We start from the raw sequence: 56439 nt of genomic DNA on the forward strand, positions 1-56439 counted from the left end.
AACTATGTATACATCTGCTCTGTTACTTAAGCAGGCCTGCGAGGAAAAAGGATTGGATCTGGCCGAGGCAACCCTGCAACATGAATGTGAAAAAACCGGCACTTCCCGGGAAGACTACATCGAGGGGCTAAAAGAACGGCTGGCCGTCATGCGGCAGGCCGGCGAACGGGCCCGGAAGACCCCCCTCATGTCCCTATCCGGCTTAACCGGAGGCAATGCCTATAAGTTGGACCAATTGGCTCCGGAAAAGAGCTATTTAGGGGTCCTGCCGGTCAAGGCCATGGCCATTGCCATGTCTACTTCAGAAGTCAATGCAAAAATGGGGAAAATTGTCGCCGCCCCAACGGCCGGGGCGGCGGGCATCCTACCGGCTGCCATCCTCGTTGCCGAAGAAGACCTCAGGCTCAGCGAAGAAGAAATGATTAAGGGCCTGCTGGTGGCCATTGCCATTGGCTATATCATAGCTACCAATGCTACCGTTTCCGGCGCCGAAGGGGGCTGTCAGGTTGAATGTGGCGCCGCCGCTGCCATGGCGGCTGCGGCCCTGGTCTACCTACGTCAGGGAGACATCGATGCGGTCTTTGATGCGGCCTCTATCGCCCTGATCAACATCATGGGCCTGGTCTGTGACCCGGTCGGCGGCCTGGTTGAATTCCCCTGCGCCCTCCGAAATGCCGGCGGGGTCATGAATGCCATGAGTGCTGCCGACCTGGCCCTGGCCGGGGTTGAATCCCTGGTTCCCTTCGATGAAGTGGTTCAGGCCTTGTACGCCGTCGGCTGCTCTATGCCGATGCAGCTGCGGGAAACCGCCAAGGGCGGCGTGGCTGTAACCCCCTCCGCCCAAAGCGCCTGCCGGGCCTGTGGCCTCAAATAAATAAGACAAGCATCTAAAAAGGGGCTGTGTCAGAATGAGTAAAATCATTCGACAAGGCCCCATAAAAGCTCATTTTCACTTGTCACTTTTCTTTTTCTTGCTCTAGGCTAACATTAAAATAATTATTGTAGGACATGTATATATTATACCAACAATGGCCAAGACCCGTCTCAAAAATGAGACGGGCTTTGTGCTTTTTAGGGGGCTGTTTTACAACAGCCCTTTTTTGCCTACAAAAAAACAGCCCCTAAGGGCTGTCGCGACGCAGATGGGACTCGAACCCACGACCTCCAGCGTGACAGGCTGGCATTCTAACCAACTGAACTACTGCGCCGTATGGACGATGACGGGCTCGAACCGCCGACATTCTGCTTGTAAGGCAGACGCTCTCCCAACTGAGCTAATCGTCCGAATGACCTGTAGGGGATTCGAACCCCTGAATGCCAGCGTGAAAGGCTGGTGAGTTAAGCCACTTCTCCAACAGGCCGTGATTAAAGGCGTCTCACAAGAACATATTATACATGGTGTCGACGCCTTTTGCAAGTATTTTTTACAATTTCTTTAAAGAATATTTTCCGCTGCCAGCTGGCGGATGCTTTCCGTGTGAATCCGATAGATCCGCATCTCACTGACCAGCTGGGCCCCTATCTTTTGATAAAAGTCCAGGGCCAGCTGGTTCCAGTCCAGGCAACCCCATTCGAGGCGGCCAAAACCAGCTGCTAGACATTCTTTGGCCATCTGAACCATCAGGGCCCGGCCGATTCCTTGAAACCGATAAGCTTCATCAATATACAGGGCATCAATATAGTAGCCGGATGCCCCGATAAAGGCAGAACATACCGTATAAGCGAAGAGAAAACCAACGGCCTTCCCTTCCTGCTCGGCAAAAAAGGCCCGGGCCTGCCCGCTCGCCACTAGGTGAGCCAGCTGGTCAGCCGTCGCCGTAATATGGTCTTCCATTTTTTGGTAGCGGCCAAGCTTTTTCATGAAGTCCTGCATGAGGGCTCCGTCTTCTGCGCGAGCTGCTCGAATAACAAGTTCTTGATACATAGGTCACCTTCTATAATATCGCTGTGACATGAAGATTATTTTAACCAGTCTTACTGTCAGCGTCAAGTAAAAAACTTAATAAGAGAAATATTTGACCAGCCCGTCGTACATCCCTTGGGCCAGCTGGTTTTGATAGCTGTCTGTCGCTAAGCGGGCTTCTTCAGAAGCAGTGGTCAGGTAGCCGCACTCGATGAGAACCGAGGGCACTTCATTTTCCCGTAACACGGCAAAATTGCCGGTCCGGGTGTAGGTCCGGGTCCCTGTGGCAGCCTTCATGCTCTTCTGCATAATCTTGGCAAATTCCTGCCGCATATCCTTTTGGGCGGCACTGGTCAGTCGCAAGTTGCCATCATAGATATAAACCCCAATGCCGACCGCATTTGGGTTTCCAGGTGCCGCATCACCGTGGATTTCAACATAGGCATCTGCATTGTTATCATTAGCAACCTTGGCCCGACCGGCCAGGCTGATCCTCACCGGTGCCTTTTCCCGAATCATGATGACCTTAGCGCCGGCCGCTTCCAGCTTTTGCTTTAATTTCAGGGCCACAGGCGTATTAAAGGCCACCTCGGATAGGCCTAAAACGCTGCCAATAGCGCCGGGATCAATCCGGTTTCCCGATGTATATTCGCCATGGCCTGGGCTAATGACAATGGTTTTACCGGCCAGGCCCAGTTGGCCATTCTTATGTTTTTGAACAGCCATAATGGAGAATTCATCGCCTCTCCGGTCCAGGCGGAAGTAGCCACCGGACTCTACTGTCGTATTAATGAGGACTTCATTGTTTCGACCAGTACTTAGTTGGAAGGACTGGAAGGGCGCCTTACCGGCAACCGGATTGGTGATCTGGGGGTTAGCGGCCACGCCACGAATGGCAAGGGTCAACTGGTTACCGGTGTTTTTAATGACATCCACCTGGCCACTGCCTACTTTGAAGGTTACTTCATACTGGCCTAGGCCCGGGGTGACCCGTTTGACAGTAAGGGGGGCTTTTGGGGTTTCTTCAGATGACTGGGTTGGTGCTGATGGTGTCGCTGGCGGTGCTTGTGGGCGTTCGGTCCTTGCTTTGACATATTGGCCGATGATCCAGCCTTTTTTGCCAGAGGCCAGTTGGACCTGGTGCCAGCCGGAAGCACTACTTAACCGGGTTAAGACATCCCCCTGTTTAACGGCATCTATAACCGGATAGTCCGTTGAGGGACCACTGCGGATATTAACCACAGACCCGGTCACTTCGAGGTAGGCACTACTTGTGGCAGTGGCTGACTGGGTCGGGCTGGCAGGGGTCGACGGGGTGGTTGGACTGCTGGCCTGGGGCTTCCCATAAGCCTCAAACTTAACCAGGATTTCAGAAATCCAGGCTTTTTGCCCATCCGGTAGGACAATCTGATAAAATTCGCCCACTTTATCCACCGTATCGTAACGAACATCTTTCTCCGCCCGGGCTAGGACCGCACTATTGCTAGAGGCCTCTTTAAAAACAAGTCCCGGAGCATGGGTCACAGTAACCACCCCGTTAACCCTTGAACCAGCTGGAACACTTGCTTGTTCAGTTGGGGCTATAGCCGGGCTGGTCACGGTTACAGTCCGGGTTGCATCGTCCCACAAAACATTCTGACCTAGGCTCTCCCCGGCCGCCCGGAGGGGAATCATGATCCGGTCATTAATTAACTGAATGTTGACATCAATCCCCTTGGCCTGCCCATTTAAGTAATAGACCTGTTGCCCATAGGGAAAGGCCAGGGTATTCTGCCCCAACTGGACCGTAGCGGTCTGGTTGGCCTGGGTCCATTCAACAGATGCGCCTAGAGCACTACTGATGAAGCGGATGGGCACCAGGGTCCGTCCATTTTGAATGATAGGCGGCACATCCGTTTCAATTTTGTTGCCATTCACAATAATAGACGGCGCAGGTGCAGCTTCGGCCGGTGGGCTGAAGTGTCCGGCTGCAAAAACCGCTAGGGCTACCACTGAGCCGGTAACTATTTTTTTAAATAAACAACGGTTATCCAAGGTCTCTAACCTCCTTTTCTTGTATAAAACCTTGCATCTCATCCTATTGTAACGAAACTTCCCCTTGGCTTCAATTCGCATATCCCTACAAAGTGGGTACAAATAAGCTACAGATTAATGACAAGCTAAAATAAAAAAACGTCGCCGCAAGAGCAGCAACGCTTTTGGTTCTTATTAGAGTTTAACAACGTTAGCAGCTTGATCGCCACGATCGCCGCTGACTACGTCAAATTCTACTGCTTGACCTTCATCTAAGGTTTTGAAGCCATCGCCTTCAATAGCGCTGAAGTGAACGAAAACGTCTTCGCCACCATCAACAGTAATAAACCCATAGCCTTTTTCAGCATTAAACCATTTAACTGTTCCAGTCATCGTATTGACCTCCATAAAATTAGTCAGGATTGGCAACACAGAGTTGGACATAAAAATTCACATATTGTAACGAATTACATGGACACATATGTAACCCCTTACAATATGTGAAAAAATGATGACGCATATCTGTATTTCTTTACCCTGCGATAATTATAGCAAGACCGTCATAAAAAAGCAACTCATAAAGCTGATTATATGGCTTGTATTAGATTATTCTTCTTTGCTTATCCTTTTTATGACAGACCCTGCTGGCTAGCGGGCGTTTATACCTGGCTGAGTAAGGACAGGGCCTGGTCACGGTTGTCAGCTAAAAGGAAAATCTTATCTAAATTGACTAATTTGAGGAGCTTCATAATATAATCCTGGATGTTGAAGAAAACAATTTTACCTTGTTTTTCATTTACTTCTTTATAGAGGGAAATCAACATCCCCAGGCCTGAGGAATCCATAAAGCTAACCCCTTCAAGGTTAACCATGACCTGGTAAATGTGCAAGTCATTGACCCGGCTTTTGACCTCTTCTTTGAAGTCAAAGGACTCTTCAAGGGTGATTTCACCTTCAAAAATGACTTCTATATAGCCGTCATTACTTTTGACACAATAGCTTGCCATAGTGCCTCCTATAAATTGACCAAAATAATATTAACATCATCGTTTTGGGAATACTGCCTGAGGGCAGCCCGTACTTCTGTCATAAAGGCGCGAGGAGCGTACAAGTCTAACAAGTCTGCGGGCAGGTTTTCATAAATAGACGCAATATCGCTGTAATAGCGAGAGGGGTGGCCAAATATCGGCAATTCAAAGACCCCATCTGTGTAAAGCAAAAGGGCCTCTTCTGCTGCGCAAGGATAGCGGCCGTTTTCAAAGGAAACTTCTTCAAATAAGCCTAAGGGCAGGGATGAGACCTGGTCTAAGGTCTCTATCTGCTTTTCCTTGAACAAAACCGGCGGCACGTGGCCGGCATTGGCCCAGAGGACTTCCTTTTTTTCTTTATTGTAGAGCAGGTAGCAAGCCGTTACAAAGAAATCATTCCTGGTATTGGAGAAAAACCGCCATAGGTTGCCATTAATCTGTTCAAATAATCGGGCGGGAGCGGTCCAATAGTCCTTCAACTCGTACAGTTTTTCTTTCAAAATAGCCACAATAATCGCAGCCGAGGCCCCATGGCCTTTGACATCTGCAATGAAGAAACCATAGGTATCCTCATCCACTTGCAAAAAATCATAAAAGTCACCGCCAACAAAATTGGCCGGTTGATAAATAAGGTCCACCTGCAGGTCGCCATCAAAGGGGACCCCCTTTGGCATAAAGTCATTTAGGAGCTGGCGGGCCAACTTTAAATCCTGGCTAATTTCTGTGTACCGGGCATTTAAGTCGACGGTTGCCTTGCGCAAGCGGAGCAAGTTCCCCACCCGAATCAGGAGCTCATCGCCGCTGACCGGCTTAGTTAAAAAGTCATCGGCACCACTGGCGAGTCCCTGGAGCCGGTGACTCCGGTCTGTTAAGGCGGTGACCATAACGACCGGCAAAAAATTCTCCTGGCGGAGGTCTTTCATCATGCGACAGAGTTCAAAACCATTTATATCCGGTAACATCACATCTGTAATAACGAGGTCAAGTTCCTTGCTGTTAAAAATTTGCATGGCCTCTAAGCCACTGGTGGCTTTATAAATATTGAGGTTAAAGTTAGAGGTCATCAAGTAACTTTCAAGTAACTCAATATTGACGGCATAATCATCAATAATCAGTACAGAGGATTGGTCAGACATAAACTGTCCTCCATCTAGTGGTGATCATGGCTTTCAGCGGACTCGTTCCAGAAATCAACCACCCGGTTCCATTCATCGTCATCTTCAATTTCATATAAGACGTCTTCCCCGTCCTCATCAACGATTTTGAAGACCATGACCGTTGTTTCATCGGCTTCTTCTGCCTCCGGTTCGTAGGGGGCAACGACGGCGTAAGAGCCACCTTCAAAGTCAAAGTCACCAATCAATTCAAAGGGGCGGCCTTCTTCGTTTTCGTCCACGAGGACAATAACATTTTCCGGAAAAAGGTCTTCATTTTGCATCGCATCATCTGTTTGCTTGTTATCCACGACATACCTCCTGCCCAACAGGGCTATCCATCCACGTTTGCAATATGAGCACAGCAGCCAGTTGGTCCACCTTCTTCTTCCGCTTCTTCCGGCTTATATCCGCCTGGAGGAGCACTTGGGTTGCCGCCACAGTGGTCAGCCGCTCATCCATCCAATAGACCGGCAGGGGGCAGGTTTGAGTGAGTGCCTCTGCAAAGCGCTGTGTTTCTTCGCTCTTGTAGCCAAGGGTATTGTTCATATTTTTAGGCAAGCCGATGACCCAGGCCCCTACCGCATAACTTTCGGCTAGGGCCTGAAGGTCCCGGATAGCCTGGTCATCGCTCTTCCGCTCTAGGGTTTGGACGCCCTGGGCGGTTATCCCCAAAGCATCACTCACAGCGACACCGATACGGCGCTCGCCGACATCTAACGCCATGACCCGCATTAGTATCTCCGTGAGGGAAGGCCAATGTATTCGATTAGCATTTCTTCGATAAATTCATCCCGGTCAATTTGTTTAATGAGGGCCCGGGCATTTTTATAGCTGGTGATGTAGGCCGGGTCACCACTTAAAAGATAGCCAACGATTTGATTGACCGGTTCATAGCCCTTCTCTTCCAGAGCCCGGTAAACCACGCGCAAAATGTCCCTCGGGGTCATTTCATTTGACCCGGACTTATTAAAGTACATGGTTTCATCCATATCATTATGCATACCATCATCTCTCTTTTAATTGATTTTTTACGATATCAACAACTTTATTTAAGGCTTCAGGAATTTTATCCGGGTCCTTGCCACCGGCTTGGGCCATATCCGGCCGGCCGCCCCCGCGACCACCTAAAATCTCTGCCACTTGGCCAATGATTTTACCGGCATGGAGGCGCTTAACAGCATCATCCTTGGTCAACATACTAACCAGCATGACCTTATTATCGTCTGTTTTACTGGCCAGGAGAACCAGGCCGGACTTGATCTTATCCCGGTATTGGTCAGCAATCTGTCGGAGCTCATCCGGATTGGCGGCTTTAACGGTATCGGCTAAAATGTCCAGCCCATCAACTTGGACAATATCTTTCAGCCGGTCACCTAGACTCTCTTTAACTTGTTCACGCTTTAAGTCGGCCAAGGCCTTCTCGGTTTCTTTTAAGGTCTTTTCTAAACTCTCAACCCGGGCGACCAGGTCTTCCGGCCGGGTGACCTTGAGGGTCTTTTGCAGGGCGGCTAAAATATCCGCTTGCTTGGTCATATAGGCATAGACCCCTGCCCCGGTGACCGCGGTTATCCGACGGATCCCTGCTGAGACAGCCCCTTCAGAAAGGATTTTGAAAATCCCGATTTCGCTAATATCATGGACATGGGTCCCGCCGCATAATTCACGGCTCAAGTCGCCAATCTGGACGCCCCGGACCTGGTCCCCGTATTTTTCGCCGAAAAGGGCCATGTATCCATTCGCATTGGCGTCATCAATGGACATTTCCTGGACTTCAAGGGGCTGGCCGGCAGCAATCTGCTGGTTGACCAGCTGCTCGACCGCCCGAATTTCTTCTGCTGTCATGGCCCGTTGGAGGGAAAAGTCGAAGCGCAGGTGGTCTTCCGCCACAAGGGACCCGGCCTGGTGGACACTATCCCCCAGGACCTTCCGCAAGGCGGCGTGCAAGAGGTGGGTGGCGGTATGGTTACGGGCCACATTTTGCCGGACCATCCGATCGACCTTTTCTTGAACCTGGTCACCAATGGCAACGGTCCCGGAAACGTCACCGGTTAAGACATAGGTTCCATCGGGCAGTTTAACTGTCTCTTCAACCCTCACTTGTCCCTTCGGCCCAATGAGCAGGCCCTTGTCGCCGATTTGGCCGCCGCCCTGGGCATAAAAGGGGGTTTGGTCGACAACCAGTTGGACTGACCCTTCTGTAACCGAATGGACCCCTTCCCCATCTTTTAAGAGCCCCTTAATGACCCCTGTATCTTCCAGTTGGCCATAGCCGGTGAAGGTCGTTTTAGGTAAGTCTGGAAAGGCATCGCGTACGGTTTTGGCCAGGTCCCAGGCGTCAACTGTTTGGTGGGCTGCCTTGGACTTCCGTCTCTGCTCAGCCATGGCGGCTTCAAATCCATCGGCATCGACCGTTAGGCCGTTTTCTTCAGCAACGTCCTTGGTCAGGTCAATGGGAAAACCGTAGGTATCATAAAAGGTAAAGGCGGTTTGCCCATCGATGACCGTTTTCCCTTCGGCTTTTAATGAAGCAATGGTATCGCTGACCCGGTCCATCCCTTCAGTGAGGGTCTTCATAAAGCGTTCTTCTTCGCTTTTGATGGTTTCTTCGATAAAGACAGCCTGGTCAATAATAGCAGGGTAAGCCTCTCCCATGAGCTTGCCGACTTCAGCTGTCATTTTGTACAGGAAAGGCTCATTCAGGCCCAAGGTTTTTCCTAAACGAACAGCCCGGCGGATAATCCGGCGGAGGACATAACCCCGGCCCTCATTCGAGGGTAAAACCCCATCGCCAATCAGGAAAGTGGCGCAGCGGCCATGGTCTGCAATAACCCGGAAGGGGAAGCCGGCCTTGCCTTCATCATAAACTTTTCCGGTCAGACTTTCTACATATTGAAGCAGGGGCTTAAAGAGGTCGGTATCCCAGTTGCTGGGCACCCCCTGGAGCACAGAGGCAATCCGTTCCAGCCCCATCCCGGTATCCACGCTGGGCTTGGGTAGCGGTTCCAGGGTCCCATCTTCATGACGGTTAAACTGCATAAAGACCAGATTCCAGATTTCCAGCCAGCGGTCACAGTCGCAGACCCCTAGGGCACAGCCTTCTTCATGGTCACAGGCATGCTCACTGCCCCGGTCATAGTGGATTTCGCTACAGGGCCCACAGGGGCCGACATCCCCCATTTGCCAGAAGTTATCCTTTTCCCCTAGGCGGAGGATTTTTTCCGGGCCAAAGCCGGTCCGCTCATGCCAGAGGTCATAGGCTTCATCGTCATCTTTATAAATGGTAATCCACAAGTCATCGGGATTGAGCCCCAGCTGCTCAGTTAAAAAGGTCCAGGCAAAGTTAATGGCATCCTTTTTAAAGTAATCCCCAAAGGAAAAGTTCCCCAGCATCTCGAAAAAGGTATGGTGACGGGCTGTTTTACCGACCGTTTCCAAGTCGTTGTGCTTACCGCCTGCCCGAACGCATTTTTGCGAGGTGACCGCCCTGTTGTAGGGCCGCTGATCAACGCCGAGAAAGACTTCTTTAAACTGGTTCATACCGGCATTGGTAAACAGTAAAGTCGGGTCATTATGCGGGACCAAGGAGCCACTGGCGACATGGGTGTGGCCAGCTGCCTCAAAGTACTCTATAAAGGCCTGTCTAATTTCTTTAGATGTCAACATATATGAACTCCCCTTACTTACCTAATTTAGGACTATTATACCACAACTGCCCTATCCAATGATGTTATGGAAAAGTAATTTATTTTATTGTATCATGACCCCTATTCTATGTAAAATAAAGGATACTAGTGAATGTCTTTTCATGACCAGCTGGCAAAATCTAATATAACAGTGGAAATGATATTTCGCCAGAAAGTTATCGATTATGCCATAAAGCATAATAGTGCAAAGACAACCCGATTTATGATACCAATAGGCAACAAGTTCAAAGATGGCGAATGAAATACGACAGAACAGTCCAGACAGATAATGGGAGGGAATTCTGTAACGAATGAAATGGTGCAGAACTACTCTATGAAAGAAGCTTAGACATTTTACCAGAGGGCTTGCGCCACAAATGTTTGACAACCTTAGAGAGAAAATGATGACCCACTTTGGTTTATCTTGACGGGGCCTGGGGTAAATGATAAACTAATAGCATATTAAAAAGCCTTGATGAGGACGCCGGTAAGAGGTCATTTCAGAGAGTGCAGGGATGGTGGGACTGCATATGACCCTTGCTAAGGGTGACCACCTCGGAGCTGTCTTAGGATGACTAAGACCGGTCGCCACCGTTAAAGGCCTTAAAGTGGGCTGTCTTGTACAGTCAAATTGGGTGGAACCACGGGAGATACACGCGCTCGTCCCTTTATGGGATGAGCGTGTTTTTTATTGATTATAAGGAGGAGTATTCATATGCGTATTCAATTACCGGACGGGCATCACCGTGATTTAGATGAAGGGGCTACGGGCCTAGACTTAGCAAAAAGCATATCAAATGGTCTGGCTAAAAAAGCTCTGACAGTTAAAGTAAACGGGGCCGTTGTAGACTTGGAAGCCCCCCTTCATGATGGGGATGCTGTAGAAGTTCTTACCTTTGACCAAGCCGAAGGGGCTGACGCTTTTCACCATACCTCTTCCCATGTCTTGGCCCAAGCGGTTCAAAATCTATACCCCGGCACCAAGCTGGCCATTGGCCCGGCTATTGAAAATGGCTTTTACTATGATGTCGACAGCGACCACCAGTTTACCCCGGATGACATCTCTAAAATAGAAGATGAAATGCGGCGGATCATCAAAAAGAATGCTAAGCTAGTCAAGAAAGTCTTGCCCCGGGATGAAGCCATCGCCCTTTTTGAAAAGAAGAATGAACCCTATAAGATGGAACTCATTCAAGACCTGCCGGAAGATGAACCCATCAGCCTTTATGAGATGGGCGACTTTGTCGACCTCTGCGCCGGCCCTCACATTCCGCGGACAGGCTTAATTAAGGCCATCAAGGTCATGAACCTGGCCGGGGCCTACTGGCGGGGCGATGAAAATAATAAGATGCTCCAACGGATTTATGGGACCAGCTTCCCAAAGCAGGAAGACCTGGATGCCTACCTCTTCCAATTGGAAGAAGCCAAACGCCGTGACCACAGACGGTTGGGTAAAGAGTTAGACCTCTTCTCCTTTGTCGATGAAGCCCCCGGCTTCCCTATTTTCCATGCAAAGGGGATGATCCTCCGCAATCAGCTGGAAGAATTCTGGCGAGAACTGCATGAGGCTGATGGCTATGGTGAAATCCGGACACCGCTTATCATGAACCGGGCCCTGTGGGAACGGAGCGGCCACTGGGACCACTATAAAGACAATATGTATTTCACTGAAATTGATGAAGAACCCTATGCCATCAAACCAATGAACTGCCCGGGCAGCATCCTACTCTATAATGAAAGTATGCACAGCTACCGGGACCTGCCCATCCGCTGGGGTGAACTGGGCCTTGTCCACCGCCATGAATTATCCGGGGCCCTTCACGGTTTAATGCGGGTCCGGGCCTTTACCCAGGATGATGGACACATCTTCATGCGGGAAGACCAGATTGAAGAAGAGCTCATTGGGGTTATGCGCCTAGTCAGCAATATTTACAAGCCCTTCGGCTTTGAATATTCTGTTGAGCTCTCCACCCGGCCGGAAGACTCCATGGGGTCTGAAGAATTATGGGAACAGGCTACGGAAGGTTTGAAAAACGCCTTGGAAAAAGTTGGCGTTGACTATAAAATCAACCCTGGAGATGGGGCTTTCTATGGGCCTAAAATCGACTACCACTTAAAAGACTCCATTGGCCGGACCTGGCAGTGTGGGACTATCCAATTAGACTTCCAGTTGCCTGAGAAGTTTGATATGACCTACATTGGTGAAGATGGTGAAAAACATCGGCCGGTCATGGTTCACCGGGCCATCATGGGGAGTCTGGAACGATTTATCGGCATCTTAGTCGAGCACTATGCCGGTGCATTTCCAACCTGGCTGGCACCGGTCCAGGTCCGGGTCTTACCCATTACAGATGACCAGGCCGCCTATGCCGATGACATCCGCGAAAAAATGCACCAGGCCGGCATCCGTTGTGAAGTGGACCACCGAAATGAAAAAATTGGCTACAAAATTCGTGAAGCAACGGTTCAAAAGATTCCCTACATGTTGGTCGTTGGGGCGAAAGAAGCCGCTGACGGAAAGGTCTCCTTACGGACCTACCATGATGGCGACAAGGGGACCGTTGCCCTGGATGGCCTGATTAATGACATTGTTGAGGAAGTCAAAGAGCGGCGGTAAGGGCCGGGCTCATCCGATAGATGAAAGGAGGGGCAGTGGGAAAGCTGACAAGTGACCAGTCTTCCTCCTGCCCCCTATCCTTTAGAAAGGTGGGCGAGTCATGTCATACCAGTCTAGGCGCCCTCCTGAAAGAAGGCGCCCGGCAGATCAACCGGTCAGACGGCGAGAAGGCGCCGGTACCTCCTCGCGGAACCGGCCTCCCAGACGGAGAAGACGTCGCTACCGCTTGCGATTAAGGGCAAAGATTCTCCTGGGCCTCCTGCTGGTCCTCATCCTTTTTGCCATGGTTCGGTGTGCTGCTTCCGGCCAGCAGGAACCGGTACAGGATAAGGCCTTGACGGCGACGGATACCAGTGGCCATATCCAAGCCAAAGATATCTCCAGCCACGCCGCCATTGCCATCAATGCAAAAAATGGGGAGGTCTTATTCGCTAAGGCAGCGGAAGATCAAAAATACCCGGCCAGCTTAACCAAGCTAATGACCCTCTATGTGGCCCTGCTCGACCAGAAAGACCTCTCACAGAAGGTTGAGCTGACCAGTGATGTCTTTACCGGCCTAGCTGAAAAGGACCTGGCCACAGCCGGTTTTCAAGTTGGCGATAAGGTCACCGTAGAAGATCTCATGTATGCCACCGTCTTACCCTCCGGTGCAGATGCCGCCCGGGCCTTGGCGATTGTGACCTCAGGGTCTGAGGAGGCCTTCGTTGAGCGGATGAATGAGGAGGCCGCCGTCCTGGGAATGCGGGGGACCTACTTTGTCAATGTGACCGGGGCCCATGACCCCAAGCATGTGAGCACCGTCGCAGATATGGCCAAGTTAATGCGAGCCGGTCTCAAAAATGATACCTTTGCCCAGGTCATTCAAAGTATGCACTATACAACAGAGGCCCCGCGCCCTTTGGCCAAGGGCCTGCGCTTAGACCATTCTCTGGCGCGCTATCTGGATAACTTTGATCGGGTCATGGCTGATCCCAGCTTTGAAATCCTGGGTGGGAAGACCGGTTACACCGGTGAAGCCGGCCTCTGCCTGGCTAGCCTGGGCCGGGACAGGGAAAGCAATGACCGGGCCATTGTAGTGACCATGGATGGTAAGGGGACGGCAGGGAACTACTATCCTGCCTTGAAGGACGCCGCGGTGTTATATGAAGGTATTTTCAAAGGATAAAAGATACGCCTAGCCAGCAGCTTTTTTGCTGGAGCTAGGCGTATCTTTTTTGTGGAATCAGGCAAGACCCTTTTAATAAACAAGACCTCGTTTGCCGTCCTAGTCCTTATGAAAAAACCATAGAAAAAAGCAGGGCCGGTAATGAAACCGGTCCTGCTTTTGCACGAATCGAGGTGACAGGAAACAGTAATATAGTCTTAAAATAGCTTGGTTGACAGACTCTTTACTTCGGTCGGTAGATGAACCGGTAGATAAACTATTCTAATATTCTAATTTAGATTAAGTCGCATTAGTTATAATACGTTTGCGTAATTTTTTATTAATTCGTCAACAGACAAGAAATTCTTGGGATATATATACATCGCTCACCTTGGAATATAAAAAGTCCCACCGGGTTGCGCATTCTTGCCAAAGCAAGACTAGGCGTGGTGGGTTCTGTTGATATGATTATAGCATAATGGCACAGGAAATCAATGGTGTCTAGAACTCCCCACTGAAAATAAAAGCAACAAAAAAGAGCGGCTAGAAAACCGCTCTTTTTAGTCAATATTAACTCTCTCTTTTCAATGCTTAGCAGCCTAAATGTCCATGAAGAGGCCATCTGCACTAAGCGTGCCAATCTCCTCTTGGATGTCGGGCTGCTTTTCTGTGGGTTCTGAAGCACCCTTATCCAGCGTTTCCTCTTTTTTGCTTTGGTCCCCTTTCTCCTTAACGGGGTCTAAAAACTGGACGTTGTTGCAAACCACCTGCATGGATCTCCGCCGCACACCGTCTTTATCCGTGTAGGAGTCTGTTTTAATATATCCTGTTACGGCTGCACGACTTCCCTTGTGGAGAAATTTAGCAACGTTTTCAGCGGCGCCTCCCCAAGCTTGGCAGGGAACGAAATCAGCATTTTTCTTACCGTCTTTCCCAGCAAAAGGCCGGTCAACAGCAAGAGTAAAAGACACGACAGCTTTCCCAGCCTTGGTATATTTGAGGTCAGGATCTGAAGTAAAACGGCCAATTAAGTTTACATTGTTCATAATTAAACGCTCCTTTATTTTTGTTCAATGACTTCAACAGTTTCGCTTATTAATTCATCTATATTGCTTGCTATGCCATCGGGTAATGGATATTCCACTCTGGTCTCACCCCAAGAGCCTACAATAAGGTTTCGGCGAGTATCTATGTCTATAGTCGGACCACCACTTGTTATGTTAATTAAGCAGCCCAAATAAAGACCTTGTATGGATTTTGTATATTCAATAGCTAGGCTATTCTCCAAAAACTCAGGGAGGGTTCCACGCTCTTGAATAAGTTCCAAAGACTCGTATATATCAAACAAGTCCTCCCTTAATTGTATATTTTCTCTAATTTCTTTATTCATAAGGCACAACTCCTTTATTTATTATCTAGCTTTTTATAGTCTGATTGAAACAACCCACTTTGATAACCGCTAGCAAAAAGTACCAGCGTCCAAAATAGCGACACGATACTCGCCTCACCAAGTCCGGCAAGACCTAGTTCAACATTCACGGCGGTGCTATAAATTGCTAAAAAGGAGATGCCAAACAGGCAGCCCCAAAGGTATCTTTTTATTCGCTTCATTTTCCTCTCCTTATCATATTGCAATTTTTATAAATTAACCTCAACATCAGGGCATAACTCAACCAGAGGCAGGATGCCGTCTCGCTTTAACGTTTCATAAAGGAACAAGCGGCCCTTCTGTGTCCACTTCGTGAGGAAGGTAGAACATTTCAGGCCCTTACTGTTCACATACGAGGTGGTTTCGCTTTTTGTGTAGCCAAGCCGTGCGTACTGATCATACAGAAGCCAAGCGCCGCCCATTTTAAATTGAATGCCTTTCTCTTGTAGATAGGTGTTCATTCGTTTACCACTCCAGCCGTAGTCTTTCGCAATAACCGTAATGGGAACTGCATTTTGACTGGACAGAACAACATCATAATAAGAGGCTTTAGGCTCTAATTCACCAATGATCTGCTCTTGCTTCCGGTTTTCTAACCGTAAGGTTTCCAGCTCTTTGTTGGCTAGGAGCAAAGCTCTGGCCATCACTTTTTCCGGCGAATTATATTCTTTTTCGACTGCAATAAAATATTGACGAGCCTGTTTTCCCCTCTCTGTCCGCTGGATCATGGAAAGCTCTTTGGCCATATCCAAGGTGAGGACATGATCGGTTGCTGGACGACCACCTATATTATCACTTTTAAGTTTCGGACATTTTTGTCCAAAACCCTCTTGTGTGCTATAGGCAATGTAATCCACGTTTTCTTCAAACCCATATTCTGCCATACGTTCAAACCACTTTTTATATGGCGTTTTAACCTCTAAAAACTCATGCAGCATCCGGCCACTAACGGCGATATCTCCATTATCCTTATTGATTATCGGGATTAGTTGATTATTATCCATTCTTTATCTCCTTTGATTAAACCGGCACGAATCAGTCTTTGAATCGTAATCGCAGTCATACGTATACTCTCCATCATCAAAACGGTGCTGGCACTCATCACAGAGCATCAATCGCTCCCCACAAACTGGACAGTAAGCTTTATAGCCCAATTCGTCACAGTCCCAGCGCATTACTATTTCACTGCCGCAAAAAGGACAGCATTCAGTAACTATATAGGTCTTTTCCATATTTATCCCTATCTTTTATTTCCTCTCTTTCATCATACATTTCGGCAAACCAGTAGACTCATTAAAATGAAGATAACTATTAATATAGGGAAAACCTTTAACAGGTGGTCCCCATATTTAGCATTACTGTTAATGCTAATAATGAGCATTAAAGCACTTGCGACTACAGTAATAACCGCATATATCACCAGCATTTTACTCATAAAGATTGGATCCATTAAAATTTCACTCATGCTTTTTCCTTTCATTTCTCGGCTACATAAACAGGCAAGCCTATTGCCTTTTGCACCGCTTCTTTCATTAAAGCTTCGTCTGAGTTCTGATCAGATAAATGGAGCAGCCACACCTCTTTGCATGAGGGACTGACATTCTCTCTCAAAAAAGCCAAGGTAGTTTTTAAGCTCATGTGGGTGTCCACAACACGGTTGGCTACTTTCTTCAGGACTTGTCCCGTCCGGACATTCTCCCAAAGGATATCCGGCTGGTAATTACACTCGATCATGATATGCGTCAGATTGGTAAAGTTGTAGGGAACATACATGGTATCTGTCACATAGAGCAACTTCTCACCGGTAACGCTTGAGCGAATGACAAAGCCAAGCGGCTCTACTGCATCATGGATAACTGGAAAAGGCAGGACTGTAAAAGTACCTATAGCAAAAGGGTGAAGCGCCTTTATACAATTTCCCTGCGCTTTTTCCAAAGCCTCAAAAGTCCCTGCTGAAGCATAGACCGGCAGCCCCATCTTGATGAGGTCTCCGACCGCTTTAGCGTGGTCTTGGTGTTCGTGGGTGACGAGTACGCCATCTAAGGCAGAGGTCCTAAAGTGCAAGCCTTCTTTTATCTTCTTTATGGGCAGCCCGGCATCCAACAGGAGCGAAGTGCTCCCGTCAGATATCCGAATTGCGTTACCGCTTGAGCTGCTGCCTAAAACATCAATTTCCATGGCTTAAAATTCCGGCTCAAGGCCTGAGAAAAGGTCACCTGCATCGGGGTCCTCTTCCGTACCCTCTTGTTCCGGAATGTCTACTACTTGTTCCTCTTTTATAGGCTGAGGCTCAACCGCTTCTTCAAAATCCAGCACTGGTGCCTCTTCTTGCTTAATAGGCTGAGGCTTAACCGGCTCTTTTGGAACAGCCGCTTGAGGGCTTTCCACGTCAATGAAGTCCTCAACCTCGTCAGTCGTGTACATCCCCATGGCGATTTCCGGGGCATAAGCACGGATAAAGAAGGCGGCAGCCCGGTACATTAGCATTTGCTGGGGCATGGTGCGCCACTTACTGACAGGTTTGCCGTTCCGGTCTGTCTTGTCGTACCAACCCTCATCTTTGGCCAGCTGGATCGAGACCCATGAACCTTGTAAAACGATTCCTGAATCCAACTCCTTGGCATAGGCCCGGCACTTGGCATCATCCTTGCTCCCTGCAAACTCAAACTGCATAGAGGAAAACCGCCCACTAGCGTTAAAGGTTGCAATAAGGAAGGAGGACGAAAAGCTAGGCCGACCATTCACAATATAGAGATTCTGCATGACCATGAGGGGGTCAGCGTTCATCCGCTGGGCCATATTAAGGGCAATTACACAGTCGGACACGTTGCCTTGGTAGTTTTTAGGAACCAAGGAGGACTGAGCAAACATTTGAGCAACTCGCTGCATAAGTTTGAAACCTTCCAGCGTGTTGTACCCCATGGTGACCGGTGCTTGAGATTCGTTAGCGACTTTTTCCATCATTTTGTTGTTTTCCATGATTTTTTCTCTCCTTATTATTTTAATTGTTTTGCGTCAACCTAGTCCCGTAAATAGGCCACAATGGCATCCTTGCTATCCTTTGCCAGCCCTCTAAAGCCGCTTTGGGCTAAAAATTCCCGAAGGTGCCTCATGGTAGTGGGTGTTAAATCCGACTCCAAACACAGCATTTCTAAGTGACCGGTTGCCGGATTAAAGCAGCAAATCTCTGTTGTATAAGACACTAGGACCCGATAGCCTTTATCAAAAAAGCGGATCCGAGCCTTCCCGCCAAAGGACTTTTGCGAACTATACTGAGGTGCCAAGAAGGCTTCGTAAAATTTCATTTTTTATTCCTCCATTTTGCATAGCGGGTATTGCTTGTAATTACTCCTTGCAAGTCTGCACCTAGTAGAATTGTGTTTTCTAAGTTTACATCCGATAGGTTTGCGCCTCGCAAATTTGCTCCCGACAGGTTTGTATGAAATAAGAATGCGCCTCGCAAATTTGCTCCCGACAGGTCTGCGCCCGTCAAGTTGGCTTCCTGCAAATCTGCATTTCGTAAATTTTTATACCGCAAGTCGGTATATGACAAATCTGCACACTCTCCACGAGGCCACCCCATCAAGTATCTTTTATGTTTCTGCAAGGTAATGATTAAGTCCTCTTTATTGATTTCTCTCATTTTTTAAATTTCCTCCTAAATTTCTTAATATTGAATAGCTTCATCTTTAGTCATGAAGAAGTGAATGCCGGATGCACACTCAATCCATCTATTTTTCTCGAAGTCGTCTACTTCAATCGTTTCGCCGGGACGATACACGAAACGTGAGTCGTAGCCTGAACGGGCTTCTTTATAGTGAGTCTCACCGTCTAGGCTAGTAACAGCCAAAACCTTCGCTTTGCTGGCACGACACTTTCTGCTTGTCGCACTGGATCGCTTAGCATCCTCAGGAATTAAAAGCTTGACTAAAACAGGTTGCTCGTTTGCATGGCATTTCTTCCATGCGGTAAAAGACCCTTCTTCGGGGCATTGCAGGTGATAAAAAGCGGTGCGTACGTTCACAGAAACGTCTAACAAATCTGCTCCCGACAGGTCTGCACCCGTCAAGTTTGCACCATGTAAGCCCGTACGCCACAAATTTGCATTCCATAAGTTTGCATTGGATAAATTTGCATTAAACAATTTTGCGTTCGATAGATCTGCACCAGTCAAGTATGCGGCCAACAGGCTTGCATCCAACAAATCCGCACCAGACAAGTCAGCATTCCGTAAGCTTGCACCAGATAAGTTTGCATTCTGTAAGTCTGCACCAGATAAGTTTGCATTCCGTAAGTCTGCACCGGATAAGTTTGTGTTCCGTAGATTTGCGTTCTGTAACTCTGCATTCTGTAAGTTTGCGCCCTGTAGGTTTGCACTGGATAAGTTTGCCTTCCGTAAATCTACGTTGGATAAGTCTGCACGCTCTCTATCATCTGAACCTTCTAGCCATTTAACATGCTTGTCTAAAATAACTTGTAATTCTTCCCAACTAATTTCTCTCATTTTTTTAATTTTCCTCGCTTTCTATTCTTAAAACCTTGTCATCTTCACTTACATATAGAGCAAGGGTCTGCAAATCACCGGTAGCCAGTTTAGTGACGCTTTCGGCGTTATCGACTACAACCGGCACTTGCGTTCCCCAATACTCAGACAAGGCGGAAATAATCCCCAGCCCGGCGTTAAGCCGAGCAGCGTTGTTGGCAGATGAGAAGGGGATATATACCCCATCACCACGAGGGACAAGGACATTACACACGTCCTTGACTCCGCCATTAACCTGCTCTTCTGTTAAGACAAAGCGGACACTTGTAAAGCGACTATTGATTCGCTCATGGAGTGCGCTTGCCTTGGCACGGGTGAAAACTTCCGTTTCATATAAAAGGCCTTCCAGCTCTTCGTATTTGCCAGAAAGCTTCTTTTGCTCTTCTTGCAATTCTTTAATCCGTCTGTCTTGAGCCTCTACGAGGGCTGCCTGAGAAAGCAGACTCATAAGAACCTCTTGCTCTTCTAGAGCCTTTTTAAGGGCTGCTTCTTCAGCCGAGGTATCTACTGCAAACTCCTCAGCATCAGATTGGATCTGGCTAATGGCTTCTTTGAGGTCAACTTCCTTCATTTCAGCAGACTGGGCTAAGAGGGAAAGTTCGTTTTCATAAGCTGCCTTGAGATCAGACAGGTTCTTATCAAGACGGTCCATTTCTTTATCCAGCCCTGCTGCTTCTTCATACAGCTTGCCGGCCTCCAAGGTCTTAGCTTCGATTGCCTTTTTATTGCAGGCTTGGCCTTTCTTATTGATAGTTTCCAGCCTTTCAGCCCGGTCTTGGTTAAAGGAGGCTTCCGCTTCTTTTAACTTCTCCGGAGAGATGGCCTGACCACAAGTCGGACAAATGCTGTTGTGGACAAACTGCTCATTTTTAATTGCCTGAAATTCCAACACTAGGTCTTGACGAGCCTGCGTCAGCTGATTAATCTCCTTTTCTATTAACTGAGCCTTGTTTAAAAGGTCCCTTTTCCCGTATTCAGCCTCACGTTTTTTTAGTTGTAGATCCTTTTCGTTACTAGCGAGTTCCGCCTCGCATCTAGCTTTATCGGACACGTAGCCTTGTCTAAGGCTATCAATCGCCTTTGTCAGCCGCTCTACCTCAGATGCAACTCCATCTGCTGCTTTCTTTTCAGCAATGATGGCTCTTAACCTAGCGGCTTCAGCCTCTAGTTCTGCAGCACGTGCCTTTTCGTTACCAGTTAGGGTCACATCCGGCTTGGCAAGGTTGGCTTCATCAATCCGGGCTGGAATGGCTTCAATATCCTTGGCCAGATCCCTTTTTTGCGCCTTAAGCATTTTTGTCAACTCGTCAACCGTTAAGGGTTTCTTTTCAAGGAAGGCCCGTAGGTTACTGACCTTGGATCCCATTCCAAGTAGGACTTCGTTATCCGATAGGCCCCCGGACATTCCAATTAGGATCGCCCGGCGTTTTTCCCACGGGAGGGTTTCTGAAAAGAAAAGCGGGTCCGTCAAAATCTGTAGCCGTTCAGTAGAACCGAACCGGCTTTCAATGAATTTGTCAAAGTCCTTTTTCTTCTGTGGCACAGCGTCAATAAAGTAATCGGTCGTATGGCCGGCAAATTCCTCGGTTGCGCTCCCACGGGACTTTGTGTACTTCTCGTAAAAAACCTTACGGAGTTCCACCTCTTCAGTCCTATCAGAAAAGATGGCCGTAACACTATGCTCTAGTCCGTGAACTTCTCCTTCCGGACCAATGGTCTTAGGGGAAAATCCTTTTTCTCCTGTACTACTTTTATCAAAAAGCAGCCATGAAAGAGCGTTAGCCACGGTGGTCTTACCAGTGGCGTTGTCTCCATAAATCCGGGTGGTCTGGCCAAGATCCAATGAGAGATCTTTGATCCCTTGGAAATTTTTCAATTCTAGTTTTTTCAAAAACATTTTCTTTTCTCCTCTCAATAAAAAAGAGATATGCTTGAAAGAAAATCTTTCTTGCATATCTCTTAATATTTAGCTTCTGTTTTTCTATTCACCGAGTGCAAGAGCTATCTGCTCTTGGGTGAAGCCTGCTCTAATCATATTAGAGCGTATGGCTTCTCGGCTTTTGGCCGATCCCTTTTCTATCCCTTTTTCTATCCCTTTTTCCATGCCTTCTTCTAGGCCTCTAGCTAGGCCTTGCTGCCAACCTCGTTCCAAGCCACGCTCCAAACCACATTGTTCGGCTGATTTTTCACGAGTGAGGGCATCCATTTCAGCAATCTCTCGCTCATTAATAGCAAAAGAAATGCCGTCATCTTTCATTGCTGTACGCATAATATCTACTACCTCCCTTGCTAGTGTGTCCTTTTTCGCAAGTTGGTCTAATTCCCCCCACGACTGAGCATTAAAAAGGTCTGCCCAGATAAGCCTACCGGATGCAATATCATCCGGGGTTGCTAGATCTTTTTGGGTCAGGTCCATAATAGCTATACGGAACCTATCTGTATAGGTCTTACCAGTCTTTTGGTTCTGCAACTCATATTCCGAGAAAAATGCCGAATCTTCCTCATCAAAGGTGTAATCCAGTATGCTAAACTGCCGGATAATTGGTAGCTCTGCATATGTTTTCCCCGGGTGGCTTTGTGCTGCCATTCGGGCTGCATAAAAGAGAGATCTTAGATGCCACGCTTCAAAGCGTCTCACTTGCACTTCAATATTGACTAGGGTATCTTTATTCACTCGGGCATTAACATCTAAAATAATTCTTTTGCCGCTAATCCGCTGACTATAGTCAATAGGATTAAGCACTTCTACGCTGGTTATTTCCTCTATTTTTTTCGACAAGAGAGAGGCTACCAGCCCTTTAAGGGCTACCTCGCTTTCCTGCATGACGATATGAAATAAGAGGTCATTTGTCAGCTGATAAAACTTTGGTTCACACATATACTTTCTCCTTTCAGTATACCTTACTTTTGGCAATAAAAAAAGAGATATGCTTGAAAGATCATCTTTCTTACATATCTCTTGATTAACTTAAAAATGGACACAAGGTCCCTATCTGTACTTCCCCATCATTCCCAGTTAAGGGTTACTTCCTTGCAATTACTCGCAAGGACTACGGCCAGCGAATACACTGGTCGGCACAATAATAAAGACGCCTCGGCTCACGTCACCGGATTATACTACTGCCTACCGAAATTACAATAGCCTCCGGAAATTTAATATATATACATTATACAACTTTTGTTGTTTATAGTCAATATTCAGGCAAGATAAAACACGCCGGCTAAGGCGTGTTAGAGAGAGCACTATCTTCTAGCAACTCGTCTATTTCCTCTATAACGCTTTGCTCACTTTGCACATGGAGGGCATCATAGTGGCTCAATATATATTCACTAATCCCTTTTGACTGGAAAAGCTCTATTGCATCTTTTCCGGAAAGCCCTTTGTGATATCGATAGCGTTCTAGAAAAAAGATTAGGTACTCTTCCGCCCTTGTCATTTCCCGTCCTTCCTCAATTGCGGCTGCTGGTGTTTCATTTGGTACATCCAATTTCAGTTCAAAGGGAATGCCCTGTTCACGGATGGCAGTTCTCAGGAATATATTTACAGCAGTTGTCATATTCAGACCAAGTTCATTGAAAATTTCTTCTGCCTGATCCTTGATGGCTTTATCTGTTCTAATGTTCAAGTTTGTTGTTGCCATACAGAACACCTCCATTCAAGCATATTATATACGAAAGTTCGGTTAACTTCAATACTACGTCATTACAAAAGCCGCAAAAGGGATCCTTTTTTATATTAACTCGCTTTTATATATTATACCACATCCTTCAGCGAATAAAAAAACCACACAAGAGCATAGGCTCCTGCGTGGTTTAAGATTATTATTTTCTTTCTATACTATATGTTTTCATTACGGCAGGGCTGATGACATCACGATTGCCCTTGCCATTGTTATAGACTCTATGCCAAGCTCCTTCTTTTTCATGCGACATTTCTAGTAATTCCCAAGCTTCTATTAATGTGCTTTCCATACAAACTTGATCTACAAGATCCCGACCTGAAAAGTCTATATACTTTCCCTCACTAATGGGGATTTTCAGTCCACCATAGCCGGAAAAGTTATAATAAACAGATGGAATAACAGGTCCAAATTGCCAAGCTTCAATACTTTCAGCGAAAGCCAAGTGGCCTTCCTCTTGAAGGAAAGACACTTGAACAAAGTAAAGGATCTGCTGCAACTGAAGATTACTAATAGGCTTACCTATGTCGTAACACCTGTAAATGATATACCGGGCCAAATCCAAGGCTTTCACACCAACGACCTCCTTATGCACAAATTTCTTCTATTTCCCCTAAAGCCTCCTCTATGCCTTTCAGCAGTTGAGAAGATGCCTTAGTAATCCTGCTCATAGCTTTTTTCAGGACCTTTCGTTTTTCTTGGTCCATGCTAGCCCAGCCTGCGATATAGGAGAGGCTAACCTCTTCGCATGGAAGACCAAACCGGCTTGATAATACATACGCCACGGATTCTGCTTCTACTTCTTTGATATGGGTGTCCATGTCCGCAGCTGCCTCAGTCCCGTGCAAAACACTATGAGCCATTTCGTGAAAGAGGGTAGAAATGATATCAGCCTCGGTCATGCCTTGGCTTAGGACTATCTCCTTGTCTTTCCGGGAGAAGTACCCATATGTCCCTCTTGGCAGATCCTGAAAACGAACAGGAACAGGAGAAACTGCCTTTAAGGCCTCAAATAGCCGGTCATATCCTTGGACCTTGCAGTCCATTCTATAGCTAGCTAGGCCGGGGAGTTCTTCACCGTCAGTCTGAGAAATATCGAAAACTGACACGGTTCTGTAGCCAACAAGCCGCTCTTCTTGCACCGGTTCTCCTTTCTTATTGAGAATAGGATTGCCATTTTTGTCTTTCTTTATCTCATCTACTTTTCTGATAACAGGAGCAAGGATCTTAATTGCTTTTTCCCCTTTTCTAACCTGCCTGTTTAATTTCTTCCATGTTTGGTAGCCTGCAACACGAGTAGCCTCGGGACACTGGCTGGCAATAAGGACCGTATTCCCAAAAGAGTAAGCATGAAAGTGGCTTAGTGTTTCAAGCCACTTCCGGTAGTTATCACTCTCGAAGAGATTATCCAGCCCCAGCTCTAATTGTTCTAACAAGGCGGTTACTTTTTCATTTTGTTTAGTCATGATTTTTTCTCCTTTTTTTTAATAAAACAAATTTGGATATTCCGTCCTTATGCTTTTAGAGTATTTTTCGTGACTCACAATAATGTGGTCTCGAAGCCTTATTCCTAAGATTTCCCCACCCTCAGCAAGGCGTTTCGTTAAGCCTAAGTCTTCCTGACTAGGTGTTGTATCGCCGCTAGGGTGGTTGTGAAAGACAATTATGTTTTGTACGTTGGCCAACATTGCCCGTTGGAAAACAGCGGAAGGCTCTACGATAGCTTGAGTTAAACCACCTACAGACACAATGCTATAGCCTACAGGCTTCAGCTTGGTATTCAGGAATAGAACGCCAAACTGCTCGACCGTCAGTCTTTCAGGCTTGAGAAGTTCTCTTATACATAGAGCGGCTTTTCCATATGAGTTTAGCGGCGCAACAAATACTTTCTCTTCCTCGGCTTCATAAACCGGTGTATGCTCCATAACGACCTCCTGCTTAAAGAAGGCCTTTTCTTCTATATCGTTAAAATCTTTGATAAGTCCTTGTAGATTCATTTCACTTTCTCCTTTTCTCAATAAAAAAAGAGATATGCAGGAAAGAATATCTTTCACTTACATATCTCTTAATATTTTCTTTTTTTCTTCTACAGTTCGTAAATATCTACATCACTCAGTCCTTCATACTTGTAGGATGCTTGGACCCCACGCATATAAACTTCTCTGTCCTCTACCTTATCGGTGAGAGCGGACTGGAGCAATACATACAATTCCAGACTATTAACCGGTGACCGCTCCATGGCTTGGAGGTACTGGTCCTTATCTATTTTAGCCCAGTCTACACAGAGGCCCAGCCGCTCTTTTAGGAGCAGGTCTAGCCATATTCGCATAGAACGTCCATTACCTTCTCGGAATGGATGGGCTACATTCATTTCCACATACTTCTCAATAATCTCTTCAAAGGTGGCGTCCGGCATGGTGTCTATTATTTTTAGATTAGCCTCTAAAAACAAAGCACCGGCAAATCGAAAATTACCTTTTGAGATATTTTCAGTCCGAACTTGTCCGGCGAAAGGAAACACATCTTGAAATAGGTACTTATGAATAGCACTTAGCCCCTCAAAGGTACCGACTTCAATATTACGATATAGTCCTTTATCCCAGAGCTCTAGCGACCTTTTTTTACTTAGCAGTTCTTCTTTATTGAGCATATTACTCTCCATTAGGCTCATTCCATTTAATGCCTGCAAAAAGATAGTCTGTTTCAGTCTCTTCAATTCGGTCCTGTCCAAAAATGCAGCCCTGATAAAGAAACGCTTGCAGATCCTCAGCACTTCCGGTTTCATAAAAAGCAATCAGCTTTGCTTTAAACTCTTCTTGCAGCTCAATAGGAATGTTTAATATGCCACACCCACTGCCAATCAAGATATGATTAGCTGCAAGCATAGCAGTCCTTTTATTCCCATCAAGAAAGGTCTGGTTTCTCATTAAGAAACAAAGGACCTGCAAAGCCTTCTCAGTGGAGGAATAGCCTTGTATTTCCATTAACTCAGCTAAAATTCGCTTAGTCTTTGTTTCGGAGGGTATATTCGGTTTCCAACTTGTACCACCAATACCGACCTCTTGACCTTTTTCCCTAATGCGGCCTGCTCGATAAATAAGATTATCTGCACCGACAAGAGAATTGAGTTTGCAGACATACGGATAATCCAAGGGATAATCTAGGTTGGCCAACAGAAACTGCCATGCGTGTTTTAGATTATTGATGGTGACCACGGCGTCTACAGAGACACCGGAGCCAACATATCCATTATAGATATCGTCTGTCTGCGGAAAGGTTACTGAAAAGCCTTCCAATCTAGCACTTTTCCATATAGCATCAACCAAGGACCTTTTTGCAAAGGCAATATTCTGCTCTATGGTCATATTGAACTTATCTTTCAAGGATACCACCTCGGTATCTATTGTATCATACTCCAGTTCGCAACTTATTATTATATAAAGAGTTTCTGGTCAACTCACTTTTAACAAATTACTACTTGATTAGCCAATAATCCCTCTTGATCCAGTAGTTCTAAGAAGCGAGACCGACCCTTAGCTGTAACCAAGGTCTGAACACCGGCTTTTTCAACGCCGTAGCCCCACTCCTTAATCCGGAAATACCCTCTATTCTTGACGCTGTAAGGCAGGAGCCTTTGTCGCTTGTCTCGATAGAGGAATTTCTTTTCTAAGAGCCAGTTAATGAAAACCTTTTGTCCCAGCCCTAGAAGCTTGGCTGTATCTCTAAAGTTGGTCAGATGATTGCAAGCCACCAAGGCATCATAATACTTGGACTTAGGATCCATTTCTTCAATCCGACTTTGTTGATTTTCAATTACCTTTTGTTTTTCTGCAATCACGCTATTGGCCACAAGGACTGCCCTAGAAAGTAATTCAAGGTCATCCATATTTTGCTGACCAACGATATAGCCACCGTGTTTCCGGATAGATGGCAGGACCTCAGAGGTTACCCAACGTTTGAAGGCTTTTGCCTCCGGCAGTTTGCTTGCCATGATTAAGGAATACAAGCCGGATTCGTTGATAACCGCTAAATCCTGCATTCCGCCGGGGGTGTCGCATTTTGCTACCCCCCTATCTTCATCGTCAACATGCTTTCTAATGGCGTCTCTTGAGTTACTATACCCCAACGCCTGCGCTATATCTTTACCGACAAACCATGGAGCGTCATCAATAATCATTGTGCGAATACTCCCAAACTCTTCCTTGGTAAAAACTTCTAATTGATTTAACATAGTAATTTCCTTTCTAGAATAATCTTTAGCTTTCTTTCTCCAGTCCTATTGGGCTGCCACTACATCTTCCGGGCTGATTTCTTCAAGCTCCTCAAACCAGTACCTGATGAAGCCTGCCAAGGAGTCGGATAACTCTTTCCCTTGATGACGCTTGCAAAGGGAAATCAACACCTCTACCTCAGGAGACAGGTTGTCAATATAGTGAGCCGGTTCGAGTTTAGAGCCGCTATCTAAAAAGGTGGGATAAAATGGCGGGTAATAATAAGCCTTCATGGATTCCATCCCAATGGATTCCATCCCATCAAAGATAAACTCCTGCATTTCTTCCACTGATACGCTCCTAGGCCAAATAAACTCATCACTCAGCGGCACATAGGTAGCTGCATCTTCAATAACACCTATCCTCTCAAGCTCTTCAATGATGTTTTCATACAACTCCTGATAAGAGTAAGCTTCCATTCGATAAATGTAATACTCCACATTTAAGGTGTTGTATTTATCGAAAGAAATTTCTACCTGTAAAAGAATTTCTCCATCGCTATCCATTGCAATAACTTTTTCTAAGGTTTTATTTTTAATTTCCATAATCGTTTTCTCCTTTTCTAAAATGCAAACTTCCGTTTAACCGCCTGCAAGAGACCACTTGAGTGTTCAACAGTGGATTCTTCTTTATTTTCCGTTAGCGTCTCCTTGTTTGGGAGAACGACCAACTTAGCTTCCTGCTCCTCTTTGGCTTTCATCTGCTTCAGCAGGTAATCATCGATCCCTTTGGATGACGGATCCCAAAGCGCCTTCCCGGAAAAGTAGTCTTTTACTTTCCCGGAGGCATATAAGGCTTGGGCTGCTCCAACTGTATCTACGACAACGTTACCGGTCTCTTCCGGGACCTGGATGCCGTTAAAAGCCGCTAATTTCAATAGATCTGCATAGCGCCGCTCGCACTCATCTAAAGCCCAGTACCGCCTCGTAAAGTCCACTTCAGCCTCATGAGCAAGGTCTTCAATCTTCTTTGAGGCCTTACTGACGTTGGGGTTAATGACTTTATCCATATCAAACATTTCGACTACTTGCGACACACCCATTTCCTTTAAGGACTGGAACTCACTTGATAGGTCCCTTGTGTTGTTGACTCCTTGTAGAGCCATAAAGGGAGAAGCACCGCCCATAAGGAGGCGAGCCACGTCAGCCTTTAAGGGTCCTTCCGTTAAAAGAATGGCCCCTTTATTGCGAAGAACCGGGTTGCCTAACGGGAAGTGGGTCCGGGAGATATTCTCAGTTGCCCCTTCCGGTAGCCCTTTTGAGGACACGGTTAAGTAGCGAACGTTGCCCTTGTCTACTCTCACTTGCAGCCCTACAACCTCCCCGTTCATATTCCGAGTGGGAATAAGCATCCCGGAAGAAAGGTTAAAGCCCCAATGTCCACAAAGCTTGTAAAAGCCCGGCACACCCTTGAGGTTATAACCCTGCCCGGCTAGGTGGTCTGCTAAGAGGACACCTGCGGCAATGTGGTAGATGCTTGGATTAAAACCCCTATTTTGTAGAGGCTTTCGCATGATCTCCGCCACTTTGAGTGCTTTCTTATAGCCTTTTATCCAAGGCATTTCAGCAGGAATAGTCCTATATTCGTTTCTTTCAATATCTTCTTCTCTCAGTCCCCTATCCAAGAGGTTCTGTCTATGCTCTTCCGATAAAGCAAAAGGCTTAAAACGGAGGACTGCACCATAGGCCTCGTGGAGGACGTTATCGCTTGGAGGCAGGATTGCCTCATACTTGTTTTCCACGACATTCCGTTCTTTTTTGTATTCAAAATTTCTGTTGTCTTCGCCAATTTCTTCCAAAAGACGGTGAAAGACCTCTCGGTCTCCTTTAATGTATTTACGGCCAAAGCGGACAAGACTGTATAGATCCAGCTTGCCGCCACCTGTACTACACCGGGGGCAATTAAAAACCCCTTTGGCTGTATTTATATTCAGGTGGTACTTGTGATCATTGCAGAAGGGGCAGCGAACATTGAACGAATCGGCCTTTTGTGACCGCCGCTCTCTTTCCAGCCCTAAAATATCTACGATTTGCTCAATGCGTATTTCCATTTTGTTCTTCTCTCCTTTTCTCCAAAAAACAAAAAAGAGATATGTCGGCAGGATAATCTTTCCGCTTCCATATCTCTTTGGTATCAATTTTCTTTGGCCTAGTCTATAAAATAATCGTGCAGCTCTTCCTCTAAAGTATTAGCAAGACATTCAAGACAGTCTGTTATCCGGAGATTATTCTCGTCTAAAAATGCAACGAGTTGCCGGCGAGACATATCCTTGAATAAGTAGGGCAGCAAGTAGGAACCCCTTTTCTCCAGTTCGGCCTGCAAGTTAAAGAGGCCATAATCGGTAAAGGTATCCGCTGCCATCTCTTCATAGCCGTACGCTTCCAAGTTTTCAGCATTAATTTCCAAGTCGTAGTCCTCAGTGACGATAAGCTCTGTAGCATACTCCGCATCCGGGTTATAGGCGGTTTCGCACTTCATTGTGTAAAAGACCTCCATGCCGGGCTCGTAGTCGACAAAATCCCACTTGACAGTAACCGGTCCCATAGGATTCAGGGTTTCGAAAAACCGCTCGATACTATTGGCAAAGAGCCAGCGACCGATTCCATAAAACTCCAGCCACGTTCTACTTTTGGGCATCTCTTCTAGTTCCGGGTGGCCGTAATACCACTTTTGTTCCTCTATTTGACGGTAAATCTCCTCCATAACGGACTGGTCACAGTCAAAGAAGATAGCACCGTGCGCATCTGAAATATTAGCCATGCTTTTTTCCTCCTATTTTTCCCATAGTTATAGCTTTTTACAATAAAAAAAGAGATATGCTTGAAAGATTAACTTTCTTACATATCTCTTAATATTTAGCTTTTGTTTTTTTAGTTAATTATTTCTTAGAGACTCAATGAATTCATCATCAGGAAGATCGGAATCCAGTGTTTGTTTGACTAAAGCTAGGTCAACACCATTATTGATGAGCCTTAGGGCTAATTGTTTTTTACCCTGTTCTACACCTTTTGTCATTCCCTTTTTTATCCCTTGGGCCATTCCCTCCATCCTACCTTCTTCACGGATAGAGATGCGCTCTTTTCTAGCAAGCTCCCGATCTGTTAAAAAACGGGCAGTTTCATCATCTTTTACTGCTTTATACATGATTTCTACTACCTCACATATCTCTTATATTTAGCTTTGTTTTTCTTATTTGAGGCCGTCTAATTCTTCATCAGAAAACGGATAATTTGTTAGCCGCCTCACATCATCACGAGAGAACCCTTCAACTAATAAGTTTTTAGCAAACTCAAAGTTCTTGGTCTTAATTCCCTTTTCCATTCCCTTTTTCATTCCTTGAGCCATCCCTTCCATCCTACCTTCTTCACGGATAGAGATGCGCTCTTTTCTAGCAAGCTCCCGGTCTGTTAAAAAACGGGCAGTTTCATCATCTTTTACTGCTTTATACATGATTTCTACTACCTCCTTTGCCACTTCGTTTTTTAGGGCTAGGGACTCGAGCTTTTCCCATGAGTTAGCCTTAAATAGGTCTGCCCATAAGGTGCGCCCATAGATAGCATCGTCCCAAGTAGCCAACCGATTCTGTGTCAGGTCCATAATGGAAATCTGGAAACGGTCAGTAAAGCTCTTTTCGTTTTCCACGTTGCGCAACTCATAGGTTGAGAAAAAGCCCGGATCTTCCCTATCAAAGGTATAGTTTAAGATACTAAACTGCCTAATGATAGGTAGACTTCCATAATCCCTATTTGGGTCAGTTTCTGCTGCCATCCGGGCTGCATAATAAAGTGATCTATAACGCCAATACTTGAATGCTTTGACCTGCACTTCTATATTGACAACAGTGTCTTTATTAACAACCGCTTTTACGTCTAAAATAATATCTTTTGAACCTGCGCACTTCCCATAGTCATAAGGATTTTTAACCTCTACTGAGGTGATTTCATCCGGATGCTTAGACAGCAATGAAGCTGTTAACATCTTGAGAGCATATTGGCTCTCTTGCATGACATAATGAAACATCCCATCATTGGTTAAGGCAAAGAATCTTTCTTCACACATATACTTTCTCCTTTCAGTATACCTTACTTTTGGCAATAAAAAAAGAGATATGCTTGAAAGATCATCTTTCTTACATATCTCTTGATTAACTTAAAAATGGACACAAGGTCCCTATCTGTACTTCCCCATCATTCCCAGTTAAGGGTTACTTCCTTGCAATTACTCGCAAGGACTACGGCCAGCGAATACACTGGTCGGCACAATAATAAAGACGCCTCGGCTCACGTCACCGGATTATACTACTGCCTACCGAAATTACAATAGCCTCCGGAAATTTAATATATATACATTATACAACTTTTGTTGTTTATAGTCAATATTTAAGCAAGATAAAACACGCCCGAAGGCGTGCCTATATATAAATATGTCTTCTTGGACTGAAAGGACCTTTGTCTACCTTTTACCCTTTTCTTGCCAGCCCCCAGCTAGGACACGACCGGCTACTTGCACCTGCCCTTCTTTATCTAGTTCTAGGTAACGCCGGAGAAATTCCAAGCGCTCCTTGTCCCGGATAGGCTTCCCATGGACAGATACGTCTGTAAACCGGGCGTAGTTATTCCCAAGGAAGTAGTCCATGGAGGTATCTAAGTACATGGCTAGGAAAATAAAGAAGTTTATTCTTGGTGTAAAGTCCGGATCCTTTTCTAGTTTACGGAAGGTCATCTTGAGGTCTTGAGAAGCCTTTACACCACCTAGGTTTGGCAGGGGCAGGTGTCTATCCTCTGCCAGTTCTCTAAGCCTGTCTAAAAGGGGAGGGGCTACTGCCGGATTCCCCAGTCGAGCCTCTAATTTAGGCAGGTCTTCTGCTACCATGACTTCATCTAAGAGCCTCGGTAGCTGGCTGGTTCCTTTCTCTCCAAAGAATATATAGTGAATACTGACGTTAAACTCTTGGTAGGCCAATATGCGCAGGCTATCTAGGGGGCAATTGAAACTACCCTTTAAATTCCGGGAAAAGCCGCCTCGGTTGACACCTATCTGTTCAGACACATAGCTGGCGGTCTTCCCTTGGGCTTCTATTAGGTCCCTCACTCTTCCGGAGGCATCATTACGCAGGACCTTGGCTATAGGGATGGAAGCCTTGTATTTATCTTCTTCGGGGAGTTTCTGCCATGTCTTTAATAATTCCATCAGCCTACCTCCTGACTGTCTTTCAAGGCCTCAATTAGGGTCTTTTTAGCATAGGGCTGGAGTAAAATAAAGAGGTTCAGGATCCGCTCAACTTGATCGTTATCGGTATATAGGCCGGTCGGCTCCCTTGTATTTAAAATCCAAGAAAGGGTCAAATTTAATTCACGGACAATCTCCGGCAGGTCCTTGGTCCCTAGGGTGGTAGATGCCGTCCTGTCTTCCCAAGCGGTCTGAAGGGACTGGTTCTCAAAATGCCGACGGCGAGGAATGGTAGACCTATCTATGTATTCCATTACTCGCTTGGTGGGGGTAATACTTACGGTCTCTTCCCAAAACTCCGGTAGGATTCGCTTTAGGCTGGCCTCTATGTGGGGTAAAATGGCCTCGTCCACCTTTTCTGCTAAGGCGAGAAATGCTGCTTCTTCCCCTTCTAGGGCCGGAAAATCAATACCTGCAATATGAAGGGCCTCTTTTAGGCTTATCTTGTAAAAGTGAGTAAAGTCGAGAAGCATATCATAGGTCATAGACCGGACATCATTTGTATTGTTATTCTTAGACCAGTACTTTTTCTTAAAGGCCCTTAGGGTCTGTGGGTCTGTTTTTTCTCCGTATTTATAAAGGGCTGCTTCAACAGTCTTGTCTACTAATTCACGCTCTGCGATTGCCATTTGTTCCTCCTTCTATGAATGGCTATAATCCACCAACATAATACCATCTTTATAATTTTTAGTCAACAATATGTAGACCTCGAACAATTAAAATGGTATGATGTTATTATGAACAATATGTTTGCTTTTACAGGAGGTGCGGTATGACCATAAAAGAAATTTACCTGCTCCCAAGACGTGTCTTTACTTTTGGCACCTTAACACGGGAGGGTAGGTATGATAAAGAAAACAAGAAACTCTACCTCATGGATGACCGTGGAGAATTAACAGGAACGGTACTTACGATTACTGACTATGCTGAAGATGAAGGGGTTGCGCCTCAAGGGGACCTGCCGGAAGAGGAAGCCCTGCCCTTAGAAACCCCACAGGAAGCGCCCAGAGAAGAAAATAATGGTAAACTGGGCCTCGCTATGGCTGACCTATCTGTATGGGTTAAAGGCCTCAAAAAAAAGATTTTAGCGGGCTTCCGTACTTACCGGACAACTGAATTACCTGCCGGTCTGCAAAAGAAGGTTCTCATGCAGTACCTTATGGCCCTCGGTGTTTTTCTCTTTTGTATTTTTCTAACCATAACGGAGAAGCGGATCAGTTACCTTACGGGGATAGTTATCTCCCTCTGCTTTCTTTACATGGCGTTGGAAACAAAGCTCCAGTTTGCGGCAGGGAAGATTGTTGAGCAGGTGGTATCAGCTGTGGACGTGAAACCTTCTAAGGCAAGGAACCGGACTAAGGTTGTCTTTGCAACAAGTGACGATATCCCATCCTACTTTACTTTTGTCGTGCCGGGGAAAAAGGACTTTATTTTGAACGGCGTATATGTTATTTATTTTAATGAGGATAGGCCCAGCGTACTTTTAGGTCATGTCGCCTTATAAAAGAAGATACGAAAATACCCGACCTGCCTTTCGGCTTGTCGGGTATCTTCTTGCAAAAAAAGGAGAAAGAAAAAAACTGACCACTCCCCATAGCTAAAGCAAGGGGGTTCTTAAAGGTTCGGCATTTACCGCAGCTTGTCCTAGGTGGCTTCCTTGAGTGGTCACCTAGGCCTGGCATTTTCGTTAAGAACTTTACGAGCCTATTGCAGCTGCAAGATACTTCGCCGGCAACGCCTCAAAAGACGCACCGTGTATTTACGACTCGCACAGCGTGGTCATTCTGTATGCGCCTTACGGCACAACTTCCAAGTTTTTATCTAAATACATCTTACCATTTTAGAGTTTATTTGTCAACATACTTTTCAATTTCCTAAGAGATTTTTAGTGATCTTTTTCAGCCCCACACGAAAAGTGCAGGGCTATTTTCGGTTATGTTGCAGGTATTCAGCCTTATCCTCTACAGCCTTCTCTTCTTTCGGGGGGCCACTAAGGAGGGCCTCCTCTTCTTCAGTCAAGGCAATATGGAACTTGTGGGCTTGAGGAGGAATCTTCTTAGCTACCTTGTTGCGTAATTTCCCCAGCAGGCGCTCGACTTGACTGCTCTCGGAGGTATAGGTATCTAGGCTTATTTTTAGCTTGTTGTCGCTTAAAATACCCAGGCAAAGGGGACTGTCACTTGCTAAGACTTTATCTATATCTTGAATGACTTTAATCCCTTCTGTTATTTCTTTTAGGGCTTCTTTTTGCTCTGCTGTATCTAGGATTTTTGCCACAGTAATCCCTCCTTAATCGTAGAAACGTGGCGGTGCAATAGCGGTCTGTGGGTTTTTAGGATAGATGGGGTCATAGCCTATGAGTTTCAGGTTAAGGTCATCTTCTCCGGGGGCTGTCGGCTTTTCTAGGCCAATCAGCTGGGTTTTAGGTGCAAAATAGACGGTTACAAAGCCATACCGGTTTGCCGGAAGGGGCAGGTTGACTGCTACGGTGTTGGTGCAGGTAGTAATATCTCGCTTGTAGGCCACCTTCTTGGCTGTATCTAGGTAGCGTGGAAAGTAGGTCATCTCGTGCATATGGCAGATAGCCTTTTCTTTAGCTTCTTTTTCCCAGCCTTCCGGTAGGTCTAATTCAAGCTTGTCATTAACGAAGTCTGTTGCCTCTTGGAGGGCCTTATCTCTTTCTTTAGGGCTAAGATCCTGCTTGTCTAGGACTTCTGCACTCTTTAAGGTGTCCAGCCGGTACTCGCCGGTTTTTTTGTTATAGCTGATGGTTAGGTCTGCAATGAAAAGGAGTTCACCGCTTTCTCGGTCAATGCCCCGGATATTAATGGTGGCACCGCCTCTTTTCCCGTCATAGAGTTCGTCATCCTGCCAGCGGATGCCGTAATCTTTCTCGTTTAGGTAGCGGCTAGGTCCTAGGTCTATTTGGTAGTAGGGAGACCGCATAACAAGGTTGGTTTCTTTAGAAAGGTCAACGGTATCGGCGGTTTGGTCTTGGCCCCGGCTAAGTTCTAGGGGAACACGGTTACTTTCGACATAGTAGCCAATACCGCCCTTGTAATCACTGTCTAAATTAAGATAGATGTGGTCATCTTTAATCTTTTTGCCCAGTCCTGCTTTCAAGGTCCCTTTCCCAAAGTTGTATTGGACAACTTCATCATTGGTGTATTTAGGGTCTGCCTTGAGTTCTGCTGTTTCGTGAGTGGGTTTTTCTTTGGGTGCTTCCACTTCCGGAGGTTTCAAGAGGATCTTTCCCAAAATAAAGCCGAGAATCACGCAACCGATTATTGCGACTACGAGTAAAAGTCTTTTTTGTGCTTTATTCATAGTTTACCTCTCCTTTGTTCAGTTGAACGCTATAGATCTCTTTTAGGCTTAGGCCTGTAAAGCTTTTAATCTTCTGGGCAACTTTGCAGGTCATATGGTTTCTGTACTCGCCCCGCAAAATAGCACTTAGCTTATTGGGGTGAACGCCTATGGCCTGACCAAATTCTTTGATGGTGTAGCCGTTTTCTTTCATCCATTCTGTAACAGCCGGGTAGTATTTGCTGCGAACGGCCGGGTTTTTCTTGGTCTTTAGGGCTGAAAATACATCTATGACTTCGCCGGGGTATAGGTCTAGCCTCTCGGATATTTCTAGGGTTGTATAGCCTAGGAAGTAGTAGGTAATCACTCGCTTGGCGAGGCTATCCGGAATAGGGGGTATGCTACACTCACCTTTTACGCCGGGCAATTTATCTAAGAAGTTATGGATTCCTTGGCTAGTAATCCCTATGGTCTCGGCTATGTCATATATGCTCCTGTGGTTCAGTCGTCCTAGGCAGACGGCTATTTTCTCCTCTTCAGTCAATGCTACCACCCCTGTCGAAGAGGGACTGGAAAAGCTCCTCTAGGGCTTCTTCTGGTGGGAAATTCTCAGGTAGGTCCTCTTCTAGATATTCTCCCTCAAGGTCTGCTAGGAGGGCAGTCATAAGGGCTAACTCTGAAAGTAGTTCTGCTCGCTCAAGATGGCTTTCAGCGAGCTTGTTTAAGAGAGCAATCTTTTCTTTGGCGTAATCGATATTAAAATAGTTCATAGGGCAGTCCTTTCTCCATAACATGGTGTAGGCACAGCAAGAAACAGGCGCCATACAAGATCATTCGGATAGTAAATTCTTCTAGGCTACCGTTTCTAAAGCTGGCAATATGAAACTTATAGGGCAGGGGGTACAAGAGGGGGACGCCTTTGTGGTTTAGCATATCTAATACAAGGTGGCTGAGCATCCCGGCTGCAAAAAAGAGGGCTGGGTTATGAAAATCGGGAACAAGGGCTTCAAGCAGCAGATAAAGGATGACCAACAAAAGAGGGCTATGGGTGATGCCCCGGTGGCCAAAGGTCTTGTTTAAGGCTAAGGATAAGGGTTTTACGAAGTGACCCAGTTTGCTCTCCGGGGTATCTATGTCGGGGAGCAAGCTGCCTATTGACGCAGCTGTTAGGCATACAAGGGATTTTTCCAAGGGTACCTGAAACCGGTCTAGGCTAAGCATAGCCAGTCCTACGGCTAGCCCTCCTATTAGATGGGTCCTGCCTTGCATATGGATGCCTCCTTTCTACTAATTACAATGAATACATTTTAATCTCAACATCTGCTTATTTGACTGTCACGGTTATTGTATAAGTCTCCCCTTTCAGGCTTTGGGCTTTTATGGTTGTCTTGCCTTGAGCCTGGCCAATAACGGTGCCTTTTTCAACGGTAGCAATACTAGTATCTTCAACGAGCCAAATGCAGGTCTTATTCGGCAGCAGCTTTTCCTTACCGTTAACGGCGAGGGTAATTGTGGAGGGACTGACTGAAAAACCTTCGCTGGTATTCGCTTTGAGGCCCGATTGCTTAGCCGGGGTAGGCTGTTGTGTTCCTTGGGTACTTTGGGCAGGTTGGGCTTGCCTATTCGCTTGGCCTTGGGCCTGCACGTTGGCTTGAGCCTTACTTAATTGGTTCTGCATATCCCGGAGTTTAGCTTCTCTTGCGTCAAGCTCTCTGCTTCTTTCTTCAAGAGATTTGAGTCGGTCGTTGTAGGCGCTCTCTCTTTCCTTTTCTCTGGCGTTAGCCGCTTCTTCCTGTTCTTGCCGGCGCTTTTCTGCTTCCTCTTTTTCTTGTTGTTCAGCCTCTTCTTTTTCCTTGGCTGCCTCTTCCTCTTCCTTCTCTCGTTCTTCTTCTAGTTCTTTTTCACGAGCAGCGTCTTCTTCCTGACGCTCTTCGAGTTCGGACAGGTTGGAATTTTCAAAGTCAAGGTCGGCGCTACTATCAGTTTGGCTGCTTTCGCTTGTTTCTATGGTGGAACTGCTATCTTCAGGGTCATCTTGGGCCTGACAGCTGACGAGCCTGAAGAGCATTAGGGAAACAAGTAGGCCGCCTGCTACAAGAAGGGGTAGGGGTGGCAGGTTCTTCTTACGCTTCTTTGGCTTAGCTTCTTTTTCTTTGCTCCCGGCGAGTTTCTTTTTCAGTCCGCTTTTTTTCTCTTGGGGGGCTGCTGAAAGAAGTTGGATTTCGTTACGGAGTTGGCTATAGATGAGTTCGTTATTTAAGGGTTCGCCTAGGATAAGCTGCTCTAGCATCTCTTGGCTTTCTTTGCTGAGGATCTTAGGCGGTTCGTCTATATTGGGGGCTTCGGTTGGCTCTTTTTTGTTCAGTCTGTTCCACAATTGCCCACACAGGTAGGCGGTTTCAGAGCCGACTTCTTTTTCTAGGGGTGGGTTATAGTACAGGGCTTCTTCTTCGGGGTCGTAAACAAGGGACTGGAGTAAAATATTCCCTGTTTCTTGTGACAGGCAGAGGTCATCATAGCTGACTTGGCCCAGCCTGCTGCCTAAGCCATTTAACCATGCGTTAATCTGAATAAGGGCTGCTGTTACTTGTAGGTGGAAGATGGCTCGCTCTTTATCTTTACTCTCGCTCAGGTCAACTGCGGTTAGGGGGGGTTCTTCGTTGATGATGAATTGGTAGTCTATTTCTTCCTCGCCTTGTTTGACTTGGGCTTGATCTAGGACGGTATTGGCTGTATCTTTGAGGTTCTCAAAGAGCTGGGCTTTACCGGGATCGTCTGATGGCAAGATGACGTGAATGGGATTGTCGCTCTCACTTGTCAGCTTTAGCAGAAGAAGGTTATCTTGGCCCATTGTTACCCGGTAGAGTTGGGCGTTGTCTTTGTCCTGAAGCATTGGGATGCTCTCTTGCTCTAGGTCTTGGTCGGTGTATGGCTGCATTACTCTTGCCCTCCTTTCTCTTCTTCTAGGGCTGCAATAATATTGCGGTAGTCGGGGTTATTCTTTAGGTCAAGGGCTGCATCTCTATTGTGCTTGTCTCTTTTTTTTTATTCTTATCTAGGTAGATTTGGGTTTTCTTTTTGTACTTCTGGGGGTGCTTTTGCCTTAGCCGCTTGGCGTTGGCATTGTCCCGTTGGCGAATATGGCTCCAGTTCTTCCGGTAGTACTCTCGTCGCTTTTTTAGGTGTTCTTGGTGGCTATCCATGCTGGGGGCTTCCTTTCTTATTTTTTATTCACTCGGCCGATTATGAGGTAGGTGATCATCATGATGGCTAAGAGGCCGCCGCCGAGAATAAAGAAGTGTTTCTTGCTTTTCTCTTCTTTGACTTCTGCTTGTCCGTCTGTGATGATGTCGGCTTCGCTCTCGCTTGTGACTTCTTGATTGGAGGCTAGGGGCTGGTAGTTAATGGTTTCTATATTGACTGTTTGGCTCTCGGTAATTGGGGGGACTTCTGTTGCTTCTATGGGTAGGGGGGCTACGCTTATTAAAAGGGCTGTACTGAGGGCAAGGGGGATCAGTTTTTTGTGGATGGATTTCTTATCCATGGTTATCGCTCCTTTATATATAGAGGTGGTCGTAGGCTTTGTCGGGCATGATTCTCCGATAGTAGGCTTTCTGCCATGGCTGGCAGAGGATCCTGAAGGGGCTGGATATTCCTTTTAGCTCTTCTAGGTCGCTGTAGCTTAAGTAGGGGCTGATGTATACGTCCTGTCCTCTAAGCTTTAGGGGAAACAGCCGCTTGTCGTTTTTCTCATAGGCACCTTGGTCTATGGCTGCGCTAATGAGGCTCTCGGTTAATCCTTCTCCATAGTCTATCCAGTCTTTGGCGTTGGCTATCCCTGCTTGGCTCTCGGGAAAGGCGTACAGCTTGTCTATGTGACCTCCCAGCTTGCCGCTCTCTCTCCGCTTGCCTCGCTTGTCGGCAAATATATCGCTAAAAATCTTTGGGCTGGAAAAAAGAATGGCTGCGTATGCTTCACGGTCTAGGGGCTTCTCTTCTACTTCTGCCATGTACTTGTAGTAGGCTGGCAGTTCACACTTGAGGTGCCACTTGCTCCAGCCCAGACCTCTCTCGCTTCCGGCGTACAGAAGTAGTGACCGCTCGCTGCTTTGAAGTATTCCGGCTTCACGTCCAAGGCGGTACTGGGCATCATATAACCCTCGCTTGATCAGTTCCTCTAAGATGTGGTCGTAGCTCACAAACCGGTAGGGGCTTTGGGGCTGAAGGGCCGGGACGGGGTCCTCTAATTTGCCGGTGGCTTCACTTACTAGGCTACCCAAGGAGTTCGGGATCTCTCTACCTTTATACAGGTACAAGGGGCTGAACCTTGCTCCCATTAGGGCTGAAAAGACGGAGGCTCTGCTCTTGCCGAGATACTCGGATAACCGCTGATGGCTATTACCACTCCCGACTATGTTTAGGCTGGTCGGCAGCTCTAGGGCTTGAATTAATTCCGGGTACCAACTCCGGGGAAGGTCTCTCTCTTTCCTTAGCGCTCTTATCCCCTCTAGGGTGATGGCGTAACCCTTCTCTTTGATGGGCCTGCCATTAACCTTGTATTCCAGCTGATGGGGCTTGATGTATTGGGCTTGTCTTAAATCCTTTAGGATCTGGTAGGTCGAACGCTCTGAATTATCGATTGCCAATAAGCTATGAACGGACACTAGGCTGTGATAGAAAAGCAGGAGCAATAGCCTTGTCTTTTTGGTCACGAAATCACTCCTTTTTATAATATGAGGACAAAAGGGCTGCCAAGGAATTCGCTTTATTAAGGGACCGATTTTCCCTGAATAAAACAGATGAAATAAGCTATTTAAAGCGCTTTTACAACCTGCAAAACAGGAGTAAATTACTGCAAAAAAGACGTTTTCAGATTCTCTATATTTTTTGCAGTTTACACAGGTGTTTTTCGAGCATACTAGATGCTTATTTGAAGACACGATACGCTTATTTGCATCTAAAGTAGCACTTTATTGAACTATCAATATATCTTTTAAACCTATCCTTATTCCTCTATTTCAGATATCCAGTCTCGCATTTTTTCTAAATTAGGCGGCTTTGCATAGTCCCCTGTAACGATAAAGTAGGTCCCTTCTTCGAGGAAGTCATCAAATATAGAGGCCAAAAAGAAACTGCAACTTCTCGGATTATCACCGCCTTTTAAGTAACAGGCGATCGCATCTACAATAGCTTTGCTGTCTACATTGTCGTTGTCCACGCCGATTTTATTGTTCCCTCGGACTGAAATAATTGCTATGTTAGTTTGATCGAACTTGGGGATTTTCTTCTCGTTGGAGCGCAAGAAAAGGCTTACTTCATCAACGTAAAGATTGCTAAATACCTTACCAGTTTTTTTGTTATAGATGGATGGCAAAAGGGGCGTTTGAATTAAATACTTATCTTTTTTAAAGCTGCCTTTGATTGAAAAGCAGTCAGCTTCTGTGTATTTTTTAGCCTCTTCTTCTTTAAAAAAGAAGGGGTCATCATCATAAACCAGTTTGGTAATTTCCCTATTTAATTCATAAAGGGTGGGCCTTATTTGCTCTTGTTCCATACGCTTTTCTTTAGGAACAAGGCCTAAGAGCCGCCCATAGTCGTCAATTTTTTGGATCAGTTTGTCTGTTATACGCAAGCATTTTATCGCCTGCAACATCTTTTCTGTGATTTCATCTTCTTTATAGTCGGACAATCCTATTCCCCTTTCCACAAGTAAAAAGAAGGCTTTTTATTTTCATCTAGCAGACAAAAATTGCTGAAATAAAAGTCTTCTAGGCTATCTCCAAGGTCACGACTTGGCACTAGGACGGTGTAGATCATATCGTCATCACCGCCCCGGATTTTTTCTAATTCGTGTTTTTTTTGCGCCATGTAGGCCTCTTGGTATTCACCGCAGACTGAAAGTTCCACGGACTTTCCATTGGCCAGTAGGATTAAAAAGCATCTAGGAAATGAGATCTCTGAAAGATCCATGATTTGTTGACTACCGATAGAAGCAACGACCCACAGGGCATCTATTTTTCTCTTGAGCATTGAACTGTTTAACTTAATGGCCCTGCCAGTCGTGAGAAGGGACCCCTCCTTTTCTCTTAAAGTGCCTTGCCGGATGAGTTGCTTTATGACTTGACCCACCGTATTTTTATCGGCTTGATCGCTGAAAAGCTGAACAACTTGTTTCTTTTTTACGAAGCCAACAGCGTCAACAAGAGCAGTTATATTATCTTTCAGGCTCTCGTAAATCATTCCATTAGTTCCTCCTTGGCCATCCGTTCAAGGGCCAATCTTCTTAACTCTTGAGCGTCAGTTGTGATGAGGTCATGCTCTGTTTTAGAGGCTTTAATATCTATAAAGACGTGGTTAGTGTTGGCTGCAAGAAGGCAGGTCCCTCTCTTAATGCCTTTGATTTCTTCTGCTTCTTCCCTTGTTAGGTCCATAGCTTGAGCGACCACCGAGGCCTCTCTAGGCTCTGTTTTCATGAGCATTTTTGTCTTAGCGTTGTTGATAATGCCGGCCCCGTACATCCCGTCTTTGAGTGCAAAAAAGTCGTTTAGGTCTTGGGTCGCACAGACAGCACTACCACCGTAACCACGAATGACTTTAAAGATTTCAAGGACAAATTCTGCTGCTAGTTCAGAAGAGCCGGGGCCAACAAGCCGCCATGTTTCGTCAATGAAGATAACTTTTTTCTTCGTCCGGTCCTCTCTCGCCTTATCCCAAGCGTAATCAAGGGCAATAAACATCCCAATGGGGAGGGTTTCTTTTGTTAGGGAAGAAACGTCTAGGACAACGTATTTGTTGTCTAAGTTGACGTTAGTCGGCTGGTTAAAACTCTTAGCAGAGCCGGTGACATACCGGGTAAGCGCTCCGTACAGTCGGCTATCCGTCCGCTCCATTTCACGCAAGGTTTCGTACAAGTCACCTAAAATAGGCATCTTTTTATACTCGCCTGTTTCCGGGTCAACGAGGGAATCGTTTTCCGGCGTGATGCCAAACTTGGCATAAGTTTTAAGCAGAGATTCGTCTAAAAGCTGTTGCTCTTCAAAGGTAATGTCCTTTAAAAGCAGAGTGAAAAAGGCGTGAAGCTGTTGGATTTTTTTAACTAAAATGGACTCTTCGGGGATAAAGTCCGTGTCGTAGTCATCAATGCTTTCCGTCTTTTTACGGATCTCCATAATGTTAATATTGTTCCCACTACCGGGAGCAATCCGGATAAAAGAACCGCCAATAGCAGCACAGGCTCTTTCAAATTCAATCCCTTTTAAGGGGGCAATGATAAAGACTTGGACTTGTTTTTGTCTCATTCTAAGGGCCATACATTGAAGCGTATACGTTTTCCCTGACCCGGAAGAACCTAAGATAGCAATGTTAGCGTTGTTGTATTTTGAAGTGTCAAAGACATCAACAAAGACCAAGGACCCGTTGTTGGAGTTAGCCCCTAAGAGGATCCCGTTCTCGTCTGCCAATTCATAACTGACAAAGGGATAGGCTGAAGCAAGGTCTCTTGTCAGGCCATTTCTTCTGCCCTTGGCCCAAATGCCGGGGTCACATTTACAAATTGGAAGGGAAGATTGCCACGCTTCCAACTGCTGGAAATGGCAAGGTTTAATCCGGATATCGTTTCTAATACAATGGCGTTTGATGGCCTCGTATTTGTAATTAATTTCCTGTAGGCTATGCCCGGTAATGGTAATAAGGGTTGCCATATAGCAGAAGTCTTCCCCTGCTGACAGGCCGCTTTTTAGGTAGTAACCGGATTCAATGGCCCCATGCAAGTCTTCAAAGTCTTGAGAGGTGTCCTCGGTTTCTCTCATGCGAACCTTATTCCAACGTAAGCGGTACTGTAGCTTTCTTTGTGTGGTTGCTACGTTTTCTTTTTTAATCCAAAAATCTACGTCAACGCCCTCGCCCATGTTAATTAGGAGGAGCATCCAGCCACCTAAGGCTCGGATTGGATAAGAACCGCCGGGGATATAGCAGTACATATAGAAGAGGTCATCTACCACCAAATACCTTGGACTGGAACGGTCATCTATAAGGTTGGGTGCAATAAAATCGTTCACAGGGATATGTAAATCCTTTCGAGTGAAATCCATATTGCCGGCAGCATACCGACCTAAGACTTCATACTCCCGGTCCCTTGCAGACCGAATAGAGGATTCACTCCGGCTCATAATGGAATACAAAACTTCTAAAATGTATTCATCAGAATCGCTGACAGAAACGACTTCATTACCACAGTCGCTAATGTCATTGGCGATATTTCTTGCCTCTCTTTCCAGTTCCCTGCGGACCTGATCAAAGGTTGGTCTGTGTTGAAAACCGACCTTTTGCTCATACTCAAAAATGAGAAAGAACCGCCTAGAAACGCCCTGACTAGACCCAACAGAGGAAATTAAATTGATCTGTTCCTGTTGCAATCTTTGACAATGGCTGTTTTTTTCTAGGGCCATTTCATTTTTAATTTTGTCTACGAATTGACTAACGTCTGCTCGTTTTGATACGACTTTGAATTGAACATTACTCGGCATATTGCGCAGGGCTTTAGCAAAACTGGAAATGATACTTGCCTGTTCACTATAAGACCGCAAGCTAAAGTTAATGGGCATGACCTCCATTAACTTAACAAAGCGGCCATCTTTTGTGATGATGATTCCGTCCTTAACGTCTCGAATAGGAGAAAAGGACTGGGTACTAATAATCTGTTCAAGTTCTTGCCTTTTATTAGTTGGCCTTTCCTTTTTAGGCCGGGTAAATCGTTTTTTCTGTTCCTTGAGAGAAGGAAGTTTTACACCCATACCAACCTACTCCTTTCTGTTTTTTTCTCGCTGTAAGTGACCAACACTCAGAAGACTTGCCGGTTCGTTAATGTCGTACACGCCAACGCCTTTCATTTGTTTGCTGTCTGCATAAATGCCAAATAATTCCTCGTCATCTGCAAATTCAAATGTTTCCCCTTCGATTAAGGGCTTGGCTGCCATTCTTCTACGTCTGTTTTCAATAGCGGTGTCCCAAGCGTCTACAAGCTTATCTTGCAGGACTTCGCTTTCCATCATGGCATCTAATGGAGCCTTGGCAAGGGCCTGTGTCCGGGAGTTATAAAGCATAACGCCACGGTTTTGTAGCCATGAGTAGGCATTACTAACTGCAACAGAGAATGGATCTCCGTTAAATCCGTGATAGCCAATAAGGAAAAAAGGCATACACAAGGCGACAATAGCAAAGAGGCGGATGTTGATATTTTCAATTGGGATAAACCAAGCAAAGAGGGCCACAAAGAGGGCCATTAAAGCCCCCTCTATGAAGTTTCTTGTCTTAAAAAGGCCCTTGATAATACGTGACTCATCAATAAAATTTTCTGGAATGTTATAGACATTGGGCTGCTCATCTTGAATCAATGGAAACACCCCTTTCTCATCTTAGCGTTCTGCCAGCCCTCTTGTGCATAGACCGAATACGAACATAGACCATGCCGTCATCAGTAAAGCCAATGACTGTTACTCGGACAACATCACCGGCCCTCAAGCCTTCATTTTGAATGGCACTCGCCGGGACAACGCCTGTAAAAGCGGACATATCGTACTGGTCAAGATAAAGGAATACGGTAATTTTTCCGGCATCCTTGGTCACGACATTTGAGATAGTCGCAAGGCATTGTTGCCCTTCTTTAAGGAGGGTTCCTTGGTAGGATTTTTTGAGGTAGTTGTGGGCTGCTCTAGAGTCAACTTGAAGAATAACCTGACCCTTATCATTTTGGCTTACGTCCGTAATAATAACCGGAATCTCATCCCCCACCTGATACAAGTTTTCTAACTCATTAAAGTTTTCTAAGTAGCGGCCGGTGACCCGGTTACTGGGAATACGAACGTCTACCCCTTCCACGTTGACCACAAGTCCCCGGTAGCTGACTGAAACGACAGTCGCATTAACGAGGTCATTTTCTAAAATCCGAGGGTGGTCGGGATCAAAGTTCCCCTTCTCCATTTCAAGGAGGGCATCTTTTCTTGACCCTAAGATGAAATAGTCGTTTGGCAGGTCTAAATCGCCAGCCCTGTCGGCATAGGTTTCTTTAACAAGGAAGGGGACTTCCAAGCCATAAAGTCTTTCACAAAAAGCCTTTTGACGGTTTAAAATTTCCTTTTTACCTTTTTCAGTTGAGGTATCTGCAGCCTTTAAATTGAGAACGTCCTCTCCATCTCTAAAGATTTCTGAAAAGGGAATAGTCGCTTTAATTGTCCCGTCTACTAAAACTTCTAGGGCAGCACAACTCGCATCTCCAGCAGAGAAAGTCGTTACGCTCGATACGGTCCCATATAAAAATTCTCCGTACTTTTGAGCAGACAAAACAGCGTTCCACTTGGTAATAAATTCCTGCTGAAAGGCTGCTCTCGCCCGGCCCTCTCGTCTGATATTTCGGATAGTAGGTTCGTTTCTTTCTAGGTTTTTTTGTTCTTCTTTTGGCATAAAAACTCTTCCTTTCTTTAAGGGTTTAAAGGCAACACTAACTAAAGACATGATACCACGTTTATTGTTTATGTTCAACGTCTTGCTATTCTAATATTATCTTGATTTAACAAAAAAGAGGCAGCTAAAAAGCTACCTCTTCTATTTTTATATTCACCTATAAACTTTTTTCAAAAGTAATCTTTAGCTTTTTACCTAATCCACTCGCCAGTCTGCTTAATGTCTTTACTGAAGGGTTTGCACTTCCATTTTCTATTTTACTAATATCCCCCTGTGCAATACCAGTCAAGCGAGATAATTCACTCTGCGTCACCTGCTGCTCAGATCGTCCGTCAAGCATTGCTTTAATAATTTGAAACTCCACATCAAGGCTATCCCACTCGTTTTGAAATTCAGGATCTCGCATTTGCTCGTTAAGGGTTTCTCTAAAATTTTTAGTCATTTTTCTCACTTCTTTGTTTGAATTCTTTTCTGCGCTGTTTTGAAATCTCTATTTCTTCAGTGGGCGTCTTTTGAGTTTTTTTTATAAAACCGTTTGTTAGTATTACTCTATTCCCAACAACAAAAAAGTACAACACCCTAGCGATATTACTACTCTGCTTAATTCTTAATTCAAAGATGCCATCCTCTAGATGCTTTGAATAGGGTTCCCTGAGAAAGTTCCCCTTTAGCTCTAAAAGCTCTAGAGTTCTAAACGCTTTCGCCCTCATCTTGATATCTAGCGACAAAATAAAATCTTCTGCTGGGCAGTTCCCGTCCTCTTTTTCGAAAAATTCAACAGTAAAATTGCTCATCATTCACTCCTTACAGCTTTATTTTATAGGATATATCCTATGTTCGTCAAGTCCCATGATGATAAAAAAGAGGCAGCTAAAAAGCTACCTCTTCTATATCAATTAATTCCAAAGGGATTGCTAATTTCAGAAGACTTAGCCTCCCGATTATCTGTTGTAAAACTTATCTTTTTCTTCTTTGGAAGCTGCTCTTCTTGCATAGTTTGTTGTTTTTTTTCTTTTGCACCCTCCTTTTCTTCTACATTTTTCTTGCTTAAAGCGAATCCAAAACCTAATCTTTGTTTTGAGTCCGGCTTATCTTTTTTGATTAGAGGCGTTCTCTCTCCCTCAAATTTTTTATCCGATTCTTTAACTTCTTCTTTAAGCACTTTAGGTTCTTCAGGTGAAGCTGCTCTTTCTTTTTCTTCGGACTGAGAGTTAGAACTCGCACCAACACTTCCTGTGTTTAGTGGTTTGATCTCACCCATCCATTCCTTAAAATCAGTTATAGACCTATCCCCCTCGAAGCTCTTTTTCGCCTCAAATTGAGCCGATTTTTCGCTCTTAGTTGGGTCTGATATGAAGCGACTGACCAGCTCTTCTTTTATTTCATTTAGCTTATTAACAGCAGAAGCACCTACATCACCCAGTCCCGATTGTTCATAACTCCGGTCTACTTCAAAGGCCCTAGGGTGGGTTTTATAGTATTCCTCTAACCGAACCCGCTCTTTTTCCTTTCTGTGTTTACGAGCCTCAGTATCCCAAAAAGGGGCAAGGTCTGCCTGATAAATCTTTCTAAGCTTCTTCGCTTCCGGATGCAAGACGTGAGGATATTTGTATGCAAGAATCGGATCATGCCCTTGAAAGACGATAAGAAGTCTGTCCTCATCTACCTTAAAAAGTTCGTCTAGCGACAGCAGAGCTCTGCGTCCCTCGCCAATTGAGGAGCGACTATGCGTATCCATACCGGTCATCCCCATCATACTCCTACTGAAGTCTCGCATATACTGATCTGTCTTAGCTTCTACGGTCATGTTTCCTAGCCTTTTTGTAAAAAGGTCTGACGTATATTGGTCATTAATCCCTAGTGAAATCATGGTAGAACAGTTGGCTAAAATGGTTACCCAGGTATTAGGATACAGGTTTTGCAGCTGGGTAATATCCTGAAAAATCATCGTAGCATTAATACGTCTTTTTCGGATATTAGACATTTTTCTATCCCAGTCCGGTAACATACCAATAGATGGAAATTCATCTAACAGAAAGTTAACCGGCACAGGCAACTCCCCGGCACCGTGATATTCGTTCGCCTCCTGCTCATCAGCTAAACTAACTAAACGAGTGGTCAGCATAGAGAAAAAGAGAGAGGTTATGAACCTATAGGTGTCGTGCGAATCCGGAAAAATACAATAGTAGGCACAGAGTTCTTTGCCTGGAAGCTCAAGGTCAATATCGTCTTGGGAAAGTACTGAGCCTACTGTCCCGGATTGTAAAATTTGTAGTTGCGTGGCCAGATTTGTAATTAAGTTACCTCGCAAATTAGGAGACCCCTGCTTAAAGGAGAGGTATGGACCCAGAGCCGGTCTTGCCTCAATTGGCATGTAGTCCGGGTCGAAAAGCTTATCCAAGTAAGCCTCTCCTCCCTCATTTTGTATTAACCCATAGACTGTACTAATATCCTTTGTCTTAAAGTCCGGCCCTAAAAATACTCTTAGCACCAAAGCTTTTAAAAGAGAAAGCGGACCAGTTGAATAGATACTGGTCATATCGTCACTGACGTTAGAGATGACGGTCTGGGCAAAAAACTGAGCATCCAACTCTACTGATTCGGGCTTAATGGATTTCATGCAGTCCCATCCATCAGATAGCCACAACTTTGTTAGATCAAGGCGCCTAACAATATACCCATTATCTTCGAGGTAGCCAGCTGTATCCCTAAAAAGACCCCCGTCAGGGTCCGTTAAAATTAAAGATTCACACCGTTTAACTGCTTGAAAGATAAAGTTTTTAGTAAAGGTATATGTCTTACCTGTACCACTGGCACCAACTACCGCTATGTGGGAGTTAAGACGGTTAACGCTATCCATCCGGCGATTGATTAACTCTTTACCACTCTTATCCATTTGTCCGTAAATGGTTCCGTAAGCATCTTCAGGCTTTTGTACAAGGGCTGCCTTTTTAAATTCCTCGGGCGTTTCAAAGTGGCTTTCGCCGTAAGAGTTGCGTTCTTTCGGTAGCCTAAAATTCCGCCCTAGGAGATCGCTTGAATATTTCACTCGGAAATCATAGAAACCATAGATCATGAAACCAAGGAGCAGCACCTCAAGAATGGTAAATATGCGGAAGGGAAATCCCTCAATCCGGCAATAAGCCATTAACTTAAATGGATTATAGGTCTGTTCCTGCCAAAAGAAAATACTCGCTAGGACAAGGGAAAAGTAAACAGCTACAATTTGAGTAAATATAACGATACCAAAAACGCTTCTTTTTTGTTGGTTTTTATCTCCACCCATGCCTCAATCACCGCCCAAAGGTTGGCCAATATTTACTTTTAGCCATCTGCCCTCTTGACCGGGGCTGACCAATCTGATCAAGGGGTCTTTCCCATTTTGCGCACCAATAGCGACCGGCTTCATAGGCACCATCAGCGGTATTGGGGATTCGGAGCATATACTCGTTAATCTTAGCGTAAGTGCCTTCCGTTTCGTGTTTGAGATACCAAAGTTGCCCTTCTAGGGTCTTTTCAGAATATCCATTGTTCTTGCACCAGTTAACAAGACTTGTTCGTCTACCACCGGTCCATTGGCAAATCCCGTAACCACCGCCACCGGAAAATTCGTTAATGTCTGCAACAAAGCCACTTTCATGTTGGATATTGGCCATAACGCCACAAGCGGCTGCTGCTGAATAACCCATTTCATCCGTTAAGAAGCGGAATACGGTTTCTTTATTTTGTGCTTGGTCACCGTCTGTATAGTCGGACTTGGGATATTCCATAGCGACCAGTTCAGCGTCTTTAAATTCTTCATCATCTTTTTTAACAGATAGTTTTTTTACCTCGCCGTCATAGTCACCAACGACAATATCTAGGCTGGAGTTCGTACTGGTTACAAGACCGATATGGTCTCCAAAGAATAGGAGGTCACCCTGTTTAGCCTTGTAGGCATTGCCGCCAAAGTTTTCTAATTGATCTAGGCTATAGGTCTTAAAGCCTAATGTCCCGGTGAGATTTTTATAGGCAGCAGCTTGACTAGCAGTTTTTTTCCAAAAGCCATCCTTATCTAGCTTATTCTTATTCATGAGGTAGCTAATGAAGATCGTACTCCAAGGCTTCTTTTCCTCTACTTCTTTACCAAAGAACCACTTGGTGTACTTATTAATGCCGCTTCCGGGCGGTTCTTCTTTTGTTCCTACTTCGCTAATCGCCATAGTAACCACCTCAGCAGCACCGGATTTTTTATTTCCAGCCCGACCACCCCCTTGCAGGTCTAGGTGTTGGCTAGTGGTTTCAAGGAGGTCACCTAAAAACTCTTCCTGCCAACCTGCTTGGCGTTCAAAGTCAACCATATCCTTGCCACCGATTTCTGTTTTCCAGTACCGGATTTTACCAAGGTCATCCTCCCAGCCATAGGCGGTCTCGTTAGCCTTTTTTAGTTCGTCTATATCTTCATCAAAGGCCTTTTCCATTTTTCCGTTGGCGGTCGGTCGTTTAGACAGGAAGGCATCCGCAGGCTTCATAGGCGGCTTTTTCTTTTCCTTTTTAGCTTCTGTTTTACTTGCCTCCTTCTTGGCTGAAGACCCGTCCTCGACAACAGTAACACTATCTTTTTTAGCAGTCCCATCTGTAGCCCATGCAACCTCAGAGAGAGGTGCAAGGGCAAGTAAACAGACAAGACAGCTGCAAATAACTTTCTTCAAAGGAAATCACCTACCTATTCTTCCTTACATAATCAAGAACATCAATGTAGTAGCACTTGGCTGCTTCTTGAGGGGTATACTTTTCGTAATGGATGACGCCATTATTTTCAAAGCCCCACCATTCTGAAGTATAGACGTTTCCTTCATCATCTACCTTTTCAACAAAGGCAACATGACCATAACCACCGGGATTAACATAGGACCCACCGGCGGTATAGACAGCAACTTTACCGGGCATACACATAGCCGCACCGGGGAAGGGATTAGACCGATTAACTTTCATCCCATACCCTTGCGCTTTTTCTGCCCATTGGCCACCATTACCCATTACTAGGTTAAGTGACTTGCCTGACACTTGATAGATTCTGTTAAATACATGGGAGGTGCAGTGTTTCTGATAACCCCTGCCATGAGGATCATATCCCTTAACCACACTAGGAATACACTCACCAGAAAGGAACCCATACTCACCCATATCAATCCCAAAGCCTGAAGCGCCAACCATATTAACACTGAGCTTAGAAATAGCTTCAGATTGGTCCTCTTTTAAGTTACCAATCCATAGACCCATAAGGTCTGCAATCTCAGGGAGGTCTCTAGGCGTAACGTCAATATTCACGTTAACCTCTGCAATGGTTCTGCTGTTGCCATCTTCATCTGTTTCGGTGTAGGTGGTAATATCCCACTCTTCCGGTTTAGGCACCTTGGCTTTAACAATGAGGTCCGTTGCTGCTCCGGAATAGGCTGAGTAGTCAATCATGGTATGCTTCCGGTCTTTTTTCGGAACACCTTTATTTTTATTTCTAAAGTAGTTTCTGTACTTATGTCTCTCCTGCTTTTGCTGCTCTAAAAGGTACTGGGGTAAATACGTCCCGGTCCATGTTTTTACCTTGCAGGGGACGCCGTAAATATCGAAAGAGGTCGTTCTTTTTTCTGCCTGCTTTTCGCCGTAATAGCCAAGCCACTTAGCAACAGAAGACAGGCGCACCTTATCGAGGGAGCCGGCCTCTCCGACCATATAGAGGCCTAGCACAGCAGCAGACCCCATGTCGGATAGGTTGTACTTGTTGACGTTCAGATTAACGTTAACCTCGTCGTAATCCCCTTGTGCAGAGACCTTAGCTTCTATAGCTTTTTTTATGGCTCCTTCGTTATCATCTATAGCCTCTTTAATATCATCTCCCCGTTTATCGACCTTTTTCCGGCAAACCTCCATCTTTTCCTTAATCGTCTCTTTTTGAGCTTTTTCGTTGTGTACCACCAACAGCTCAGTACCATCCTTACTTTGCGGATCCACATCATTGTCATTCAACTTGAGGACTGAAGCAAAGATATCCTTAGCTACCTTAGAACCCATCTTAAAACCTTCAGTAACTTTGGCAACTTTTACGTTGCCGGTGCTGCTGTATACTCTAGCTTGGTATTCCTCTGCAAAGGCCTCGAAATAGGATTCTGTGGCCTCAAAACCGGAAGTAGGCAAGGCATACAGGAAGACAACCATAATAGTGATTAAGCAAGAAATAGCAAAGGCTGAAACCTTCCTAGCTTTTTTACTGGTTAACAGAAGTCCTAAAGGGCCACCTATGGCCGCTCCTGCGCCTTTAGAAGCAACAGCCCTTCCGGCCTGTTTAGCACCGAATAGCTTTTTAGCGCCCTTGGCTGTATTTTTCCCCATCTTTACGGCGCCCTTAGCTCTTTTAGCGTCATCTATTGTGGAGTCAACAAAACTTTTATCTTGCTCTGACATAATCCACCTCCTTTGAAAAAAGCCGAAGCGCTTAGGCTCCGGCTTGTCAGCGGTTAGCTATAGATCTAAAGCAATACTAATTCTTCTTACCGAGATTACCTTTATTAGGTTTCCCTAGAGAATTGGTGTTGCTTTTTTTATTGATAGGCTGTCTAAAACCTTTAGGCTTAGGCATATTGCTCTGAGTTATAGTAGGTTTAGACACTTGTACCGGTCTTGGGGCCTGTACTGTTCTCGTACCACCGGAGGTACTGACACCCATTTGTGATTGGCCAACATCCACCTTACGAACATAGTAATTTGCCCCAGTCCCCCGAGAGCGAATTTGCTTCAGTACACCGGGTTTTTGATAGATTTCTTTGGTTACATTATGTCCGTTTTCATCCTTATAGATGGCTCCTGAGTTAATAATTTCATAGCTGCTGGTATTGCCATCTGCGTCTGTATAATCGAAGGTTACTTGTCTAGCGCCCTCTACCTCGCCTGTAGTGGCGGTTACATTGCTGATGGTTCCGCCTCCGTCATCACCAACGATTTCTTGTGTATCGAAGGAATTGCTTACCATGGCACTCATAACCTGATCATTACCCTTTAGGTTATAGTCAGGCTGCATAAGGGCTTCTTCTGCTGCGGCGGGAGAGCCGTTTGTTGCTGTTTCTGTTAGCGCAGCCTGCAAGTCTTCTGGGTTCTCTCCGGCTGCAACACGAGCAGCCATAAAGGCGCCAACATTGTGGGAGTCCCCTTCAATCTGGTTGGCCCTTTCCCCTTCTTGCTTATTAGCATGGTTATTATCCCAAGACAAGCCATACTTCTTAGCTTCATCATTAAGAGCAGTTTGGCCCTCGTCATCTTTGACGATACCAGCATTAGCAGATACTTGAGGCGTTTCTTTGTTCTCTTCTTCAAAGAGTTTCTCAGCGCCTTCTGCCGGATTATCTTCTTCATCAAATAGTTTTGCAGCACCGGCAGCAATCCCATCTGCATCTTTAGCTTGAGACGGGTCCTGATACTTAATTTCGCCATTAGGATCCGGCGCCTGAGCTGTGTTATCTGCATTAGTTGTATTGGTCTTGTTTTCTTCAGCCTCAGCAGCCTTTTTGTTGTAGGCATCTGTTACGTTAAACTTGCCGGCTAAAGGATTGTTATCGCTAATGCCAGCCTTGCGATTTTCAAGCTGACCTAAGGCTGCCCGACCAACAGGCCCGGCTCCTTCTAAGGCATCCTTACCAATCTGCTTAGGATTAAGAGTACCTAAGAAGCCTTCCCCTTGAGCGCTCCGTTGGAACATCCGTTGAGTCGCATTAGATGCAGCACCGAAGACACCACCAAAACGTGATAGGCTACCAGTTGTATTGGCGCCCAAGGTTTCTTTTCTATCTCCTCCACCTCTATTGCCTCCCATGCCTCTAAGCATACGACTACCAGCGACCACATCATCTAGGATGTTTTCACCGGTTAGGGCCACACCAATGCCAAGACTCTGCATATAGGTGTCTACCCGTTGGGCTATTTTACACATAGCTAGGATGAAGATAACGTGGAAAATCATCCCTTCTGCATCTGCTGTGAGGCCGGCAAGGCCTGAAATAATGACCTTGAGCATCCAAGCGGAAACAGATAGGATGGCACACTGGCCGAAGAACATCCCCAGAAACTTCTTGAAAATCCCGGAAGTGGACTGAGAAGAAAAGGTTGAGTAAAAGAGTGGAGCGGTGAAAGCTAAGACAGCTACCATTAGATACCGCTCAACAATTTCTAGCATGAGTTTGAGCAGGTTCCAACCTACCAAGAAAACAAAGAAAAGGTAGGCGAGTATTGCTCCCGACTCACCCAAGGCAATGCTTGTCCCAAAAAGGACCTGAACGATATCAAAATCATCAAATTCAAATGGTGACGTGACACTTTCTAGGGCTTTAACATCACTAAAGGCCTCGTAGGGTATCTGAGCGATATTGACAATTAAGTCTATGAAGTAGCCACCAAAGAAGATAAGCCAGCCGGCAATAGCTGTCCGGATAAGAATCCGGATAGGCGTATCTTTGACTTCTGTCAGCTGCCCACCAAAAAACTTAAAGAGCTGCCAAATAGCAATGGCTAGTGTTAAGCCTATAGCAATGGCCTGAAACATCCGATAGCCGGTTATAAGGCCCGGAAAGAAGCCGGCGATAACACCTAGATTCATCTGCATCATGCCAAGGAAGGCTTTGATGATGGCACCTAAGAGGTCACTTATGGCTTCAGCAATCCAAGAAAGGATAGTATTCATCATAGGCTATCACCTCGTTCCTCCTGAGCTTTTATCCGCTTTACCCCATCTGCTTCCTTATTACCTGCTGCCTTTTTACCGCCCGTTTCTGAAGTCTTACCACCTTCTCCCTTATCTGTTGAGAAGTCCGGTAGGTTAGCTTTCTTAAAGTCCTCTGCGCTTTGCATACTTGGCTTCCAGCCGTGAGAAGAACCGGTAGATACGCCGAAGTTGAGAACTGACGGCAGAAGCAAGAGGGCTGCAATTGTAAATAGCGTTATAAACGCCTGTTTTTTACCCTTAGCCACCGACTGTTCATCCCCGGCAATCATCATAAAAGCAGCAGCAGCCAATGAAACGGCTGCCACAGGGAAGAGGATATACATAGCAATTCTGTATACGCCACCCATCATATCTTTATACTTTGATAGGTCCCATGACACGCCGCTCTCAGCTGTACCTGAAAAGGAGGCTGCAAAAGCACTATCCGGGAGAAATAGGGCTAAAGAAACAAGCCCTACAAGACTGAAAGCAAGAAATAATTTTAAGCGTCTAGTGGAGATCACATCATTAATAGCATTGGTACGCATCCGAATACGCCTCCGTCAGACCCTTTGCCAAACCAGCCACCGATTTGTTGAACGATAACGGGGGCCAAGAGAACAAGAGCGATAACAATAATGATGGTAAAGATGTTCCGCTTAGCTGATTCCATGCTTCTTTCACCGCCGAAAATAGCCCGGAAAATATTCCAAGCAAATAAAACAGCGGCAACCGAGACAACGACAGCAGTCATGATTCGCCAAATAGCGCCGGAGCCTTGCTTGACACCTTTTTGAATAGCATCACCCGGATTAGCTGCAAGAGCCATATCAGGGAAAAGCAGGCCAATCGCCAGTACTAAACCTGCAATCATGGCACAACCAAGAAGGATAGACAGTTTTTTATTCGTCAAGATCCTCTTGCTGACCACCTTAACATTAGACATTTAACTCACACTCCTTTACTTAAATTCAGATGCCTCCTGAGCCTCCCCATACCTAAAGGCAGGGTTTTACGAGGCGCTTGATAACGGCATCCTGTATATACATATTACCATGTTAATAGTTTAGTATCAATGATTATCCGTATTATTTTTATGGTTTTATTCCAAAAAAACAACCGCCAACCACATATTATTATATTAATCCTACGAATTATAACCTCGTGATTATTTAATTGTTTTAGGTCAACATTTATATTATATTGATTTTATGGAAAAGCCCCTCTCTGTTTGCCTTAAAACATTATTATTG

Annotated in this window: 61 protein-coding genes, 3 tRNA genes and 1 other annotated feature; of the genes, 5 read left to right on the top strand and 59 right to left on the bottom strand. The window is 45.6% G+C overall.

Translation table 11 applies throughout. The features are described 5' to 3' along the window. Positions 1-4 precede the first annotated feature (4 nt). Complete coding sequence (gene sdaAA / locus ACLGL1_RS06760) at positions 5-874, top strand: L-serine ammonia-lyase, iron-sulfur-dependent, subunit alpha (protein ID WP_411008003.1); 870 nt, start codon at positions 5-7, stop codon at positions 872-874. 260 nt (positions 875-1134) lie between these two features. On the opposite strand, the gene ACLGL1_RS06765 is transcribed toward sdaAA, so the two are convergent. The 12 genes from ACLGL1_RS06765 to alaS all read right to left on the bottom strand — a co-directional run bounded on the left by ACLGL1_RS06765 (position 1135) and on the right by alaS (position 9764). Next, positions 1135-1208: transfer RNA gene (locus ACLGL1_RS06765), tRNA-Asp, on the bottom strand. A gap of 3 nt (positions 1209-1211) precedes the next feature. Further along, positions 1212-1284 (bottom strand) — tRNA-Val (locus ACLGL1_RS06770). Between the two features lie 3 nt (positions 1285-1287). Beyond that, a tRNA-Glu gene (locus ACLGL1_RS06775) sits at positions 1288-1361 on the bottom strand. A 74-nt stretch (positions 1362-1435) separates the two neighbouring features. Next, positions 1436-1924, bottom strand: a complete 489-nt coding sequence (locus ACLGL1_RS06780; RefSeq protein ID WP_411007943.1) for a GNAT family N-acetyltransferase — start codon at positions 1922-1924, stop codon at positions 1436-1438. Positions 1925-1999: 75 nt separating this feature from the next. Continuing rightward, entirely contained in the window at positions 2000-3937 is a 1938-nt protein-coding gene (locus tag ACLGL1_RS06785; RefSeq protein WP_411007944.1) for an N-acetylmuramoyl-L-alanine amidase, read from the bottom strand. A 174-nt stretch (positions 3938-4111) separates the two neighbouring features. Continuing rightward, a complete protein-coding gene (locus ACLGL1_RS06790; RefSeq protein ID WP_408976929.1) occupies positions 4112-4309 on the bottom strand; it encodes a cold shock domain-containing protein in 198 nt (65 codons plus the stop codon). 266 nt (positions 4310-4575) lie between these two features. Further along, positions 4576-4923 carry an STAS domain-containing protein gene (locus ACLGL1_RS06795; protein WP_411007945.1) on the bottom strand — a complete coding sequence of 116 codons (348 nt, stop codon included), beginning with the start codon at positions 4921-4923 and terminating at the stop codon, positions 4576-4578. 8 nt (positions 4924-4931) lie between these two features. Next, positions 4932-6080, bottom strand: coding sequence for a SpoIIE family protein phosphatase (locus ACLGL1_RS06800; RefSeq protein ID WP_411007946.1), 1149 nt, complete (start codon positions 6078-6080; stop codon positions 4932-4934). 14 nt (positions 6081-6094) lie between these two features. Beyond that, complete coding sequence (locus tag ACLGL1_RS06805) at positions 6095-6409, bottom strand: DUF1292 domain-containing protein (RefSeq protein WP_411007947.1); 315 nt, start codon at positions 6407-6409, stop codon at positions 6095-6097. Continuing rightward, on the bottom strand, positions 6402-6833 hold the full coding sequence (ruvX, locus tag ACLGL1_RS06810) for a Holliday junction resolvase RuvX (protein ID WP_411007948.1): 432 nt from the start codon (positions 6831-6833) through the stop codon (positions 6402-6404). The genes ACLGL1_RS06805 and ruvX overlap by 8 nt, the downstream gene beginning before the upstream one ends. Next, entirely contained in the window at positions 6833-7102 is a 270-nt protein-coding gene (locus tag ACLGL1_RS06815; protein ID WP_411007949.1) for an IreB family regulatory phosphoprotein, read from the bottom strand. The genes ruvX and ACLGL1_RS06815 overlap by 1 nt, the downstream gene beginning before the upstream one ends. A 4-nt stretch (positions 7103-7106) precedes the next feature. Next, positions 7107-9764, bottom strand: coding sequence for an alanine--tRNA ligase (gene alaS, locus ACLGL1_RS06820; protein WP_411007950.1), 2658 nt, complete (start codon positions 9762-9764; stop codon positions 7107-7109). 483 nt (positions 9765-10247) lie between these two features. Next, positions 10248-10455 (top strand) — a binding site (T-box leader). Between the two features lie 44 nt (positions 10456-10499). Here alaS and thrS point away from each other — a divergent pair. Genes thrS through ACLGL1_RS06835 form a run of 3 tightly spaced genes read left to right on the top strand, consistent with a single transcriptional unit; the run spans position 10500 to position 13566 of the window. After that, the gene (thrS, locus tag ACLGL1_RS06825) at positions 10500-12401 is read left to right on the top strand and encodes a threonine--tRNA ligase (RefSeq protein WP_411007951.1); all 1902 of its coding nucleotides are present in this window, start codon (positions 10500-10502) and stop codon (positions 12399-12401) included. A gap of 35 nt (positions 12402-12436) precedes the next feature. Next, positions 12437-12637: a hypothetical protein gene (locus ACLGL1_RS06830; RefSeq protein WP_411007952.1), complete on the top strand. Its 201-nt coding sequence runs from the start codon at positions 12437-12439 to the stop codon at positions 12635-12637. After that, entirely contained in the window at positions 12628-13566 is a 939-nt protein-coding gene (locus ACLGL1_RS06835) for a D-alanyl-D-alanine carboxypeptidase family protein (protein WP_411007953.1), read from the top strand. Before ACLGL1_RS06830 ends, ACLGL1_RS06835 begins: the two co-directional genes overlap by 10 nt. Before the next feature lie 578 nt (positions 13567-14144). Here ACLGL1_RS06835 and ACLGL1_RS06840 read toward each other — a convergent pair. The 25 genes from ACLGL1_RS06840 to ACLGL1_RS06960 form a co-directional block, all read right to left on the bottom strand. Then, on the bottom strand, positions 14145-14591 hold the full coding sequence (locus ACLGL1_RS06840; protein ID WP_411007954.1) for a single-stranded DNA-binding protein: 447 nt from the start codon (positions 14589-14591) through the stop codon (positions 14145-14147). 14 nt (positions 14592-14605) lie between these two features. Further along, the gene (locus ACLGL1_RS06845; RefSeq protein ID WP_411007955.1) at positions 14606-14935 is read right to left on the bottom strand and encodes a hypothetical protein; all 330 of its coding nucleotides are present in this window, start codon (positions 14933-14935) and stop codon (positions 14606-14608) included. A gap of 14 nt (positions 14936-14949) precedes the next feature. After that, positions 14950-15156, bottom strand: a complete 207-nt coding sequence (locus tag ACLGL1_RS06850; protein WP_411007956.1) for a hypothetical protein — start codon at positions 15154-15156, stop codon at positions 14950-14952. 27 nt (positions 15157-15183) lie between these two features. Beyond that, complete coding sequence (locus ACLGL1_RS06855; protein ID WP_411007957.1) at positions 15184-15978, bottom strand: phage antirepressor KilAC domain-containing protein; 795 nt, start codon at positions 15976-15978, stop codon at positions 15184-15186. A gap of 472 nt (positions 15979-16450) precedes the next feature. Beyond that, on the bottom strand, positions 16451-17152 hold the full coding sequence (locus ACLGL1_RS06860; RefSeq protein ID WP_411007958.1) for an MBL fold metallo-hydrolase: 702 nt from the start codon (positions 17150-17152) through the stop codon (positions 16451-16453). 3 nt (positions 17153-17155) lie between these two features. After that, positions 17156-17953, bottom strand: coding sequence for a hypothetical protein (locus ACLGL1_RS06865; protein WP_411007959.1), 798 nt, complete (start codon positions 17951-17953; stop codon positions 17156-17158). Positions 17954-17994: 41 nt separating this feature from the next. Continuing rightward, entirely contained in the window at positions 17995-18279 is a 285-nt protein-coding gene (locus tag ACLGL1_RS06870) for a hypothetical protein (protein WP_411007960.1), read from the bottom strand. Continuing rightward, positions 18276-18617, bottom strand: a complete 342-nt coding sequence (locus ACLGL1_RS06875; protein WP_411007961.1) for a pentapeptide repeat-containing protein — start codon at positions 18615-18617, stop codon at positions 18276-18278. The genes ACLGL1_RS06870 and ACLGL1_RS06875 overlap by 4 nt, the downstream gene beginning before the upstream one ends. 24 nt (positions 18618-18641) lie before the next feature. After that, positions 18642-19478: a pentapeptide repeat-containing protein gene (locus ACLGL1_RS06880; protein ID WP_411007962.1), complete on the bottom strand. Its 837-nt coding sequence runs from the start codon at positions 19476-19478 to the stop codon at positions 18642-18644. A 4-nt stretch (positions 19479-19482) separates the two neighbouring features. Next, positions 19483-21414 (bottom strand): AAA family ATPase, encoded by a 1932-nt coding sequence (locus ACLGL1_RS06885; RefSeq protein WP_411007963.1) that lies wholly within the window; start codon positions 21412-21414, stop codon positions 19483-19485. Positions 21415-21498: 84 nt separating this feature from the next. Next, positions 21499-22395: an Rpn family recombination-promoting nuclease/putative transposase gene (locus ACLGL1_RS06890; RefSeq protein ID WP_411007964.1), complete on the bottom strand. Its 897-nt coding sequence runs from the start codon at positions 22393-22395 to the stop codon at positions 21499-21501. A 343-nt stretch (positions 22396-22738) separates the two neighbouring features. After that, complete coding sequence (locus ACLGL1_RS06895) at positions 22739-23158, bottom strand: type II toxin-antitoxin system RelB/DinJ family antitoxin (RefSeq protein WP_411007965.1); 420 nt, start codon at positions 23156-23158, stop codon at positions 22739-22741. A 181-nt stretch (positions 23159-23339) separates the two neighbouring features. Further along, positions 23340-23771: a Panacea domain-containing protein gene (locus ACLGL1_RS06900; protein ID WP_411007966.1), complete on the bottom strand. Its 432-nt coding sequence runs from the start codon at positions 23769-23771 to the stop codon at positions 23340-23342. A 13-nt stretch (positions 23772-23784) separates the two neighbouring features. Continuing rightward, entirely contained in the window at positions 23785-24663 is an 879-nt protein-coding gene (locus ACLGL1_RS06905) for an ArdC-like ssDNA-binding domain-containing protein (RefSeq protein WP_411007967.1), read from the bottom strand. Positions 24664-24681: 18 nt separating this feature from the next. Next, positions 24682-25251: a JAB domain-containing protein gene (locus tag ACLGL1_RS06910; RefSeq protein WP_411007968.1), complete on the bottom strand. Its 570-nt coding sequence runs from the start codon at positions 25249-25251 to the stop codon at positions 24682-24684. A gap of 32 nt (positions 25252-25283) precedes the next feature. Beyond that, complete coding sequence (gene fic / locus ACLGL1_RS06915; protein WP_411007969.1) at positions 25284-25847, bottom strand: protein adenylyltransferase Fic; 564 nt, start codon at positions 25845-25847, stop codon at positions 25284-25286. A 1-nt stretch (position 25848) separates the two neighbouring features. Beyond that, positions 25849-26580 (bottom strand): Fic family protein, encoded by a 732-nt coding sequence (locus ACLGL1_RS06920; RefSeq protein ID WP_411007970.1) that lies wholly within the window; start codon positions 26578-26580, stop codon positions 25849-25851. Between the two features lie 80 nt (positions 26581-26660). Continuing rightward, positions 26661-27428 (bottom strand): BRO family protein, encoded by a 768-nt coding sequence (locus ACLGL1_RS06925; RefSeq protein ID WP_411007971.1) that lies wholly within the window; start codon positions 27426-27428, stop codon positions 26661-26663. A gap of 45 nt (positions 27429-27473) precedes the next feature. Further along, positions 27474-28013 carry a hypothetical protein gene (locus tag ACLGL1_RS06930; RefSeq protein WP_411007972.1) on the bottom strand — a complete coding sequence of 180 codons (540 nt, stop codon included), beginning with the start codon at positions 28011-28013 and terminating at the stop codon, positions 27474-27476. A 17-nt stretch (positions 28014-28030) separates the two neighbouring features. Continuing rightward, complete coding sequence (locus ACLGL1_RS06935; RefSeq protein WP_411007973.1) at positions 28031-29518, bottom strand: hypothetical protein; 1488 nt, start codon at positions 29516-29518, stop codon at positions 28031-28033. A gap of 98 nt (positions 29519-29616) precedes the next feature. Then, on the bottom strand, positions 29617-30228 hold the full coding sequence (locus tag ACLGL1_RS06940; protein WP_411007974.1) for a hypothetical protein: 612 nt from the start codon (positions 30226-30228) through the stop codon (positions 29617-29619). A gap of 114 nt (positions 30229-30342) precedes the next feature. Beyond that, positions 30343-30612: a hypothetical protein gene (locus tag ACLGL1_RS06945; RefSeq protein ID WP_411007975.1), complete on the bottom strand. Its 270-nt coding sequence runs from the start codon at positions 30610-30612 to the stop codon at positions 30343-30345. 45 nt (positions 30613-30657) lie between these two features. Beyond that, positions 30658-31527: an Rpn family recombination-promoting nuclease/putative transposase gene (locus ACLGL1_RS06950; protein WP_411007976.1), complete on the bottom strand. Its 870-nt coding sequence runs from the start codon at positions 31525-31527 to the stop codon at positions 30658-30660. A 393-nt stretch (positions 31528-31920) separates the two neighbouring features. Then, positions 31921-32658 (bottom strand): hypothetical protein, encoded by a 738-nt coding sequence (locus tag ACLGL1_RS06955; RefSeq protein WP_411007977.1) that lies wholly within the window; start codon positions 32656-32658, stop codon positions 31921-31923. After that, on the bottom strand, positions 32658-33326 hold the full coding sequence (locus ACLGL1_RS06960; RefSeq protein ID WP_411007978.1) for a hypothetical protein: 669 nt from the start codon (positions 33324-33326) through the stop codon (positions 32658-32660). Before ACLGL1_RS06960 ends, ACLGL1_RS06955 begins: the two co-directional genes overlap by 1 nt. A 143-nt stretch (positions 33327-33469) precedes the next feature. Here ACLGL1_RS06960 and ACLGL1_RS06965 point away from each other — a divergent pair, with 143 nt between their 5' ends. Then, positions 33470-34201: a hypothetical protein gene (locus ACLGL1_RS06965; RefSeq protein ID WP_411007979.1), complete on the top strand. Its 732-nt coding sequence runs from the start codon at positions 33470-33472 to the stop codon at positions 34199-34201. Between the two features lie 419 nt (positions 34202-34620). Here ACLGL1_RS06965 and ACLGL1_RS06970 read toward each other — a convergent pair whose 3' ends face one another. The 22 genes from ACLGL1_RS06970 to ACLGL1_RS07075 all read right to left on the bottom strand — a co-directional run bounded on the left by ACLGL1_RS06970 (position 34621) and on the right by ACLGL1_RS07075 (position 56132). Next, on the bottom strand, positions 34621-34974 hold the full coding sequence (locus ACLGL1_RS06970) for a hypothetical protein (RefSeq protein ID WP_411007980.1): 354 nt from the start codon (positions 34972-34974) through the stop codon (positions 34621-34623). Positions 34975-34986: 12 nt separating this feature from the next. Next, complete coding sequence (locus tag ACLGL1_RS06975) at positions 34987-36024, bottom strand: hypothetical protein (protein WP_411007981.1); 1038 nt, start codon at positions 36022-36024, stop codon at positions 34987-34989. Beyond that, positions 36017-36547 (bottom strand): helix-turn-helix domain-containing protein, encoded by a 531-nt coding sequence (locus ACLGL1_RS06980; protein ID WP_411007982.1) that lies wholly within the window; start codon positions 36545-36547, stop codon positions 36017-36019. The genes ACLGL1_RS06975 and ACLGL1_RS06980 overlap by 8 nt, the downstream gene beginning before the upstream one ends. Next, the gene (locus ACLGL1_RS06985; RefSeq protein ID WP_411007983.1) at positions 36540-36773 is read right to left on the bottom strand and encodes a hypothetical protein; all 234 of its coding nucleotides are present in this window, start codon (positions 36771-36773) and stop codon (positions 36540-36542) included. Before ACLGL1_RS06985 ends, ACLGL1_RS06980 begins: the two co-directional genes overlap by 8 nt. Then, complete coding sequence (locus ACLGL1_RS06990; protein WP_411007984.1) at positions 36760-37272, bottom strand: metal-dependent hydrolase; 513 nt, start codon at positions 37270-37272, stop codon at positions 36760-36762. Before ACLGL1_RS06990 ends, ACLGL1_RS06985 begins: the two co-directional genes overlap by 14 nt. Before the next feature lie 55 nt (positions 37273-37327). Next, complete coding sequence (locus ACLGL1_RS06995) at positions 37328-38941, bottom strand: Ig domain-containing protein (protein WP_411007985.1); 1614 nt, start codon at positions 38939-38941, stop codon at positions 37328-37330. Between the two features lie 64 nt (positions 38942-39005). Beyond that, positions 39006-39206, bottom strand: coding sequence for a hypothetical protein (locus tag ACLGL1_RS07000; protein ID WP_411007986.1), 201 nt, complete (start codon positions 39204-39206; stop codon positions 39006-39008). A gap of 17 nt (positions 39207-39223) precedes the next feature. Next, positions 39224-39547 carry a hypothetical protein gene (locus ACLGL1_RS07005; RefSeq protein WP_411007987.1) on the bottom strand — a complete coding sequence of 108 codons (324 nt, stop codon included), beginning with the start codon at positions 39545-39547 and terminating at the stop codon, positions 39224-39226. Between the two features lie 13 nt (positions 39548-39560). Continuing rightward, positions 39561-40715, bottom strand: a complete 1155-nt coding sequence (locus tag ACLGL1_RS07010; RefSeq protein WP_411007988.1) for a hypothetical protein — start codon at positions 40713-40715, stop codon at positions 39561-39563. A gap of 293 nt (positions 40716-41008) precedes the next feature. After that, positions 41009-41692, bottom strand: coding sequence for a hypothetical protein (locus tag ACLGL1_RS07015; protein WP_411007989.1), 684 nt, complete (start codon positions 41690-41692; stop codon positions 41009-41011). 2 nt (positions 41693-41694) lie between these two features. Beyond that, complete coding sequence (locus ACLGL1_RS07020) at positions 41695-42243, bottom strand: DUF5697 family protein (protein ID WP_411007990.1); 549 nt, start codon at positions 42241-42243, stop codon at positions 41695-41697. Then, complete coding sequence (locus ACLGL1_RS07025) at positions 42240-44795, bottom strand: VirB4 family type IV secretion system protein (RefSeq protein WP_411007991.1); 2556 nt, start codon at positions 44793-44795, stop codon at positions 42240-42242. Before ACLGL1_RS07025 ends, ACLGL1_RS07020 begins: the two co-directional genes overlap by 4 nt. 6 nt (positions 44796-44801) lie before the next feature. Further along, entirely contained in the window at positions 44802-45395 is a 594-nt protein-coding gene (locus ACLGL1_RS07030) for a hypothetical protein (RefSeq protein WP_411007992.1), read from the bottom strand. 16 nt (positions 45396-45411) lie between these two features. Next, complete coding sequence (locus tag ACLGL1_RS07035) at positions 45412-46461, bottom strand: hypothetical protein (protein ID WP_411007993.1); 1050 nt, start codon at positions 46459-46461, stop codon at positions 45412-45414. A gap of 157 nt (positions 46462-46618) precedes the next feature. Then, entirely contained in the window at positions 46619-46903 is a 285-nt protein-coding gene (locus tag ACLGL1_RS07040) for a helix-turn-helix domain-containing protein (RefSeq protein WP_411007994.1), read from the bottom strand. Next, positions 46896-47255 (bottom strand): type II toxin-antitoxin system RelE/ParE family toxin, encoded by a 360-nt coding sequence (locus ACLGL1_RS07045; RefSeq protein WP_411007995.1) that lies wholly within the window; start codon positions 47253-47255, stop codon positions 46896-46898. The genes ACLGL1_RS07040 and ACLGL1_RS07045 overlap by 8 nt, the downstream gene beginning before the upstream one ends. 98 nt (positions 47256-47353) lie before the next feature. After that, positions 47354-49747, bottom strand: a complete 2394-nt coding sequence (locus tag ACLGL1_RS07050; RefSeq protein ID WP_411007996.1) for a VirD4-like conjugal transfer protein, CD1115 family — start codon at positions 49745-49747, stop codon at positions 47354-47356. A 7-nt stretch (positions 49748-49754) separates the two neighbouring features. Further along, a complete protein-coding gene (locus ACLGL1_RS07055) occupies positions 49755-51152 on the bottom strand; it encodes a phage tail tip lysozyme (RefSeq protein WP_411007997.1) in 1398 nt (465 codons plus the stop codon). 10 nt (positions 51153-51162) lie between these two features. Beyond that, complete coding sequence (locus ACLGL1_RS07060) at positions 51163-52899, bottom strand: CHAP domain-containing protein (protein ID WP_411007998.1); 1737 nt, start codon at positions 52897-52899, stop codon at positions 51163-51165. A 76-nt stretch (positions 52900-52975) separates the two neighbouring features. Then, complete coding sequence (locus tag ACLGL1_RS07065) at positions 52976-55168, bottom strand: hypothetical protein (RefSeq protein WP_411007999.1); 2193 nt, start codon at positions 55166-55168, stop codon at positions 52976-52978. Next, positions 55165-55734, bottom strand: a complete 570-nt coding sequence (locus ACLGL1_RS07070) for a hypothetical protein (protein ID WP_411008000.1) — start codon at positions 55732-55734, stop codon at positions 55165-55167. Before ACLGL1_RS07070 ends, ACLGL1_RS07065 begins: the two co-directional genes overlap by 4 nt. Beyond that, the gene (locus ACLGL1_RS07075) at positions 55707-56132 is read right to left on the bottom strand and encodes a hypothetical protein (protein WP_411008001.1); all 426 of its coding nucleotides are present in this window, start codon (positions 56130-56132) and stop codon (positions 55707-55709) included. Before ACLGL1_RS07075 ends, ACLGL1_RS07070 begins: the two co-directional genes overlap by 28 nt. Between the last annotated feature and the right edge of the window lie 307 nt (positions 56133-56439).

The organism is Peptococcus simiae (genome assembly GCF_046569735.1).
Taxonomy (GTDB): Bacteria; Bacillota; Peptococcia; order Peptococcales; family Peptococcaceae; genus Peptococcus; species Peptococcus simiae_A.

Excerpts from the sequence above, each read along its gene's own strand:
- sdaAA (WP_411008003.1), top strand. The coding sequence starts at position 5 with ATGTATACATCTGCTCTGTTACTTAAGCAGGCCTGCGAGGAAAAAGGA.
- ACLGL1_RS06780 (WP_411007943.1), bottom strand. The coding sequence starts at position 1,924 with ATGTATCAAGAACTTGTTATTCGAGCAGCTCGCGCAGAAGACGGAGCC.
- ACLGL1_RS06790 (WP_408976929.1), bottom strand. The coding sequence starts at position 4,309 with ATGACTGGAACAGTTAAATGGTTTAATGCTGAAAAAGGCTATGGGTTT.
- ACLGL1_RS06795 (WP_411007945.1), bottom strand. The coding sequence starts at position 4,923 with ATGGCAAGCTATTGTGTCAAAAGTAATGACGGCTATATAGAAGTCATT.
- ACLGL1_RS06800 (WP_411007946.1), bottom strand. The coding sequence starts at position 6,080 with ATGTCTGACCAATCCTCTGTACTGATTATTGATGATTATGCCGTCAAT.
- ruvX (WP_411007948.1), bottom strand. The coding sequence starts at position 6,833 with ATGCGGGTCATGGCGTTAGATGTCGGCGAGCGCCGTATCGGTGTCGCT.
- ACLGL1_RS06815 (WP_411007949.1), bottom strand. The coding sequence starts at position 7,102 with ATGCATAATGATATGGATGAAACCATGTACTTTAATAAGTCCGGGTCA.
- alaS (WP_411007950.1), bottom strand. The coding sequence starts at position 9,764 with ATGTTGACATCTAAAGAAATTAGACAGGCCTTTATAGAGTACTTTGAG.
- thrS (WP_411007951.1), top strand. The coding sequence starts at position 10,500 with ATGCGTATTCAATTACCGGACGGGCATCACCGTGATTTAGATGAAGGG.
- ACLGL1_RS06840 (WP_411007954.1), bottom strand. The coding sequence starts at position 14,591 with ATGAACAATGTAAACTTAATTGGCCGTTTTACTTCAGATCCTGACCTC.
- ACLGL1_RS06845 (WP_411007955.1), bottom strand. The coding sequence starts at position 14,935 with ATGAATAAAGAAATTAGAGAAAATATACAATTAAGGGAGGACTTGTTT.
- ACLGL1_RS06850 (WP_411007956.1), bottom strand. The coding sequence starts at position 15,156 with ATGAAGCGAATAAAAAGATACCTTTGGGGCTGCCTGTTTGGCATCTCC.
- ACLGL1_RS06855 (WP_411007957.1), bottom strand. The coding sequence starts at position 15,978 with ATGGATAATAATCAACTAATCCCGATAATCAATAAGGATAATGGAGAT.
- ACLGL1_RS06860 (WP_411007958.1), bottom strand. The coding sequence starts at position 17,152 with ATGGAAATTGATGTTTTAGGCAGCAGCTCAAGCGGTAACGCAATTCGG.
- ACLGL1_RS06865 (WP_411007959.1), bottom strand. The coding sequence starts at position 17,953 with ATGGAAAACAACAAAATGATGGAAAAAGTCGCTAACGAATCTCAAGCA.
- ACLGL1_RS06870 (WP_411007960.1), bottom strand. The coding sequence starts at position 18,279 with ATGAAATTTTACGAAGCCTTCTTGGCACCTCAGTATAGTTCGCAAAAG.
- ACLGL1_RS06875 (WP_411007961.1), bottom strand. The coding sequence starts at position 18,617 with ATGAGAGAAATCAATAAAGAGGACTTAATCATTACCTTGCAGAAACAT.
- ACLGL1_RS06880 (WP_411007962.1), bottom strand. The coding sequence starts at position 19,478 with ATGAGAGAAATTAGTTGGGAAGAATTACAAGTTATTTTAGACAAGCAT.
- ACLGL1_RS06885 (WP_411007963.1), bottom strand. The coding sequence starts at position 21,414 with ATGTTTTTGAAAAAACTAGAATTGAAAAATTTCCAAGGGATCAAAGAT.
- ACLGL1_RS06890 (WP_411007964.1), bottom strand. The coding sequence starts at position 22,395 with ATGTGTGAACCAAAGTTTTATCAGCTGACAAATGACCTCTTATTTCAT.
- ACLGL1_RS06895 (WP_411007965.1), bottom strand. The coding sequence starts at position 23,158 with ATGGCAACAACAAACTTGAACATTAGAACAGATAAAGCCATCAAGGAT.
- ACLGL1_RS06905 (WP_411007967.1), bottom strand. The coding sequence starts at position 24,663 with ATGACTAAACAAAATGAAAAAGTAACCGCCTTGTTAGAACAATTAGAG.
- fic (WP_411007969.1), bottom strand. The coding sequence starts at position 25,847 with ATGCTCAATAAAGAAGAACTGCTAAGTAAAAAAAGGTCGCTAGAGCTC.
- ACLGL1_RS06925 (WP_411007971.1), bottom strand. The coding sequence starts at position 27,428 with ATGTTAAATCAATTAGAAGTTTTTACCAAGGAAGAGTTTGGGAGTATT.
- ACLGL1_RS06930 (WP_411007972.1), bottom strand. The coding sequence starts at position 28,013 with ATGGAAATTAAAAATAAAACCTTAGAAAAAGTTATTGCAATGGATAGC.
- ACLGL1_RS06935 (WP_411007973.1), bottom strand. The coding sequence starts at position 29,518 with ATGGAAATACGCATTGAGCAAATCGTAGATATTTTAGGGCTGGAAAGA.
- ACLGL1_RS06940 (WP_411007974.1), bottom strand. The coding sequence starts at position 30,228 with ATGGCTAATATTTCAGATGCGCACGGTGCTATCTTCTTTGACTGTGAC.
- ACLGL1_RS06945 (WP_411007975.1), bottom strand. The coding sequence starts at position 30,612 with ATGTATAAAGCAGTAAAAGATGATGAAACTGCCCGTTTTTTAACAGAT.
- ACLGL1_RS06950 (WP_411007976.1), bottom strand. The coding sequence starts at position 31,527 with ATGTGTGAAGAAAGATTCTTTGCCTTAACCAATGATGGGATGTTTCAT.
- ACLGL1_RS06955 (WP_411007977.1), bottom strand. The coding sequence starts at position 32,658 with ATGGAATTATTAAAGACATGGCAGAAACTCCCCGAAGAAGATAAATAC.
- ACLGL1_RS06960 (WP_411007978.1), bottom strand. The coding sequence starts at position 33,326 with ATGGCAATCGCAGAGCGTGAATTAGTAGACAAGACTGTTGAAGCAGCC.
- ACLGL1_RS06965 (WP_411007979.1), top strand. The coding sequence starts at position 33,470 with ATGACCATAAAAGAAATTTACCTGCTCCCAAGACGTGTCTTTACTTTT.
- ACLGL1_RS06975 (WP_411007981.1), bottom strand. The coding sequence starts at position 36,024 with ATGAATAAAGCACAAAAAAGACTTTTACTCGTAGTCGCAATAATCGGT.
- ACLGL1_RS06985 (WP_411007983.1), bottom strand. The coding sequence starts at position 36,773 with ATGAACTATTTTAATATCGATTACGCCAAAGAAAAGATTGCTCTCTTA.
- ACLGL1_RS06990 (WP_411007984.1), bottom strand. The coding sequence starts at position 37,272 with ATGCAAGGCAGGACCCATCTAATAGGAGGGCTAGCCGTAGGACTGGCT.
- ACLGL1_RS06995 (WP_411007985.1), bottom strand. The coding sequence starts at position 38,941 with ATGCAGCCATACACCGACCAAGACCTAGAGCAAGAGAGCATCCCAATG.
- ACLGL1_RS07000 (WP_411007986.1), bottom strand. The coding sequence starts at position 39,206 with ATGGATAGCCACCAAGAACACCTAAAAAAGCGACGAGAGTACTACCGG.
- ACLGL1_RS07005 (WP_411007987.1), bottom strand. The coding sequence starts at position 39,547 with ATGGATAAGAAATCCATCCACAAAAAACTGATCCCCCTTGCCCTCAGT.
- ACLGL1_RS07020 (WP_411007990.1), bottom strand. The coding sequence starts at position 42,243 with ATGATTTACGAGAGCCTGAAAGATAATATAACTGCTCTTGTTGACGCT.
- ACLGL1_RS07025 (WP_411007991.1), bottom strand. The coding sequence starts at position 44,795 with ATGGGTGTAAAACTTCCTTCTCTCAAGGAACAGAAAAAACGATTTACC.
- ACLGL1_RS07035 (WP_411007993.1), bottom strand. The coding sequence starts at position 46,461 with ATGCCAAAAGAAGAACAAAAAAACCTAGAAAGAAACGAACCTACTATC.
- ACLGL1_RS07040 (WP_411007994.1), bottom strand. The coding sequence starts at position 46,903 with ATGACTAAAAATTTTAGAGAAACCCTTAACGAGCAAATGCGAGATCCT.
- ACLGL1_RS07045 (WP_411007995.1), bottom strand. The coding sequence starts at position 47,255 with ATGAGCAATTTTACTGTTGAATTTTTCGAAAAAGAGGACGGGAACTGC.
- ACLGL1_RS07050 (WP_411007996.1), bottom strand. The coding sequence starts at position 49,747 with ATGGGTGGAGATAAAAACCAACAAAAAAGAAGCGTTTTTGGTATCGTT.
- ACLGL1_RS07060 (WP_411007998.1), bottom strand. The coding sequence starts at position 52,899 with ATGTCAGAGCAAGATAAAAGTTTTGTTGACTCCACAATAGATGACGCT.
- ACLGL1_RS07065 (WP_411007999.1), bottom strand. The coding sequence starts at position 55,168 with ATGATGAATACTATCCTTTCTTGGATTGCTGAAGCCATAAGTGACCTC.
- ACLGL1_RS07070 (WP_411008000.1), bottom strand. The coding sequence starts at position 55,734 with ATGCGTACCAATGCTATTAATGATGTGATCTCCACTAGACGCTTAAAA.
- ACLGL1_RS07075 (WP_411008001.1), bottom strand. The coding sequence starts at position 56,132 with ATGTCTAATGTTAAGGTGGTCAGCAAGAGGATCTTGACGAATAAAAAA.